Origin of the sequence: Chryseobacterium indologenes (genome assembly GCF_001295265.1) — a bacterium.
GTDB classification, from domain to species: domain Bacteria; phylum Bacteroidota; class Bacteroidia; order Flavobacteriales; family Weeksellaceae; genus Chryseobacterium; species Chryseobacterium indologenes_A.
On the sequence record NZ_LJOD01000001.1, the window covers coordinates 863,903 to 908,704 of the forward strand.

The window sequence follows — 44,802 nt, forward strand, 5'->3', positions numbered from 1 at the left end:
AGCACCCAATATAAAGGTGAAAATCAATGAGTAATACAATGCCTGAATAAGATACATATTCAGTTTCAGTTTTCTGAATATCCACGCTATGGGTATCAGGAGTACTGCTACTGTCAATGGCAGGAACATAGCGGCAAAAATTACAGTTTCGGGATGCTCCGTCAGTTCCTGTTCCAATCCGAAGAAGGTATTAAAGCTGAATATTTTCATAATATTTTTCTGAATCAGGGATTTCCAGTAGGGTTTTATTTTTGTAACCGAGCAGCCTGGCGAAGATCACATTGGGAAATTCATGAATGTCGATATTGTATAGGCTGACGCTGTCGTTAAAGAATTCTCTTCGGTCCGCAATTTTATTTTCAAGTTCGGTGATTCTGTTCTGCAATTCAAGGAAATTATTATTGGACTTGAGTTCCGGATAATTCTCAGATACCGCAAAGAATGACTGAAGGGCTCTTGTCGTTTCATTAGCCAATCCTGTCTTCTGATCAGAATCTGCAGCATTCTTATAGGAGGATCTGAGCTCTGTCAGGCGGGTAAGAATTTCTTTTTCATAATTCATATAGTGTCTGGCTACGCTTACCAGATTGGGGATTTCGTCTGCCCTCTGCTTCAGAACGACGTCTATATTGCTGTAAGCCTTTTCTATATTGAATCTGAGCAGGACCAGCTTATTGTAAATGTTGATGAAAAAGCCAATTACGGCGATCACCAGAAGGATAGAAAATGCTATTGCGGTAGTCTGATTCATTATTGTAAAAGTATGTAAATAATCATTATAATCACCGCAGTACACGTAAACATGAATGATCGCAGCAGCGGCTGATATTTGTTCCAGATGGTAATTCCTGAAGCAGATGTAATGCCTAATATTTTGTAATGGTTGTCTTTTCGGATGAAAGTTATTCCGTCCTCTGCATCTGCATATCCTACCAGTAGCATTTTCTGGCCGTTTTTCAGAAGGGTTTCTGTATATCTTTTATTATTCTCCCGGTTTACGTTGGTTTCTGCCAGAAGAACGAACTCAATACCTTCCGGTTGTACGTCTGCAATTCCGGTTTCATCCTGCATGCGGAAGGGCTTGCATTGTGTTTCGCGGTGAATGGTTCTGTAGGAATCTTTCCCGTCGGAATCTCTTTCTATATCTTCTATGGTGTAATAATATCCGATACATTCTTCACCATCTACCGGAGAAATAAGCGGCTCGCCCATGATCAGGGTTCCTTCAATTTCCACAAGACCTTTGGCCATGGATTTTATTTTTGAGGTAGGCAGGGATGCCTGAAGCCTGAGAAAACGTTTGGCAGGTGTAGGTTTCATTAAAACCAGTGCGATGAAAACAAAAAAAGCCAGAGGGAAAAGCACAAACAGCTGTTCTGCATAGGCATCATAATTACGGGATATGCTAAGCATGACGTGGTGCAGCGGCATTTTCTCCTTAAAAACCGCAGCCCATACAATAAAATAGGTCAGACAGAGCAGGATAACTGCAAAAATTATCCATCCCAGGTATGATCTTTTTCTTTCGTTTCTCATGGTTATGTTATTATTATCCGCTGAATATTTTATACACAGGCCGGAAGTTTAAAAATACACTTTATCTGAAATTAAAAAACGATGAATCTTCAATTAAAAAAACACCGGAAAAAGCCTGATTTTATTACTGTTTAAGATAAATAACGGCAATACAGGCTATATTGAGAGACAGGATCAATAAGCCACAATATATGGATAGGATCAGTCTTTTTTTCAATGAATGTGCTGTTGTATAAGACCATAATAAACAGGCGGAAAATGCTGCCATTGCTGTAAAGATACTTCCCAAAAAGAGCATCATCCAGTTGAGGTCTACAGCATTAGCGCTATTTTCAGAACTCTTATCGGTGATCTGAAGGCGCTGCCCGATATGTGGTGGATTATTCTCTGCAATATCTAATGTTTTGGTTATTTTATCCCCTTCTCTGTTGGTATATTCTACTTCAGGAAAATACACGGGTTTATCGGAATAGGAAGAATTCCGGAAGCTCTGGCTTTTCACTATTTCTTTTTTATAACCGGTAACCACAGCTTCATACCTGTTTTCGCTTAAAGTTCTGTAGGCCTTTTCCCAGAAAAAGCTATACGACAGTACGAAAGTAAGGGTATTGATCACAACCATGACCAGGCATACAAAAAAAAGAAGAAATATCTTTTCCGGGATACTCCCCTCTTTTTTATCTCTATTTCTTATCCGGATTATCTTACTGAAAATTCTATATCCCGCATATACGGAAAATAAGGTAACCACAAGAACAAAGTATCCGAAAAAAGTCATAAGATTTTACTTTTCTCTTTATTGCTGTTTGACGAATTTATTTCCTTTTCTATGAGTATCCTGTTTAATAAATCTCCAGTTTTGTCTTTCCTTCCGTTAGATAAAAAGAACTGCTGTTGAACATGGCCTTTGTCTTCCCTCCTACTTTATATAATCCCCAGAGTACGCTTCTGTGCTTAAGTCTTGGATCTGTGCTTTTCTGGATGAATCTTGCAAATTTTCCGTCTTCACTAATTTCTGTATCATAAGATTCTGCATCCTGCATTTTGAGGGTGGTGTTTTTGTAAACTTCAGTCAGTTCGTTCCAGCCTGTTTTTACGGTACTGTCATTGTATTCTGAAATATACTGGTTGCTCATGCTTGGATACACTGCTCTTGCCAGCCCGTCAATATCTTTATTTTCATATAGATTTTTAATCTTGCCGTACCTTTCTTTTAATTCTGCGTTAAGCACATCATTCCCCAGTTTCTTCAGGTTTTTATATTCTTTGGGCTGATTCAGCTGATAGGGAACGGTTGCTTTAAATTCAAAAGTATATTCGTAGGGGGTAGTGTTGTAATCTACATTTTTTACCAACGCCCGGCTTCTGTGCATGATGACTTCTTTTCCCGGAGCATCATGTTTTTTATTATCAAATTCTTTAACGTTGAGCTCTAAGAAGCTATGAGCGGGGCTGTCGGTATAAATTTTATAGGTAATTTTCTGCACTCCGGATCTGAAAATACAGTGATTGATGCTGACTGAAGTACTGACTGATTCTTCTTCAAAGTTTCTGTAAACCGGCAGCCCGTTTACAAAAATCTCAGCATTGCCCATATTCTGCCCTATTTCTATAAAATATCTGGGCTCGTAATCATAGTGTTTTACTTTACTGGTGATCTCTTCAACTATATTTTTTGAATTAATTTCTATATTGTTTTGCATGTTATCTTTTTTTTGTGAGCAACTCAGGCTGAAGGTAAATATCAGCATTAAAAAAATCAGTCTTGAATACTTCATCGTATTAAGTTTTAAGCAGGTATATCTTGTATAATGTGATGGTCTTTTCTTTAAAAATAATGAATGACTTATCTTCTTTGTCCTTATCTGTTTCGGTAGAGGTTTCCCAATCAATACCCAGTTGTTGGTTTTTCACTTCAGATTTAAACTTATACTTTCCTTTCAATCCGGAAAAATACAGGCTGTTATCTACAAAGAATCCTCCTTCATCCTTCCCGTACTGCTGTACAATTCCGAAGGAACAGTCTATTTCTAATTTAGCCTCCAGCTTTACCTGTGTTTTTAAAGGGGTAAAGCTAAACAATTCTTTATAAAAAATACTTTTTACTTCTGCTTTTCCTCTCACATACTGCCCAAAAGCAATGATTCCCTTCACCTCATCGTAATAGTTACCTGCCTGTTTAGAGAAGGTATAGGTCTTCGTAAGGAAGTTATATTTTACATTCTGCTCAATACTTATGGCTCCGATAATGCTTACTGAGAATGAAATATTGGTTGTTTTATCTTCATAGGTCCCTTTAACTTTGTCTCTTATATCTTCAAAGTCCTTATGTTTTGTTTCAGGGAGCTTATCTTTTAAGGTTTTATCGGTTACATAATCCAGAAGGTCTTTGCCTACAAGCTCATATTTTACTCCTATTAAAGGATCTATTTTAATTCCTGCCTCAAAGATCATGGCTACTCTTCCGTCAGCCTGCTTGTAATAATACAGTCCGCTTTTGTACGCCATGGAAGGGCCTACCAGCTCTATGGAATCGGGCAGACTTTCTATGGCTTTCATTGCTTTCTGTACGCCTTTCGCCAGTTTTTTTATTTTCTTCAGCTTACTGATGCCGCTTCTTCCCCGGGTAAGGATCAGGATAAGAATTTCGATAACAATCTGCAGACATACGAAACCAAACATGGCAATACTGGTTGCATATTTGGTATATTTGGTCTGGGTTATAAAATTCACGGTGGTTCCGGTCAGGCTGAGTGCTGTTCCCTTTTTCTCCTGAGTACGGTTGTGAATGGCATGTAATCCGGCTTCCAGCTTTTGGGCTTCGGATTTTATATAGTCCAGAAGAACCTGTTTCGCCATATAATCTACAAGTGTCACGGAAGTTCCTAAATAAACCCTCTCGATGAAAGATTCAAATTCTGTGACAAATCCTTTCTGAAGGTCTACACTGTGATTGTGAAAGAAATAGTCTTCTTCAAAATCATATTTTCCGTGAGCCAGCCAGACAATATCCGGATAGGTTTTTACCTGAAGGGTTGGCTTATCTTTCTGGGGGAAATACGTACAGCTGTTGATATAGAAATAATAGCTTTTGTGCATTGAGGAAAAATAATTGATGTATTTTCCAAAATACTTAAGGTAGTTCGGGATAAAATCATTTCCAATATCGGCACTTACCGGATAAACGACGGTATTTTTAGCTTCCGTTTTCTTAGGAAGTCCGGCCTCCTGGATGATGATTTCGTCTTTATGGCTACTCCTGCAGCCTTTTCTTTCTTTATTTACCGCGCTTACAGTAAGGTTTTTGGTTTTACCGGCAAACGGAGCTATGGTTTCAAAAATAATAGGGGCATAATTATTTTCATAATAATTGAAACGAATCATTGCTCTCCTGTTCTGCTGATGCTGTGCTTCAGTAAGTTTGGTTCCCTTATGAATCAGCTGGCTTTCCCCATGTCCGTGACACTTAAATCTGGAAGATCCCAGCCCGTTACTTTTCATGAAGTTCATAACGGCTTCTGATCTGTCCTGCGACAGTTTCAGGTTGTAATCCCCCGGACCTCTTTCATCGGCATGACCGTCTATAATGATCTGGGAATGCGGGTTAGACTTCAACAGGGCTACCAGCGAGCTCAACGTTTTCTGTGCATCTGCTCTTACAGCACTTTTGTTAAAATCGAAAAACACAAAATGTTTCTGTTCCAGAGGGGTTGTTCCTACAGGTTTGATCTTGGATTTTCCGTCTTCAAAAACAATAAACTCATCTGTTTCGTTGATTTTAATCTGTTTGAATTTACAGGTTCCTACCCTTGAAATATCTGTATTCGGCTGCCCGATAATCAGAGGGGTCTGATTGGAAGGAGGTGTTTTAACAACTGCTTTTACTGCATTTTTAATGTTCAGGTATTTTCCGTGCCTGTCGTTTCCGGCTTTATCTTTGACGTAGGTTCCGTTCTTTCTTTTAATTTTTACATAAAACTCTTCATTTTCCTGAATATATTTGATGTATGCTTTCCATTGTGAGGTATTCGGAATTTCGAGATTGATCTGTCCGTCTTTTACTTCCACATTATATATGGTACGCATTTTATAATCTCCGCTCCACATTTCATTGTGAACTTCTATGGTCACTACTTCCCCATTGATTCCTTCTGTATCGGCATGAAAATGAATAGTTTCTCCGTAGGAAACTCCGAAATTTTTGCTGTCGGTATTCCTGATGTTCGTTCCGCCTCTTGTCTTACTCCATTTGCTGGAGGTAATAAGCGGATCACAGAACCCGATGATCATAAGTCCCGTATAAGCTGCATCCGGTTTCCCTGTCATACTGGCTTCTACATAATAGGTATAGCCGCAGAGACGTTTGGGAATTCTGTATGAAAAATATTTGTCTGTCATGCAGTGAAGACGTTCCACAATATTTTTACGGTTCTTATCGAGAACCATCCAGTAAAGTTTTCCTTTCTTTTGTTCTTCGGTGGTGTCTTTGTGCCATTCTTTGATGTAGAAATGCGCCTTTTTATCAGCAGGAACACATACCCATTTATCCGGTCCGAACCGGGAGTTCGAATTATTCGCCTCATTGGGCATCGGTACAAATTTTATTTTCTTTATTCCTTTTGCCATCGCTTACAATTTTGGGGATTCTCCTGCTTCTACTCCTTCGTGGGTAGGCTCTTCTTTATACATTTCATCGGAACTTACAAGCGGATTGATCTGCTGCTGCACATCTTTATCTGCATTCTTAAAGTTCTGCTGGCTGGCTTCTGCTCGCTGGCCATGATCAATGATCTCAATACATGGTGTGCCGGCAACCGCACAGATAGCCTTACTTTTTTCTAAAATAATGTAACCTCCGTTGCTTAGCTGTACTTTATCATAGAAATCCTGCCATTCGGTGACCATAATCTTACAGGGTGGTGGCGGGCCTCCGTTTTTGGTACAGTTTCCAAAAGTATTTTTTTCGAATGTAGCTCCTCCTATTTCTTTGGTGGTTACAATAAGCTTTTTAGAGCCGTCCTTATCATTGGCGTATTCTTTCTGGTGGGTAAGTACTTTGAGCTTATCCGGAGCCTGCCCGAACTGGCATTTGCACATCGCTCCCTGTACTACAATATGTTGTTCTGCCATGGCTAAAATTCTTTAGAGGAAATTAAAACTCTGGTTAAATAACTGTTTCCGAATTCCAGACGGACAAATGAGGAATTCATCTTAAACGTAACAACGGTAAGGGCACTGGATGTATTTTCATCTACTTCTACCGAAGTCTGGTAAAGACTGGCGTTATATCTGGCAAACTTATCCCTGCATTCTGTGGGCGAACTGCTGTTGAACACTAATCCGTATGGTAGTCCTGAAACCGCTTTATCCCCGTAATATTGCAGGCCATAATATTCTGTTCCATCGGTCATATGCCCGTAAATCAGGTTAAAATCATCGAAATCCCAGCTGCTCTGCATTCCGTTTTTACAGCTTTCACATGGTATCTGACTTGCTTTTATCTGTAGCAGCTTAGTAAAGGAAGCTTCTGATGCCGGCAGGGCTATGAACTGCTTTTTACTGAACAGGTTCTGTAATTTTTTAGATGCTGTTTTCTTCTTCTGTGTGCTTTCTACTGCAAAATCTGCGGCTTCCGATGCAGCTTCAACAGCGGCTGTTGCTTCTACTGCGGCTTCCGATGCAGCTTCGCCCGCATCTATGGCTTGCTGAGCTTTTGCAACTTCTCCTTTATCACTTAGCAGAAATGCTTTGATCTCTTTTTCCAGAAGACCTGTTGATTGGGTCTGCTTAGCATCCACTTCTTTTTTCGACCAGCTGTCCGGAATGACTTCCTGAAGGGAGATGCTGACTTTTGTACTTTTGGCAGACAGCTTTTTCATGTTTATATTCCAGGCGGCCTGCCTGATGAATTGTTTGGGTTTTGCCCCATTTTTCAGAGCAAGAATCAGATAAGGATTCTTTTTTCCTGCTTCATCTTTAAGGTTGTAAAGATCAACCGAAGTGGAAAAATCAGTATCTGACGCAGCCGCTGCTTTGGCTTCATCTCTGGTAAAATCATTGCTAAAATAAAAAATGGTGCTTTGTAATGTCTCAATGCTTTTAGGTACGGTAAATTCTGTTTTCTGCCCAAAATACAGGCTGAAACACAGGATTGAAACCAGTGTAAGCAATTTATCGTTTAATCTTGTTTTCATATTATTTTGTTTATTTTTTATTCTGTTATAGCGGCTATTTCTACGGTTACTTTCTTTTCCTGTTCAAGGCTGATGTCACATTCCAGGTAAATGGATTCTGCAAGCGTTGTTTTCCCGTTCAGGAAATAGTGAAGATGTATGCTCCCGTCATGATTTATTTGCACATCGTCATCAAAGGTTAATGAAAATGGTGTTCCGGCCATAAAATCATTGGCCGACCGTTCATCGTTTAATATTCCGTTTCCTTTTATCTGGATGAGATCATATTCGTCTTTCAGAGGATCTGTTTCGAGTTTTATTCCGAAAACAGGCTCCATCACATTGTCAACTACCGGAAAAGTTTCTGTTATTTCTGTTTGATATTCTTCTCCGAAGCGCTGATAAATTCCGAAAAATAAAGCTCTAAGGAAATAATCATTCTTCAGATAGAGACCGATTGCATCAGGTTCATCAATAATATATTCGATCTTCTGACAGTAATGATCTACTGTTTCGCCTTCAAATAATCGGTACACCTCTTCTTTCACGGCAGGCCATCTTTCTTTGAATACAGAAAGGTTTTCTACTGCATTGAATTTTCCATGCCTGTCTGTGCTGATCTGCAGCGGATAAAGAACTTTGGAGGTCTTATAGGCCAGCAGGTCTGCTATTTCGTTCACTTCTTCTTCATTCAGGTAAAGGGAGGAGGTTCTGTCAATTTCAAAAAAATGCAGTCTGTTTTCGGTTTTCAGCCATCGTACAGAAGTTGTATATTTTAATTCGCTTCTACGGCTGCCGTTATCAATGATAATCGCAACTGCATATCTTTGGGATGAATGTTCTGGCTGAAACAGGAGGGTATTTCCCGGACCGAACTTTACGAGCCTGCTTTTATCGGCAACGGCTGTTCTGGGAAGGAAAAGTTCTTTCTGACCGGTAAGCCCGATCAGGATCATATCTTTTACCTCACACTGATTGTTGTGAAACAGCTTCAAAGCATCTGTATCCATGCCGTAAAGCGATGCAATACTCTGTAGGGTTTCATTTTTCTGAATGGTATGTCTGTTAAACTTCTGCATAAATTCCCTGAATCAGACGGGTATTCTTTTACCTGGGTTCATATTTTTTGGTCTTCCACATATTATCCGTATCAATCTTCCTGATCGGGATTTCCTTATCATTCTGTCTGAGCACCAGCTTTCTGTTACTCAAATCTTCATTCATCTTAAGAATAATTTCAATGGGCTGATTTTCATCTGCATTTTTAAACAGAGAAAAGATTTCATCTTCATCAAAATATTTGACTTCAAAAACGGTCTGGGTTCCGTTTTTCGATTCAAACTGGTAAGAGATAAGACGGGGAACAGCTCTTTCTTTGAAAGGATTTTCAATAACGGACTGATTGAACAATGTCTCTTCTTCTCCGTTATACATTTCCATAGTCACATTTTTCAGGACATGCCCCGGAATCTCTGTTTTTGTTTTCCAATTGTATTTTTTACGATAGGTATCCCAGATTCCGAAAGGAATGCCTTTAGCTTTCATATTTTCATAGGCTTCCGGCACGGAGCTGCTCATATTAAAATATTCCTCCTGTGAAATGGTAGGATTTCCCGGAACATAGTCTTTCATGGCAACGGTAGTTTCTTTTGCCTGGAATCTTCCTATTTCTACCTGCTGATCATTTCCATACAGCCATACAACCACCACGCCTCCCGGCGCCAGCCCCACCACAACGGAGGAGTAGCTTTCTTTTTCATTGGTTCTCCAGTTAACCGTACCTTCTTTAAAGAGCTTTTTGATTTTGTCTACGGGAAGATCCCAGTTTCCTTTGTAAAATTTATTTTCAAGGAATGATGCCCATGTTACTTCCAGCCTCACCGGAACCGCTTTAAGATCTTCTCCCTGGGTATGCAGAGATCCGCTGTAGCCCCATCCTGTGTGCGACACTCCGGAACAGGGAATGTATACTTTATTTCCATCTTCAAGAAAAAGATATCCCTGGTAAATATTCATCGGGTATAGAGAAGGTGAGCTTTCCGTAGGAAGCCATTGATATTTTTCCATTTTATTTTGGCATGAAATGAATGAACTTACAAAAATCAATAAACTAATAATACCTGTTTTCATGTTCATTATTGGTTCAGTTAAAATAATTTCTATGAGGTAATATAAAATATAAAGCAGCCATCAACAGCAATACGGCTATATTACTGAGCCATTTGGTTCTGTTTTTTTTATACAGCCAGAAAAACGTCTCCACAAGTATGTAAACCCATACGGTAAAAAAGACATACAACGGAATTTCGTCTATGTCATAAGTCTGCCCTTTGAATCCGCTTTCGGCATACATGAAATAGAATGCCAGATAAGGAATCAGCAAAAGGATAAACCTGAAAGCGATATGTTTTATAAGTATTTTCATGAGTGGGGAGCCATTCTACGCCATCTTCTTACCTGCAGATTATCTATATCCAGTGTATAATTAGGTCGGTATCCGATTGCTCCGAATTTTGAATTCCAGTGCAGATACCTGTTCCTGAGTTCTATCAGTATGTTATGATCTGAAACAATCCTGTTAAAATTTGCCACACTGATCTTCTTCAGGGCCAGCTGCTTCCTCATATCTTCGATCTGCCTGTTGGTATAGTAAATCATCTGCGGAGCAGTTCCATTGATATATTCATCCAGTCTTTTCTTCACTTTGGTCAGATCTAGCGGATAATAAGCATCTTCTTTTCCATCAGGAATTTTGTAGGATTTGCTGAGGTTGGCCAGATCAATAGTATCGGCATAGTTTTTATTCACCAGCTCACTCATGATGTGCAGTGGAATGAAGCTGTACCTGTTGCTGATCTTCGCCCTGTTGATATAGGTTTCCAGCCAGTAGTTAGGGCGTGTCACTTCCTCTTTTGTAAACCATCCCTGTGCAATAAGATGATTCAGGTCATTATTCAGGATCTTTTTATAGTCATCATTGTCCAGCCCGTCTCCCGGAGTATTGTCAAAATCCATGATCTGTTTTTCCTCCGGCATGTTATGGGTATAACAGCCTCCCACATCTGAGTGTACCCCCGGCAGATAATAATCTGTTCCGCCTGCCAGCTGCGTCCTGGTAAGCATAAAATTCTCCCGGTGCTCGTCTGATGCTGCCAGATGGACAATATTCCTGGCTTTAAGCGTATTCAGGTTCAGTTCTGCCACATCATTGGTAAAATCCGGATCTGTGGTGGTTTCTTTTGCATTGGGATCATAGGAAGAAACGGTATCATAAATTCCTAAAAATCTTATTCTTATAGCATTATATTCTATCTGGCTTCTATTGAGAAGGTTTCCAAGAATTCCGTTTTTGGGATTAGTCTGAGTGACTTCAAATACGAAGTTTCTTGCTGCGGCAGCTCCTCTGCTGAAGCCGAATACATCAAGAGTAATGGTATTTACTTCATATCTGCCCTTCAGCTCATTAACCTTTTCAGCGACTCTCCGGCATCCTTTTTCTACCTTTGCCCTGACACCGGTACTGCCGGCACCATAGGCTACTCCTTTATGATCCAGCTTTTTATCACTGTCCGAACCCAGATCCTCTGTCCCGATTCCCTCGATATAAATCTTGGCAACATTTTTACTTCTGTCTTCCTTATACCAGTATTCTTTTCTGGCTACATTAGACAGATCATTGGTATAACTGTCGTCCTCTTTATTGGACTGTTTTTTATAAACTTCCTTTTCGCTGGCCGTAGGGGTATATCCTGGCTCATTTCCTCCGGCTCTGGTATTGGCCCGGCTATTCTGGGTACCATCAAAAAAAATTCCGATGCGGATATCAATCTGTCCTTTTCCCGGCGGTGACGGCTCATAATTTCCAAAAACTACATTTGACATAGATTCTGTAATTTATTTGTTTCCATGAGACATGATTTTCTTGTTGCTTGCCAGAACAAGGTTTTCCTTTCGTGCCTCTACATTAATTTTTTTTGCAATTTTTTCAACCTTTTTTCCAACGTTCAGATGGTAGGTATCTTTAACGGTTACCCTGATATTGGTTGCTGTTTTGATGATTGCCATATCAGAAGAGTTTTGATTTTTCGGCGCTGTTGAATTCTACGATCTTGCCGCTCTGCATGGTCATATTTTCAAGTTCGCTGAACATGGATATTTCACCGGCAATTTCATTGGAAGTCTCAGATTCTCTTTTGAATTCTTTTTCTACCAGCTCTGTCCGGGTATCTGAAGATTCCCTGATGTCTCCCGAAGCGGTCTGTTCTATATCTTTTCCAGCCGTAGAGCTGATATTTTCATTGGCTGTACTGGTAATGCTTGCTCCGGCATCAACTGAAATTTCTTTTCCGGCTGTGATGCTTACATTTTCTCCGGCGTTCAGGGTAAAGTTTTTAGGAGCTTTAACGCTGATATTTCCCTGTCCGTCCATAAAGAAGGTATTTCCGCTCGGATCCAGGATTTTCACACTTCCTTCTTCATCGTTCATCAGAATCCTGATTCCGCTTCTGGTCTGTATTGATTTCAGGTGGTTATTAATTCCGCCTCCCAAACCAACTCCTCCATGGAACATTCCTCCCATAACAAACGGCCTGTCCGGGTGGCTGTGAACGAAATTCACCATCACCTGATCTCCTACTTCCGGAATGGCAACATAGCCTCTGTTCTGGGTGATCTGATCGGTTCCTCCGGCATCAGGGCTCATCATTCTGATGAAATGTGTGGTATCATTGGTCTGCCAGTCAAATCTCACCTGTATTCTTCCCTGTCCTTCAGGATCGGCATTGGAAATAACAACGGCAGTCTGAGGTTCTGCTTTAGGAATGTTAAATTCAGGTCTCGGAAGGAATCCTGTATCGGCTGCAATTCCTGAAAAGCTTCCCTGGTAATGTCCTATGGTATCAATCTCATGTTCAGATTCCGTGATCATGATTCTTGTAAAATAGGATGTTTCATTGGAGTCAGGCTTACGCATCTGTACATCGGCAACACAGCCTGGATGCAGGAAAGGTACTGTGGTATTTCCTGATATGGAAAAAACGTTTACGGCTTCGCTTCCTGATGCGCTTTTCTGTGAGTATTCAATATCAAGATGGGTAGCAGCTTTAATGGGAGCTACCTGAAGTGCGGGTGTTTTATAGATATTGTTGTTGTGTTCATAGGCTGTTTTTGCCAGATCCCCTACGTGCTGTACCGGTGTTGCACCAGAAGTCAGTTTTTCATTTCTGCTGCTGTTGTAGCCATAGAACTGCGGTTTGGTATGTACTGCTTTCAGGTCTACTCTGATATCGTTGACACTGCTTCCGTAAGTCAGCATAATAGGTTTGTTCTGAGGTGGAAGTTTTCCGAAATGAAGTACTTCACCGTCATAATAAAACTGTTCACCATAGGCTTCTGCCATTCTCGCCAAGTAATTATAATGGGTTTCATCATACTGGCTGCTGTAGATGATCTGTGAGAAGTTATTGGCATCTATTCTGATATCAAAACGGTTTTTATCAATCCCCTGGCGGATAATCTCTTCAGCAATAATTCCCATGTTTACCGGCTGGCTGCCTCCGAAACTCTGAATATGCGGAGCACCGTCTAACAGAATGGTCGGGCTGTATCCCGTAAGCACTATATTTCCCAGACTCATTTTTTCCTGGCTGAAACCTACTCCTGTAATGATACCAACAAAGGTTCTTTCGGGGCTGTTATCTATATCTTTGTAAGAAATAACAGCTGTAAGCCGCTTTCCAAGGAATTTATTGGCATCTTCCAGAGAATGGGTCTGCCGGTCTCCCAGGGTATCGTGTGCAAGGGTAAGGGTAAATTCGTGATGCCGTCTGGTACTCTGCTTAAGCTTAAAATGTTTGTAATACTTAATAATCTTTCCCTCTATCACAAGGGAAAGCTTGACCAGACGGTTAATGCCTATATGATGATTTTCGGATACTCCGTCTGCATTTTGTGCGGGACGGAAAGATGATCCTCTTGATTTTTCAGGTGTAACTGACATATTTTGTTTCTATCGGTGATTTGTTTTTTTTATTTGATAATTATTCAATTATACAGGAATTTCTGCAAGTCCATAAAGCGGGCCAAACCCAAAAACCTGGAAAATATATTGATCATTATGATCAAAAATAAGCCGGAACCGTCAACAGCTGCGTATTTTTACTATCAACAAAGCTTTTCTGTCTATCTTTGAAAAAATTATTTTCATATAATTAATTCAATGTATATTCCTGATTGCCATAATTGTTCCATTTCCAAATTTGCTTTTCTGATATTTAAAATTTTAGTATCTGATTTGCTAAAATTCCATAAAAGAGATGTTCATATCAGGGAAAAAAAGACCGTCTTTCCAGGGACAGTCTCTTTATATTTTGAATACTCAGGACTAGCTTAAAGGCCAAAGTCCATCGTAGTATGCGCTACCGTAAATGATGCTTTCTGCACTTACGATAAAGCTGATCAGCATATTATTGCTGTCCAGTGCATCAAAGTCTACTTCATGCTGGATCACATACCCGTTTTCCCACTTTAACGAGATCAGGGTTCCTTCTTCATGGGATTTATTGAATGTAATTTCTCCGTTTGTAGGTTTGTATTTGCTGTTCAGCAAACTTTCCAGAATATCAGATTTTTCCGTTGCTTCTATTGTTACCTTGATAAGAGCATTTGACGGATCGGATGCTACACGTCCAGAAACATCTGTAGATCTTGAAACACTGTAGTTTAGCTTTAACAATTTTTGACCCTCGCCTCCATTGAATTTTAAGATTCCTCTTGAATTTCCTGCCATATTCTTAAATTTTTATCTTTCTCCTGACGAAAATACTATTCATCAGATTCGGAGGCAAAGATAAAATTCAGGTTCTAATCTGAAAAGTTTTTAAGAAAAAGTTTCGTAAATTGTAGTAATTCTACGACTTTTATTCTGGTTTTTCCGGAAAAACTGACCATTTAATAATAAACCTGTTTAACTTTTTGGCAACCTTCGGTTTATGGTTTTATGAAAAAGTGTAAACCGCTTTAATGTTTATACACATAGGCAGCAATGATAATAACCAGATTAACAGCAGCCATGCTCATTAAAACAGTGCCGTATTTTCTTTTCCGGTCAATAAAACTCAGACCCAGTGTAAAGAAAAACACCAGCAAAGTATATATTGCGGGATAGGTGTGAAAGGCTTCCGTAAATTTTCCCTGAAATACCAATACTGCGGCCCTCTGAGCTCCGCAGCCCAGGCATTCAAACCCCAGATATTTTTTGATGGGACAGGTCAGCATAAAGTCTTCTATGCTCATATTATTTCCATAGTAATTTTAAAAACCTGTGAAATCTGCCCCCAATAAGCGAACGGAGATTTTTTCACAGATCAGTAGGTTTTAATATATACAAATATTTCATCAGGAAGAAATTTTTGCCCTTGAGTACTGATGCGGGAAAAAGCATTCTTCTTTCATTTCAAAAGCGCCATGTATTGCGATGTAAGGATTTCTTAAGATCTCTCTGGCTACAAATATCAGATCTGCATCTCCTTTCTGAAGAATGTCCTCCGCCTGACCCGGTGTGGTAATTAATCCCACAGCACCTGTTTTTACATCTGCCCCATTCCTTACCTGGGAAGAGAAGGGAACCTGGTATCCGTTAAAAACTGAAATCTTTGCCCCATGAATATTTCCTCCGCTGGAAACATCTATAAGGTCAACGGAATGTTCTTTTAACACTTTACTGAGTTGTACACTGTCTTCGATATTCCAGCCATTTTCTGCGTATTCTGTTCCGGAAATTCTGACAAAAAGAGCGGTATTTCCGTCCAGTTCTTCATTAACAGCGTCTACAATCTCTATTAAAAACCGAATTCTGTTTTCAAAACTTCCTCCGTATTCATCTGTTCTTATGTTGGAAAGCGGGGACAGAAACTGATGGATCAGATATCCGTGGGCTCCGTGGATTTCAATGATATCAAAACCTGCCTTTACTGCTCTTTTTGCGGCTTCTTTAAAATTCTGAACCTGCTGCTTAACCTCATCTGTGGTCAATACATGAGGAATCCGTTCATCCGGGTGATAAGGGATCGGGCTTGGAGCCAATGTTTCCCAGCCTTCTTCAAGAGAAATCTGCTGATTATTCCATGTTGACCCTTTTCTTCCTGCGTGAGCCAGCTGAATTCCTATTTTACTTTCAGAACGGGTATGAACAAAATTAACGATTTTTTGAAGCTGGTCTGCCTGTTCATCGTTCCATATTCCCATACATTTGTTGGTAATCCTTCCTTTGGGCTCTACTCCGGTAGCTTCTACCATAAGCAATCCTGTTCCGCCTTGTGCCCTGCTGCCATAATGTACGAAATGAAAGTCATTGGCAAGCCCGTTTTCAGAGGAATACATACACATGGGTGACATTACCCAACGGTTTTTTATTTCAATATTTCTGAATTTTATTGGTGTATACAGCATTTTATCTTATTGAATTTCAAGTTAATGATCTAATGAACAAAAAATATTGCCCACCTGATGAAAAAGAACTAATTTTAGCCCCCCTTTTTTAGTCGTACAATATATGAAAAAAGACCTACAGATCAGTTACGAGTATTTTAAAAACAGCAGTGAACTGAACGATATTGAGAAAAAATTATTCGAAAAAGCCAAGGAGGCCCGCGAAAATGCCTACGCGCCTTACTCCCAGTTTCTGGTAGGATGTTCCGTACTTCTTGAAAACGGAGAAATCTACTCGGGCAATAACCAGGAGAATGCAGCATTCCCTTCCGGATTATGTGCAGAAAGAACGACTCTTTTCTGGGTAGCCGCCAATTTTCCGAATGTTAAAATAGAAAAGATCTTTGTAGTAGGCGGTCCTAAGGAATTTCACGAAAAGAATCCTCCGATCCCGCCGTGTGGGGCCTGCCGCCAGAGCCTAATAGAATTTGAAACCAAACAGAACGAGAATATCGACCTTTATTTTTCAAGTATGAATGAAGAGGTTTTTAAGGTACGAGCAATCAAAGATCTGCTTCCGTTTTATTTTGACTCTTCGTTTTTGTAAACTGGTAAGAAATTGGATACGGATTTAATAAATATAAATAAAGATTTCAAAATCTGAACCGGGGGTATATTCTTACTGTTTTATTTTTGCCACGAATTCACTTATAAAATATCTGTGTCCGTGGCAATAAAACTTTTAAACTACAAAATATTTTGTTGCTTTAATCTTAAAGTTACGAAGCTGCCGAGCAACCTTCTGCAATATCAGCTCTTAAAATAATTGACCACAATATAAAAACAGCTGAAAATATCAGACCTTAAAAACACGATAATAATTAAAATCCTTGCAGCATCACACTAAACCAACAAAAAATTTACAAAATTCACCGAATCAATAAGAGCAATATCCATTATCTTTTCATCTTTCTGTGCTGTTGTCTAATACATTTAAAAACTTATCTTTGCAAAAATTTTGGTTTCCAGCCTATTGGAAATAATAGGGAATTGGGTGAGAATCCCAAACTGTCCCCGCAACTGTAAATCGCAATGAGAGTTTCTGCAAAAAAACCACTGTTTATAATGGGAAGGTGCAGAGCGCGAAAGTCAGGAGACCTGCCAGAATACTAACTAAAAACCACTTGCTTTCGGAGGAAAAGTAAAATTAGTATGGATATAAAAAGATCTTTATTACTGCTTTGTTCATCATATGGCAGCTTTCTTTTGGGACAGGAGAAGGCCATTGATACCATTTATGTGTTCGATAACCAGATGAGTAAAGTCAAACTGTTTCATCATGTGAATACGATTACTCCTACAGATATTGAGAAAAATTCCACCAGTCTTTCCGAGCTTTTACGGTTCCAGTCACAGATTTATATGAAAGAGAATGGCCGTGGTGCTGTTTCTTCGCCTTCTTTCAGAGGGACAAGTGCGGGACATACGGCTTTTGTATGGAATGGAATCAACATCAATTCTGTTTTTTTAGGACAGGGGGATGTGAATAATATTCCGCTTTATGGTTATGATCAGCTTGAAGTAAAAGCAGGAGGAGGAAGTGTGCAGTATGGTAGTTCTGCTATTGGGGGAAGTATTCACCTTAATAATAACCTTGAATTCAACAGGGGATTTGGGGCATCTTTATATTCGGAGGCTGCTTCTTTCGGGACTTATAATAATTTTGTCAAAGCTTCTTACAGCAATGAAAAATTCAGCTTCAAAGCATCAGGCAGCTATGTGATCAGTGAAAATAATTATAAGGTTCCTGAATTTGTAACGGGAAGTTCTCCTTATAATAATCTCAACGGGAAATATTATAATACAGCCTTTAATATAGGGGCTTCTTATAAGATTGCAGACCATCAGACCCTTTCATGGCAGAACCAGATCTTCGATGCATCCCAGCACTACCCTATTTTTGAGCCCAACGGAAATAAGACCAAATACAACGCCCAGACTTTAAGAAGTCTTCTTTCCTGGGATATTAATACGACGAATCTTTCCAATAGTTTAAAAGCTGCTTACACGGAAGATAATTTTCAGTATTTCGGAGATATTACCCGCCCGAAAACAAGCGGTGCCGAAGGAAAAAATTATATATTCAAGAACGATTTCAATTATTTTATCACTCCTAAAATCAATATTAATGCGATTGGGGAGTTCCAGGTTAATAAAGGGGAAGGTTATGAATCCGGACTGGGTAACATCAGTCGTAATGTAGGAGCTATTGCAGGACTTGTGAGATATTTTGCAACAAAGGATCTTCGTTTTGAAGCCGGAGTAAAGCAGAATTTCATTGAGGATATTTCGTCTCCGCTTCTGTATTCTTTTTCAGGAAAATGGAATGCTTTACCATGGTATCATACGGGGGTAAGTTTTTCTAAAAACTTCAGATTTCCTTCATTTAATGATCTTTACTGGCAGCCTGGCGGAAACCGTGATTTAAGACCGGAAACGTCCATCAATATCGATATGAACCATGAGTTCATCTTTGGTGATTTTAATGTTACCCTGAGTCCTTATTATATGGATATTAAGGATTATATCAACTGGCTGCCTACTCCTTACGGATACTGGGGAGCTTTTAATACCTACAAGGTTGAATCTTACGGTCTGGAAACCCAGGCCTCATATCATAAAAATTGGGGCAGACACGGGCTAAAGCTGAATGCTGGTTATACCTATTCAAAATCGGTAAATAAAGAAACCCGGAAACAGATGATGTATGTTCCTTTTCACAAAGCTAACGGAACAGCCGAATATCAATATGATTTTCTTAAAGTATATGTACAGGGTCTTTTCAATGGTCTGACTTACACCAGCACGGATGAAAGCAAAGCAACGTCACTTGATCCTTATTTCATACTCAACGCCGGGGTTTCCGCAACACTTCTGAAAAAATATACGTTAGGAGTTAAAGTCAATAATCTTACTGATACTGTGTATCAGACGGTATACTATTATCCGATGCCTAAAAGAAACTACAGTATTTACGCAACTATAAACTTTTAAAAACTGAAAAATATTATGAAACTACACAAACTTTTATCCCTTTTTTTTGCTTTAACCCTGCTTTTGGGTATTTCTTCCTGTAGCAGTGATAATGATGAGCCTGAAGCATTCTACGGAAACGGCTTTCTGATTGCTAATGAAGGTAAATTTCAGTCTCCAACAGCAGAAGTAACATTTCTGAGCGCAGATCTTAACACACAAACGGACAATATTTTCTCTTCCAGCAATGGCGGGATAAAGCTTGGTGATGTTCTTCAAACCATTGCTTTCAACGGAGACAATGCCTATCTTCTGTTAAATAACTCCAACAGAATCCAGATTGTTAACCGTAGTAATTTTAAAGTTAAAACTGAAATTACAGCAGAACTTACTGCTCCCCGTTATATGGCTTTTGCCAATAACAGCATTTATGTAACCAATGATAAATACGGAGGCGATAAATATGTAAGTGTGTATAGAATATCAGATAATGCTTTCATCAAAAAAATTCCTGTTACCGCCGGTGCTGCGGAAAGAATTGTGGAGGCAGGAAATAAGATTTTTGTACAGAATGCATCTTACGGATACGGAAATAAGATCACTTATATCAATACTTTCACGAATGAGGTTCAGGATGTTATTGAACTTCCTAACGGAAATATTACTAAGATGATTGCCAACAACCAGGATGTTTATGCTATTGCTGCAAGTGCAACAGATTCGTATATTTATCAGATCTCCAATACCGGATCTGTGACAAAGACCACCACTTTAACAGGTATTGCAGATGCAAAGAACCTGGAGATTTCAAACGGTAAGTTTTATTTCAGCTCAGGAACTAAGGTATACGCAATGGATATGAACGCTACAACGGCTCCTGCTTCACCTTTATTTACGGTTGCCAGCAGTGTTGATCCTTATTCTGATCTTTACGGGTTCAGTGTTATCAATGATAAGATTTTCACTTCCGACTCCAATGGATTTACAGCGGGAAGCAAAATCGTTATTTATTCTGCTGTTTCAGGAACAATTATCAAGACATTGACGGGTGGATTAGGTTCTAACGCAGTATATCGTAACTAAAAAAATTCTACTTCGGTAGTATTATAAATTTTATTTTTTTTCATCATTTGTGTTTTTTTTCCGGCCGCTTCTCCGAAGCGGCCGGATTTTTTATCTTCTTGCCTTAAAGTACGAAACGAAGGAATCACAGCTGCTCATCATATCGGAATAATGATCACTGTAATTACTCGCCAGATCCTGGTAATATCTATTGTTCTGAAGCCTTTCTTCTTCATATCCTTCAGGAGCATAGAAATAATCTACAGCTTCATCCTGCTTAAAATCCAGCTTATAATTTTCACATCGGCCCTGCATTCTCAGGCAGAGTGCTTTGAACTTTTCTGTTCTGGCATGTTCAAGAGCTTTTCCGTAATAAAATTTGGCAAGATCCGCGGTATTGAACTCTTCATTGTCTTCACGGATGGAAAAGTTTCCGGAAGAGCTAAGGCTGTATCTTTTCATCATCCAGGCATTTCCGTACTGTGACATATTGTAATAGCAGTTGGCCACTAAAAAATAATAGTAATCCCGGTCTTTTTCACTGGTATTTTCTGCCCTGCCGATATATTCTATCAGCTTTCGGGTAATGCTGATTTTATTAAGTCTGAATTTTTCTTTTTTATCAATAAAATCAGGAGTATATCTGAGTTCATAGAAAGGATTTTCCGAAAATATTTTTCCGGCCACCTTATTATCTTCTCTTTCTCTTTCCCAAAGTACAGCCTGTCCGTCAAAATAATCCTCACCAAGTTTCTGAAAAACAGCAAGGGCAGGCTGAAGCTTATTTTCACGAATGTATTTGGTTCCCAGCAGATCGTAAAGTTCATTAACCTTAAACTGCTTTAAGGGATGGTATTCCCGGTAAAAGGGATCTTCACTTTTATGGAGTGTTTCTGCTTTGCTGAGGAAACTCTTCAGCTGTCGGGAGGTATACACTGCATCAAAGTAATCAAAATAATCTGCATAATAATCTGTAAACGTCTTTTTAGTGTTTTTGAGAGATTTATAGTAAACAGAAGAGTAGTCGTTCTGATGTCTTGTGTCCAATGAAACGTATAAAAGGGCGGCATCATCGGTATTTCCCAGATATTCCAGTTCTCGGCCCAAAGCAAAAATAAAATACATGTTGTATTTGTTTCTGAGCAGGATCTTTTTTGTTTCTTCCGGAATTATAGCTTTTCCGGGCTCCTGTCGGGCAAAAAGGTTCAGGGCTTTGATCAGTTCCAGATTTTCCCGTATTTCACTGTTTACCGGAAGGATTTTTTCAAGTCCCGTAATTTCTTCAAGGCTGCCTGAGTAATTTCGGGTCATAAGCATGAGTTCAGCTTTTACAAATCTCCAGAATTCCGGGTTTTCTACTTTGGAAAAATCTGCAGCTTTGATAAATTCCAGAACTTTTCCGGCATATTCGCGGTCTGTTTCAGTTCTTTGTAAAATTCTTTGTATGGACTCCTCTTCGGGATCATTATCGCTGGTGAAGTAATTTTGTCGTATAGCTGGTTCAAACAGGGAATAATAAGGGGTATAAATCCAGTCTTCCAATTTGCTGGTTTCTCTTAGAAGCAGAAAACTCAGGCCTTCAGCTCCGGCGTCTACAGCATACATTTTTTTCAGGTTCTCCAGATTTTTTTCCGGATTGTAAATTCCGTACATGAGAAGAACTGCCGATTTTTCAGCGTTATTTTTCGCATATTTCAGAGTTTCTTCCTGAGGAAGTCTGGAAACAAAAAGCTGCCATGCCACAAAACGTTTTGCAGGAGACAGCGTAAACACTTTTGCAAGATAAAGGTTCTTTAATCCCGGATTGTCTTCTGAAACTGCTTTAAAGTAAAGAGCCCAGACATCAATAACCGTATCTGTTTTATCTACAGAGAAATATTGATCGTAAATTTGATTAAGGGTTTTCATGTCTCCCTGATAAAATGCCAGTCTTACTGCCAGGAAAGCGTATCTTTTCCTGATTTCCATATTCCGGCTGCTTCTGGCAAAGGACACCGCTTTTTCAATCAGATCTTTTCTCTTTATTCTGGCAATACTGTCATTCCTTTCCCATGGATCATCCTGCCAGGTATTGAAATATTCACAGTTTTTGGCGAACTTCAGATAATTCAGGGCTTCGGTGTTTTTTTGTTTATAAAGATATTTCAGGAAGCCATTCTTCCTGTCCGGCCGGATATCAGAATAGCTGTAATTATTAAGAACATCTTCTATATCTTCCAGGGATACTTTATTTCCGCAGTATTTTTTCCAGAGTTCTTCATTATCACGGTTGTCTGCTCCCATTTCCGGTTCTGCAGTAAAGCTTAATGCCGAATAATAAAACGAGGCATAGTTCCGGTAAGAGAAATTCTTCGGATTTAAAAAGGAAAACCTCACATCCTCACCATAAGGGTAATATCCACAGGCCGTAATGATGCTACTTAGCAAAACGGCTATAAAAACGGCTAATTTCTTCATCGGTGTAGTTGTTTAACTGGTTTTCGTCTAAATGGAACAAGGTTACGGTGATATTCTTATCGAATTTTACGTGCTTTTTAATCAGGTCTATAGCCTGATTGATCTTATCTGCGGTTATTTCCTCATATTTTATTTTGTCACCGACCCTCAGATAAGTCTGGTAATCCACTGCGGTATCCTTAGTTACTTCATACCACATTGGCTTTATGGTTTTCAGGCTTTTTTTAAGCTGATTTCCGTTGTATATAATTCCTGTAAAACGGTTGTTCTGATAGATCTGCATCCAGGAATATACAGGCAGGGCAATGTCCAGGTGCAGAGGATATTTTTTGGAACTGCGCAGATAGCTTTCCAGTTCTTTCAGATCAAGAATCGAGTTCTTTGACTTGTCTTCAAACGGATTGATGAGGTTATAACACATCAGGGTTACTTTGTCTACCGGAGGAATGCCCATTTTACCGGGGTATTTGTATGGATAAAGCCGAAGGGTGGCAGAAATCTGCTTTTTGGAAACCGGCTTCAGTTTTTTAAGGAAATAGAAATAGTTATTCTTCGTAGATTCTGTCCAGTCACAATCGATCTGAATTTCTGAAACCTGCAGTGAATCTATTTTTTCCCGTGCATATTTATCAACAAGATAGTTGACATTATCTGCCAACTGATCCAGTTCCTTTTCACTGCTTTTCTGAAAAACAATATTCTTAATATAGACCACCGGAATAATACTGTAGCCGGCTTTTTCTCCATTGCAACAGGAATAGTAACTAAAATTGGTTTTGGAAACCGGAAAGTTTCCCATTGCTTCACTGTAATCTACTTCAAAGAATTTCACATACAGCTTTTTGATCTCATGATTTTTCAGAATTTCTTTTTCTTTTTCAGAAAAGGAATACCCGTCTGATTTCCAATAGTAGAAAGCTTTTTCAACAGACTCTACCTTGTTTTCACAAGAAAGAAGACCAAGAACCAGGATAAGGAGCAGGAACGTATTTTTCACCTGTAGATTGTTTTAAAAATGATACACTGTTGAATAGAAATGTTTTACAAATGTAATTACAAAACCCATTCAAAAGTGTATCATTTCAATCTATTATTGATAAAAAATTACGGTTTTTTAGGAATTTATTTTCAACTGATCTGAAGTCCCAGTTTTTCGGCTTCAGCAATGACAAATTTTTCAGCTTCTTCTTTATTGTTAGGGATTTCACCTTCCAGAATGGCTTCTTTTACTTTTTCTTTAAGAATACCTATTTCACGGCCGGGTTTAAGATCAAACATTTTCATGATCTCCTCTCCGGTAATCGGTGGCTGGAAGTTTCTTACCTGATCTTTTTCTTCCACTTCCCTGATCTTAACTGCCACATATTCAAAGTTTCTTTTGAACCTCTCCTGCTTTTTAGAGTTTTTGGTAGTGATATCGGCTTTGCAAAGGGTGAAAAGGTCTTCCAGATTTTCTCCGGCATCAAACAGCAGTCTTCTTAATGCAGAATCTGAGGCATCATCCGTAATCAGTGCAATAGGGCGGGATGAAAGCTTAACCATTTTCTGAACATATTTCATATCGCTTCCTAATGGCAGCTTCAGCCTTTGGAAAAGAGTTTTCACCATTTTCGAGCCTAAAAATTCGTGCCCGTGAAAGGTCCATCCTGTTCCTTCTACAAATTTTTTCGTAGGTGCTTTTCCAATATCATGCAGAAGTGCCGACCAGCGCAACCAGAGATTATCTGTATTTTCAGAGATATTGTCTACAACTTCCAGGGTATGATAAAAATTGTCTTTGTGCGTCTGACCTTCCACCTCTTCTACTCCTTTCAGTTCAATAAGTTCAGGGATGATAAGCTTTAAGAGGCCTGTCTGTTCCATTAATCTTAGTCCTACAGACGGCTTTTCAGACATCATGATCTTATTGAATTCCACCATAATCCTCTCCATGGAAACAATTTTGATTCTTTCGGCTTCCTGTTTTATGGCTTCTAAGGAGTTTTCCTCAACTTTAAAATTCAGAGTAGAGGCAAAACGTATTGCTCTCATCATCCTCAAAGGATCATCTGAGTAGGTTTGGGCAGGTTCCAGAGGTGTTCTTAAGGTTTCTCTTTCCAGATCACCAATCCCGTCAAAAGGATCTACCAATTCACCGAAGTTATCTTTGTTTAAAGAAATTGCCATGGCATTGATGGTAAAATCCCTTCTTTTCTGGTCATCTTCAAGCGTTCCTCCTTCCACTTCCGGTTTACGGCTGTTTTCGGTGTAACTTTCTTTACGGGCTCCTACAAATTCCAGCTCAAGATCTTTGTATTTGATCATGGCTGTCCCGTAGGTTTTGAAAACGGAAACCTTTAATTTGGGGTCAAGATCCCGGGCAACCGTCTGTGCCAGCTCAATACCGTTTTGCTCTGTTACAAAATCAATATCGGTAGATGCTTTTCTTTTCATTAAAAGATCACGGACATATCCCCCGACGATGTACACCGACTGGTTATTTTTTTCCGCAGCATCAGAAATTATTTTGAATAATTTTAAATTTTTATTTTGGGTAAGATTAATTTTCATCGTTTATACAATAGCTCATACCTATTCTACCTCAGCTTTCGCCCTGCTAGTTATAATGAGCATACATTTTGTTAATTTTTTCTTCTTCATTAAAAAACATGACTTCAACTGCATATTTATCCATAACAGACTTGTAAAACAAAGCTACTGAATTAACACCCGCTGTAGACTGAATGAGCTCAAAATGAAGTTCCGGAAATTTTTCCAGTGCTTTTTTCCAGTATTCACGAACCGCTTCTTTTCCTTTCAGTGTACTTTCCTTTCCGCCGGTAGCCATGGCAATCATTGGTGTACTGATCTCAATATCTTCAGCATAATGGGATAAAATATGATCCAGGTCGTGGGAATTCCAGGCGCATATCCATTCTTCTGCAAATCTTTGGTGGTTCATGGTGCAATATTTATCAGTTGAAGTTCTGCAAAGATAGAATTAAAAAAAGAAATCCTGCCAATGCGTATTGGCAAGACTTTAAAACCTTCATTATTTTGTGCCAGTTTATTCCCGTAACACTTTTATCCTGTTATCATTCCAGATCTTGATTACAGAAGATCCTGAGTATTTTGAAACTTTCTCACGATCCTCTTCTACCGCATAGTCCACCAGGCTGATAATCTCCGGTGAAATATCCGAAAATTTCAAAGGGCTCTTATCTCCGCTGAAATTGGCTGAAGTTGATACCAAAGGCTTATTCAGTTTTGTAATCAGTTTTTTACAGAATTCATTTTTTACCAGCCTGATCCCAATGCTGCCATCTTCCGCGAGCAGTTCTTTCGGCAATCCCCTCGGGTTCTCATAAACAATGGTTACCGGTTTTTCACTCAGGTCAATAATTTCCCAGGCCATTTCCGGAACATCTACCAGATCCTGAAGTCTCTTTTCAGATTCTACCAGGATAATCATGGACTTGTTTTTCTCCCGTTTTTTAATGTCAAAAATTTTGTTAACGGCTTCTATATTGGTTGCATCACAGCCAATTCCCCAAATGGTATCTGTAGGATAAAGAATTGTTCCGCCGGATTTTAGTATTTCAATGATATGTTCCATAATTCTGTAAAATTCAAACCGAGGATAAAGGTAGAGAATCTGTGGGTTTCAGGCCAAATTTAATTTGGAAAATTGGCTTGGAATATTGTTTTTGCTTTGGATGGTTATCTTTTGTTTAAACGGGCTGACGCCCGTTTAAAATAGATGTATTATTTCCTTTATTTTCAATACCGATTATAATGCCGGCAAATATCTTTCCTTGATAATATTCAGGTGATGATAGTTGTGTCCTACAACCAGTTTTCCTATTGTTTCTACAGAAACTTCGTTTCCGTTAGCAATACCGGTATTTTTTAAAACAGATGGTTCGAAGGTTTCTATCATAATCTGTGAGGATTTCCGTACCAGTTCATATTCTTCCAGCAGGGATTTCAGGGTTCTTTTATCCGCATAAGAATTATTGGCGTATAATTCTTCATCAAAACCCGGAAGTGAAGCTTTTTCACCTCTCGCAAAAGCCAGTATTCTGTATTGAAATACTCTTTCGCTATCTGTTAAGTGCAGTAAAAGTTCTTTTAAGGACCATTTTCCTTCGGCATAGGCAAAGTGAGACTGCTCTTCCGTAAGGCCTGAATACAGTGCAATGGTTTCCTCTCCTGATTTTTTTAATGCTTCCAGCCAGTCTTCTGCCGGAATCTGATCCAAATATCTTTGAACGTATTTTTGAAAATCTGTCATATTTTGTTTTTTATTATGTTCATTAAAAGCATTTTAAGTTAAGTTACAGGCTAACATCATTACTCATTACCTATTACTCACCTATGGTATTGGTCCATTCGTAGAAATTCACAGTATCATATATTTTGAAACCGCAGGATGGATAAAGCCGGTTTCCTGCATCGTTTGATTTTCCGGTTTCAAGGAGCATTCCACAGGCATTTGATGACCTGCACAAATCCTTGGCTGCTTCTATCAGTTCTTTGGAATAGCCTTTTCCTCTGTGGCTTTCATTCACATAAAGATCATTCAACAGCCAGTAGCGCTGCATTCTTGTAGAGGAAAATATAGGATACAGCTGAACAAATCCGGTTAATACCCCACTATTTTCTGCGACAAAAATTTCAGAATCGTTGTTCTGAATTCTTTCTTTTATGAAATTTTCTGCGGCAGGAATATCAGATTCTTTATGGTAAAAAATCCTGTATTGGTCAAACAGTGCTGATAACTGTTCAAGATCTTCAGACGTGGCTTTTCTTGTATTTTTCATATTTAATCCTGTGAGGGTTGGTCTTTCATACAAAAAGAGAGTTTCAGCGAACTGACCCTCTCTTTTTTGATATTTATTTTAAGAAAATGCTTTTTCCAGATCTGCAATCAGATCCTCTGCATCTTCAATTCCTACGCTTAAACGAACAAGGTCATCTGTGATACCCAGTTCTGCACGTTTTTCAGCCGGAATGGAAGCATGGGTCATCAAAGCAGGGTGATTGGCAAGGGATTCTACTCCTCCCAAAGATTCAGCCAGTGTAAACACTCTTACTTTTTCAAGGAATTTAACGGCATCTTCTTTTTTACCTGATTTGAACGTGAAAGAAACCATACCTCCGGATTCTTTCATCTGTGACTTCGCCAGCTCATACTGAGGGTGAGATTCCAGTCCCGGATAGATTACTTTATCCACAGCAGGATGAGTTTCCAGATATTTAGCTACGGCAAGTCCGTTATCCGAATGTCTCTGCATTCTTAATGCCAGTGTTTTGATTCCTCTTAAAACCAGATAAGAATCGTGAGGGCCTAAGATACCTCCACTTGCAAACTGGATAAAGTGAAGTTTTTCTCCCAGTTCAGCATCTTTGGCAATAAGTGCTCCGGCGATTACATCTGAATGCCCTCCCAGGTATTTTGTAGCGGAATGCATTACAATGTCTGCTCCTAAATCAATAGGTCTCTGAATATAAGGAGTAGCGAAAGTATTGTCAACAGCAACCAGAATATCTTTTCCTTTTGCCATGTCAACAACCGCTTTGATATCTACTAACTTCATCAGCGGATTGGTAGGTGTTTCCACCCAGATCAGCTTTGTTTTATCGGTAATAACATCAGCAATTTTAGAAACATCGTCAAAATTCACAAACGTGAATTTCAGCTGGTATTTCTCGAAAAGTCTTGTAAACATCCTGTAAGTTCCACCATAAAGATCATCTACAGCAATCACTTCATCACCGGGGTTTAACAGTTTTAGAACACAGTCTATAGCTGCAAGACCGGATCCGAAAGCAAGACCTCTCGCTCCGTTTTCAATGCTTGCCAGAGAGTCTTCCAAAGCCTGTCTTGTAGGATTGGCTGCTCTTGAATATTCATATCCGGAATGTACCCCCGGGCTTTTCTGTGCAAAGGTAGAGGTTAAAAATACAGGTACGTTTACTGAACCTGTAGCAGACTCGTGATGCTGCCCTCCGTGAATTACTTTTGTATTAAAATTCATATGTATATAATTTGAAAATTTGAAAATGCGTTAATTTGAAAATGAAGCAGAAACGGATCTGCATTCTGAATTGTAATTATTCTATCAAAATCAACCCTTTTTCAAACTGTTTTACATTTTGATCGCTGATTTTACCGCGAATTCTTCTGCCATCTGCTCAATCCATTGGGCAACATCCTCCTCACCTGTTGCTCTCTGATAGGTATTTCCCAAAGAGACTAAGATCTGGTGAATAAACATCTTCATCTGGTCTACCGGCATTTCTTTTGTCCAAAGATCGATTCTTAAAGCTTCCATCGCCTTATCATCCCATACGGAAATCATGGTTGCTTTGGTTTCTTCCTTTTCTACCCCGCCATCCTGAGCGTTCCACGTAATATTTTCAGGAATGTGGTTTTCATCCAGCTCTACATCTATCGTAATCTGAGTTTTTCTCATATCAATCTAAAATTTTTCCGCAAAGTTAATACTTCTTTAGCTTATCTAAAATTTCTACGAAATTATCTTCGTCAGGAAAAGGGGTATTAAAATTAAAAATCTTTCCTTCCGGATCTACGATGATAAATCTTGGAATAGACTGAATTTTATACTGATTCGTAAATTTTTCAGCATTGGTAAGCCAGAACTGCGGGTTGTTGGATTTTTTGGTTTTAAGGTAATTCACCCATTTGGATTTGTCATCATCAAGACTGATGGAAATAAACTGGATGTTATCAGCATATCTGTACTGGTGGCTTCTGGTTTCAAATACCGGACGGATCTGCTTGCATGGCCCGCACCATGTAGCCCAAAAGTCGATTACCACATACTTTCCTTTATACTTGGAAAGGTTCTGGGTTTTGCCTTTATCATTTTCCAGAACAAGATCAGGAAATACGGCTCCTTTCTGCGATCTGTTGATTTCATCAAGTTTTGAATAAAGCAACTGTTTATAATCCGGATTTTGTATTTTATTGATCTCAGCAGCAAAAAGCCTGTTTCTTGCCAGACTGTCAGACTGCAGCTCAATGTTCTTTGACAGGTGCTTTGATAAAAGCTGGTCTTTTGAAATGCCTGCGGGGAGACGGTCTATTTTCACAAAGAGAATACTGTCTGCATTGGAAACCTGATCGGCATCGGTGAGCATCATATCCAGTTTATACTGAAGATAATTATCATTTTTGCTTAAAAGCGGGCCCGGCTTCTGAATATTGCTGTTCAGCTCATCAAGGAAAGGTTTCGGAGGGGCAAACTTAGGATCGTTCCAGGAGGTCATTTTCCTGTAGTTATTGATTTCATTGAGATATTCAATAGCCATCAGCTGTTTTCTGTAGGTTTTATAATCATCCGAAAGGGCATTATTTTCAGGATCGGCAAACACATCCAGAATTCTTTTGTTCTCTTTCCAGTCAGATTCGGCCAGTTCATAAAACTTTTCAGGGTCATTATTATAGTTCTGCTTCTCCAGAGAGTAACCGAATTCATACCCGAAAGAGTTTTCTGTATTCTGATACTTCTGATCTGCTTTTCTGTTAGAATTAACATAAGATACCATTTTGGTACTGTTGAGCCTGATATCAAAATCAAACCAGTCTCCGCTTCCCATGAAAATATTCATTCTTTTATTTCCGATCTCCAGGATATATTCGTCTAATGGAAGTTCCTGTGAAGTTGTCCAATTGAAAACATTGTTCTTCACTGGCACGGCCACTATTTTTTTATGGAAATCTTTAGAATAGATACGTATGGAATCTATTTTCAGATCTGTCTGGAGCTTTCCCCTCATGACTACTCCTTTTTCTCCGCTTTGATAAGCTTTTGGTTTCTGGAAAGCATACAGAAACCCTCCAGTAATGGTCAGAAATACAGTTGAAACAATAATTTTCTTTTTATTTTTAAGAAAGGCATTTCTGAATCCTTTTCTGCTGTACCAAAAATAGCCTAGTGTAAGAAAGACAATCATCCAGAAAAGGCTCAGATATTCCGAATAGGAAATAAAACTGTTCAGTTCCCTTACTTCCACAGATTTTGAGAAGATATACAAAGAGCTGTAAGGATTAAAGAAAAAAGACTGTTTCTGTACCAGTGAAGCAATATTGGAAGCCAGTCCCAGACAGCCGATCAGAAATGACCAGATAAATCCCGGAAATATCACCGACACACAAAGCTGTAATGCTGCAACCCCTAAAATCGTTATAAATACCCTGATCATGGTTTTGATCATCCATATCCAGTCCAGATGCAATAGCTTGGCAGGGTTCGGATGGATATAATAATCCAGGGTTGACATGATAATGCTAAAGCCAAAATATGAGAGAATACAGATTAAACTCATCAGAACCAGCACGATATATTTTGCAAAATAAAGCTGGAATCTGCTCACCGGCTGGGTTTCCATCAGCTGCCAGCCGTTGTTTTTATGATCTGTCTGGGCTATTCTGTTGGCTGCAATGATCACAAATACAAGCAATATAAAAAAGGTAAAGGATTTAATGGCATCCCCGGTTATGGCATCTTCAAAAACAGAATACGGAAGTTCTCCTTCCACTACAAATTCAGACTCAAAAAATCCGGGAATGAACCCCAGTAAGGGAATCAGTCCTCCTAAGATGATGGCAATATAAGTAAGTCCCAGCCCTTTTGTTTTCAGCCATTCGATATTGATGGCAGTTATTAATTTCTTCATCTGTTATTAGTTTTTAGTTATTTCCATGAACCAGTCCTCAAGGCCTGCACTGTTTTTAATTTCAAAAATTTCGGCACCGTTCTGAACCAGCGTTCTGACAAGCGCAGCAATATGCTCTTTTGATCCGGCTGTTATTTCTATGGTACTTTCATCAATTTTCTGAGGGGAATACTTTTCCGGAATTTCACTGATGAACTTTGATGCGTTATTCAGTCCTATTCTGATATGATCATACCGGTAGAGTTCATTAAGATCCTGAATACTTCCTGTAAAGCGTATTTCACCATGTGAAATAATGGCAAGATGGGTGATCATTTTTTCAATCTCCTGAAGTAGGTGGCTTGAAATAAAAATGGTTACTCCTTCTTCTCTATTCAGTTTGATGAGAAGTTCCCGCATTTCCAGCATTCCGTTGGGGTCCAGTCCGTTTACCGGTTCATCAAGGATGAGAAGTTCAGGTTTTCCTAACAGGGTCATGGCGATGGAAAGTCTCTGTTTCATTCCCAGAGAATAGCGTTTCATTTTCATATTCCGGCTGTCCCAGAGGTCTACAAGACGGAGCACTCTTTCACATTCAGCTTCCGGCAGGTCTCTCAGTCTGGAGATCACAAGAAGGTTTTCCCATCCTGAGAGATGGTCATAAAAAGCCGCTGTATCAATCAGACTGCCTATTTTATTGAATCCTTCAGGATAAAGCTCTGATAATTTCTGATTAAAGATTGTGATTGCTGCGTTTTCATCAGGAATGCTTCCGATCAGCATTTTCATGGTGGTGGATTTACCGGCTCCGTTGGCTCCCAAAAAGCCAAAAATGCTTCCTTTCGGAACTGAAAGGTTGATATTTTTAAGCACCGGTTTCTGTTTAGAGAATTCAAAACTCAGATTTTGAATCTGTATTATGTTTTCCATGGGTGTAATTCGTTTGCAACAAAAATACAACTAAAACGGTATTATGCAATACAAAGTAGTATGTTTTTAAAAAAATCGCATTAAAAAAAGCCTCCAGAGTAGTTTTGGAAGCTTTAAATCTTGTATTAGAATAATTTTATTTAGGCTTATATCCTGATTCGTTGAATATTTTTGTAGCATCCAGCTTTAAAAAGTCAACCAGTTTGGTTTCCGGTTTCTGCTTAAAGTAAGCTTTACAGATCTGCCATCCGGTAAATATTCCGATTTGTGGGGAAGAAACATTATCAATTTCCGTATAAAACTTAGAAAATGGCCCCGGGGTTATAAAACGTTCAACCAATCTCGGATCATCTCCGAAGATCAGGTTTCCTTCCACGAAGTAATTCCAGATATTGGCTTCGTTGGCAACGGCCCACTCGTACTGTTTCTGGGTGTAATTCATTTTCAGATAATCAGGAGTATCGGGAAGGAAAGCATCCTGAAGCATCATTATTTTGCCGTTCAGTATTACCTGATCTATGAATTTCTGGTGATCCGGAGATTCTGTTACAATATTTTCAGCAAAGATCTGTGAAACTTTAGGAACGATATTCTGCAGATTCATCGATTTCTGGAAATACAGCTCCAATCCTTTATAATTGGCATTTCCATCTCCCATAAAGCCTGTAATATCAATGAACAGCTGATTTCCGTCTGCATCATAGATAATAGGATCCTGCGCCATCTGTAATGCGGAGGAAAACAAATATACCTTTGGATTTTTGAATTTCGGGAAATAGTATCTGATGTGAGAAAACAATCCCTGAAGTTCTTTCTGAAGCTTTGTCTGATCTATTTTTCCGGCAGCCTCTTTATAGATTTTTATTTCTTCTGCATCTGCCCTTCTCTTCTCAAAATCAGCATCGGAAACGGTCCCCTGAAACCATGGAAATCTGGTTTTAAACTGGTCCAGCGGAATTTTAGCATCATAAAATTCTTTGGAGATATCCGTGATCTCTACTTTCTCAGCAGTTTCTTTTATTTCTACTTTCCACAGCTTCTCGGGATCTTTCTTACAGGAATCCAATGCCAGAATTAAAATAGAAGAAAGCGCAATAAATCTGAAAATCTTCATTATTTTTACATGAAATTTAAGGACACAAAAATAAGGATTAAAAAGACAATTGGTGATGAATTTTAAAATATTTGCAACCTTCAGCCTGATTATTTCTGGATTTTCTTTTTATAACAGTCAAAAACTTCATTTTAAGAATCCCAATCTTGAAAAAGCAGTACTGGGAAATTTTGATCTGAACAAAAACGGATCACCGGAACAAGCGGAAGCCGATAAAGTGCCCCATCTGTTTCTGGTCCAGAATATCACGTCAACAGATGATCTGTCTTTTTTTAAGAACGCCAAAATGATTGTTCTGGACGAAAATCCAATTCCTGCTATTTCCATAAGCGGTCTGGAATCTCTGGAGCTGTTTTCATGCACAGGATGCAAACTATCTTCATTCAATAAAAAACTAACTTCATTATACCCTGACAATAACCTTCTGGAGAATATTTTGCTAAAAGAAGCTTCAAAAATTGATCAATTAACTTTATCTTTAAATCAATTAAAAACAATAGATATAACAATACCATGAAAATAGAAACCCAACGACTGATCTTAAGACCCCTGGAAGAGACTGACGCAGAACGGATGTTCCTGCTGGACTCCAACCCGGAAGTTATGAAATATATAGGTGTACCGGTACTTACGGAAATGAGCGAAACGGTAGATGTCATCAGGTTCATCAGAAACCAATACACTGAAAACGGCACCGGAAGACTGGCCGTGATTGAAAAAGAATCCGGATTACTGATTGGCTGGAGCGGCCTTAAATTGCTTACCGAACCTATTAACAGCTACTGCAATGTTCTGGATCTCGGCTATCGTTTTCTACCCGAAGCATGGGGAAAAGGTTATGCCGTAGAAGCTGCAAAAGCCTCTCTGGATATGGGATTTAATGAGATAAAGGCAGAAATTATCTATGCACACGCTCACTCAGGAAATGCAGCATCCAATCATATTCTGAGAAAATTAGGCTTTGAAAAAACAGGAGAATTCACAGAACCTGACGGGATCTGTAACTGGTATGAATTAAAACGTGAAAAATATATGTAAAATATGACGCTGAAGATAAGGCAGGAAGAGGAAAAAGACTATAAAAGAGTTTTTGAGCTTACAGAAGAAGCTTTCCGTGCTATGGAGCACAGCGACCACCGTGAACACTTTCTTGTTGAGCGATTAAGAAAATCAGAAGCTTTTATCCCGGAACTATCCCTGGTTGCTGAAAATGAAGACGGGGTAATTGCGGGACACATTTTACTGACCAGAATAAAAATAGAAAATAACCACGAATCTTTTGATTCACTGGCGCTGGCTCCTGTTTCGGTAAAACCTGAATTCCAGAACCAAGGCATCGGAGGACAGCTTATTCTTTCCGGACACCTTGCTGCCAGAGAATTGGGGTACCAATCTGTTATTCTCATCGGACATGAAGATTATTATCCTAAGTTTGGTTACGAAAAAACCAGTAATTTTGGAATTTCTTTTCCGTTTGACGTTCCTGAAGAAAATGGAATGGCCATAGAGCTGGTTAAAGACGGACTAAAAAATGTAACAGGTGTAGTAAAATACCCTAAGGAATTTGGAATAGACTAAAAAATAATACATAGAATGCAGACACAAAAAGTAATAGAGCATATTGTAAACTGGCTGAAAGATTATGCCGTAAAAGCAAAAGTAAACGGATATGTAATAGGTGTTTCCGGTGGTGTTGATTCCGGAGTAGTATCTACACTGGCAGCTATGACAGGATTGAAAACCCTTCTGATTGAAATGCCGATACGTCAGAAAACGGATCAGATAGACCGTGCATGGGAACATATGAACGACCTTAAATCAAGATTTCCGAATGTAGAAGCTATGTCTGTAAATCTTACGCCTGCTTTTGAAGAGCTTTATAAAACCTTCGATGTAAAGGATGACCTGTATCCTAATGAAAAGCTTGCTTTCGCCAATACAAGATCCCGGCTGAGAATGCTTACTCTGTACTATTATGGGCAGCTGAACGGGCTTCTGGTATGCGGAACAGGAAATAAAGTGGAAGATTTCGGAATCGGGTTTTATACTAAATATGGCGACGGCGGTGTAGATGTATCTCCTATTGCTGATCTTTATAAAACAGAAGTCTATGCATTGGCCAAAGCCCTTAATCTGGTTAAAAACATTCAGGAAGCGATTCCTACGGACGGACTTTGGGATGTAGACCGAACTGATGAACAGCAGATTGGTGCTACTTATCCTGAACTGGAAAAGATCCAGAAAGAGTATGGAACGAAAACTGCTGACGATTATGAAGGACGCGACAAGGAAGTGTTTTTAATCTTCGACAGGATGCATAAGGCGGCAAGACATAAAATTGATCCCATTCCGGTGTGTGACATCCCGGAGGAATGGAGAAACAGTTAATTTATTACCCATATATTGTTGCATTACCATATTATGAACAGTAAAATAAGAGCGGTATTATTCATGTGTCTCGGGCTTCTTTTCGGAATGTCTGTAATGTATATTTATAAGAACTTCATAGAAGACAGGAAAGAAAATAAAACTGAAACGGTAAACTACGGAAGTGCAGCAGAAGACCAGTATAATGCAGGAAATTCAACGGCACAGCTTTCCATTGACCAGCTTACAGAAGCGAAAACAGTCATCAGCTATGTGAAACAAAATCACAGGCTGCCGGAGTATTATATTACTAAAAATGAAGCCCGACAGCAGGGCTGGAATCCATCCAAAGGAAATCTCTGTGATGTGCTTCCCGGAAAAGCCATTGGTGGTGACACATTCGGCAACCGTGAAAGAAAACTGCCGGAAGGTGAAAAATATTACGAAGCAGATGTGAATTATCGCTGTGGAAACCGGAATGCAGACAGGATTATCTTTACAAAAAACGGTGATGTTTATCTTACCAAAAACCATTATAAAAGTTTTGAGAAGCAGTAAGATTTACGGCTTGCCTCTATGGTTATTCCTGACAGTTTCATGTTCGGAAAAAACACCTCTGTCCAAAACAGATGAACAGCCCATGACTATTCTGATACAGCCCTTCAGAGACATAAGCCCACAGGAAACAGCTATTGCTACGGAAGGAATCAGAAAGGTTTATCCTAATATCAAGGTTCTGGATCCCATCGATTTTCCTGAAAATGCTTATTATAAAGAAAGGAACCGCTACAGAGCCGATTCTGCCATTAAATTTCTAAACACCCGGACAAAGGAAGGGTTTGTAACAATTGGCCTGACAACTAAAGACATCAGTGTTACCAAAGGAAAAATAAAGGATTACGGCATTATGGGACTTGGCTACAGACCGGGAAAGGCCTGTATTGCCTCAAAATTCAGGCTGAATAAAAAGAATGCAGACGAACAGTTCTTTAAAATAGCCATTCACGAACTCGGTCACACCCAGGGACTGAAGCACTGCCCTGAAAAAAGCTGCTTCATGAGAGATGCAGAAGGAGGAAATCCCACTGATGAGGAAACGGATTTCTGCTCTTCGTGCAAAACTTTTTTAATCCATAAAAACTGGAAATTCAATTCAATATGAAGACAATATATATAGATTTTACAGACATCGGAGATTACGAGGATTTTTATGCCCAACTCAAAGAAAAGATTACACTTCCGGAATATTTCGGAGATAATCTTGATGCCTTGTCTGACGTTATTACCGGAGATCTGGAAATGCCGCTCCACATCGAATTTGTGAATATGACTGTAGATCAGCTTGAGATCTTTGAAGACCTTCTTACTACTCTGGAAGATGCCGAGGATGAAGTGGAAGATTTCAGTTTCAGCTATTATCTGGAGCAATATGAAGATGATGAGGCAGAGGATGAAGAATAAACCGGAATTTAAATAGAAAAAATTGAAGTATCAGTCAGTATTTTACAAAATCGTACAGGTAAAAGCTTACTGACATTTTTCTTTTTTAATATTGATAAGATTTAGGTTTTGAGAGAGCCAATGGAATGTTTTTTTTATTACTTTAGTCCGTATAAGTAATAAAAATCGTCCATTTTTAAAAGCTTATGTGAACTTCTGTACGCAAAGTTCTGCACTTAAAAATTACTAAAGTGTGATAAACCTTTGTGCCTGTTTCGATTTTAAAAAATTACCACAGATTTCTCTGATTACACAGATATTTGCAGCTATTTTTAATCATTCAGATTAAGCATATTTTTATTTGTCTCATCAATTGAAAGAGGCTGCCTCACTTTTGAAACAGCCTCTTTTATTTATATTTACTTACCAATAACTTCCGTAATCGGGTTTCCTACGTTTCCGCTTGGAAACTGGATCTTCAGTAAGGAAGAAACCGTAGGAGCGATATCCGTCATGTTATATGCCTTGTTGCTTTCTCCATGCTGGATTCCCCATCCCATAAAAATCAGCGGAATATGGGAATCATAAGAGTTCCATACACTGTGTGTAGTTCCTGTTTTAGAATACGGAGGCAGCATAGAATCACGGGAGATCAGCTGAATATCCCCGCTTCTCTGCCTGTTGATTCCATTGATGATTCTCTGTTTGATAGGCTCCGGAATGCTTGATTCCTGAACTTCCTCTACAGAAACGGCATATAAAACGCCAGGGTCTTTCTGTATTTCTTTGATGGCAAAATCTCTTACATCATCCAGCTCCAGCTTGTTATCATTCAGCAGCTTTCTATCGAAATAAACCTGATAGTTATCTACAGCATTGATCAGCTTATCTACTCCGAATTTATCTTTCAGCTTTTGGTTGATGTCTTTTTCCATTCCTTCCCCGAAGAAACCTGTCGGGATTTTATGCTCTTTCAGGAATCCTACTGAATGAGCACCACCATGGTCTGCAGAAAGGAAAACGGTATATTCGCCCTTGCCTACTTTTGAATCCAGGTAACTGAAGAACTGTGCCAGATCCTGATCTAGTCTTAAATAAACATCTTCAACTTCAATAGAATTAGGTCCGAACTTGTGACCCGCATAATCCGTAGAAGCGAGGTTAACCGTCAGGAAATCCGTGATATTATCAGCACCCAGCTTTTCTCCTTCTATAGAGGCTTCAGCCATCTTCAGGGTTAGTGTATTTCCGAAGGGTGTATAACGGATATTATCCTTTTTGGCTTCATAATCTTTAGCCAGATTGGTATATGGGAAAACAGGCGTTTTTGAGCTTCCCAACAGACCTTCCCATGAAGAATTATCTGGTGAGCTTTCTGTATACTGATTAATAGGAAGCAGCGTATTCCAGCCATTTGCCACTAATTTTGCAGGTAAATTCTGTGCATTGAAAGACTTCAGCCATTGAGGCAGGTCATCCATATACCATGTACTGGTAATAAAGTTTCCGGTACTGTCATCAAACCAGAAAGCTCCGTTCGGAGTGTGGCCTGCTGGCAGAATAGAAGCACGGTCTTTCAGGGAAACCCCGACTACTTTTCCCTGGAAATTGGTTGCCAGTCTCAGCTCATCGGTTACGGTTGTAGACCAAAGGTTTTTCGGAGAATGGCTTCCTGTTTTTATATTGGTTGTACCTACCGGTTTAACGCTTTCATCCGCAGTACAATAAACTCCTTTTCCGGTTTCCTTATCTGTCCAGTCATTTCCTGCAATACCATGGATGGCCGGAACAGAACCGGTAAAAATACAGGTATGCCCCAGAGCAGTAACCGTAGGAACATAGCTGATATGAACATTATTTAACGAATATCCTGTATTCAAAAGCCTTTTAAAGCCATCATTTCCGTATTTGCTGTAATAGCGGTAAAGATAATCCCATCGCATCTGGTCTACAACCATTCCTACTACTAATTTGGGTCTTGGTACCTGAGAATTCTTCTTCTGGGCATTGATTGTAATTACGGACAAAAAAGTAACTGCCGCAATTGAAATTTTCCTAAACATCCGGTAAAATTTTTATTGAGCACAAATTTACGGGTTTTGAAAGTTTTGAAGTATGAAATTTTATTTAAATTTGGCCTCATCACCTAATTAAATACTTTGGAAAGGATTATTCATATAATATCCGCATCTAATAAGATTAAAAATTATACCTCTATATGATCCAATTTAAATACGTTATTTTATATGTTGAAGACGTTGAAAAATCCATGAATTTCTACAAAGACACCTTTGATACGGAAATCAAATTTATCACCCCCGAAAAAGATTACGGAGAACTACTCACCGGAAATACCACTCTTTCATTTGCTTCTGTTACCCTGGCCGGGTCTAATATCAGGCAGGGATTTTTAGCGTCCAAAACTTCAGAAAAACCTTTCGGAATTGAGTTAGGATTTGTAACTGATGATGTTGCATCCCTCATAAAAAAAGCTGTAGATAATGGTGCCATTCTTTATGAAGACATTACCGTAAAACCCTGGGGGCAGAAAACCGCGTATATTAAAGATCCTGATAACTATCTGGTGGAAATCTGCACAGAAATTCAATAGCCGTTTATGGAAATAAAAAGACTGGAACAACTGACTGACAATCCGACTTTAGATTGGGGACATAACGGTTATGCCACAGATAAGATTCTTTCCGTTTCTTTTATTGAATATGCAGGCGCCTTTGAATTTATTTTAAAAGAAAAACCAATATGCTATACCAAAACCTGGGAAACCGGTTCTGATGATATAGAAGACCTCAATGAAATTATTAAAAAGGGATATTCTTTTGGTGCTTATATAGACGGTAAACTCATAGGATGGATTATTGGCGAACACAGAACCTGGAACAACAGCTTTTATATTGAAAACATTCTGATCAGTGAAAACTACAGAAGGTCCGGTGCCGGTGCCCTGCTGATTAAAAACATTGTTAAGGAAGCCAGAAATCTTAACTGCAGGGTCATAGAGCTTGAAACCCAAAATACCAATTATGCTGCCATACAGTTTTACAGAAGGTTAGGATTCAGCATTACAGGACTGAATACCAGACTGTATGAAAATACGGATGAAACCGCTATTTTTATGACTCTGGATTTATAATAACAGCATCATCCGGTAACTGAAAAGAAACAGAAATGCCCTCAGGATATTCTTTAAATTTCAACAGATTTTTAAATCCCACACTAGTGTATTAAATATTATTTGTATATTAGTAATCAGCAAACTAAAAATATCAATGACTATGAAAAATCGAAAAAAATTAACGAGAAAACAGCTGGAATTTATTAAAGGGGGTGATAATCCGTATGCACTTTGCGATATGAACGGCGAATGCCCGCCAACAGCAGGATCCTATTATTGCAGTGATGGTGTCTGCTACAGCTTTAATCCGGGCAGTAACCCGGGTGGAGGTGGCGGCGGAGGCGGCTGCAGTGAGCCTCAGCGTCTTTGCATGTCCTGGGAAACCGGATGCGGATGCATATATTAAGAGATATAATATTGTTAGATAAATTTTAAGAGTGGTTTTTACCGCTCTTTTTTGTTTACCATCAATAAAAAATGCATCTTTGGTAAAATAAAACTAGTTTCATGAAACTTACTTACTTTCATATAGCTGTACATAAAATAGCTTTTAACTTTAGAGGTTTACACGGTAATCATTATATTTTTTATTAACAGCATGAGATATTTAGAAAAGGTTCAGAGCCTACTCCCTCTTGGTTACTTATACCTGATTGTTCTGGGACTTTTAAAGGAAAGCGTAATGTTTTACCAACTGGATATTAATATTCTGAAATATTCCTCACTCACAGATATTCTGATCAGCCCTGTAGCTGATATGGTGACCAATCCTATCCTGATTGTGATGATCCTTCTGATGATTCTTCTTTTCTTTGGCTTTCAGGTTCTTCTGATTAAAAACAGCCACAAAAACTGGGTCCAGAAATTATTGAAAGGTTACAGGATCAATGTAGATCCTGAGAAAAAAGAGCTCAGAAAAGCTATGATCCCTGCATTTGTATTACTTGTAGCTCTGGAACTGCTTTCATTGTTTGTAGGTCTGGGAATTGGCGGCGGAAACCGTATCAAAAAAAGGCTGGACACACAGAATTTGCGCTATAATTATAAATTAACCACCGGTTCGGATGCTTCTGCTGAAATTTATATGATTGATATTAACAGCAGCTATTATTTTTACGTTAAGAAAGGCGAAAAACAAATCAGGATAGCACCGGTTAGCACTATCAATAATCTGGAAATCATTAAGAAAAAATAGTATGAAAAATAAACATTTTACTGAATATACAGATGAAGAACTTATGAGTAATGAAAAGAAAATCAAGGTTCTTACCATTATGCTGGCCTCCTCCATGATGGTGTTATTCTTCACCTTTATTGTACTGGTCATTAAAAAAGGCTTTAATCCAATCATGATCATCCCGATAGGTATACTTCCTCTGTTGGTCATCAATATCATGAATCTGAAAAAATTAAAAAAAGAGAAGGAAAAAAGAGGACTTCATTAGCAGATATCTGAAATTAATTATTCCCGGAACATTCAGAAGGTAAAAAAACTGAACTTCATGATAAAATGAAGGAACTCAAAAACAAAGAGGTCCCGTTTTCAGGTTGGGTTTATTATGCAGCATAACCAGCAGCTTACGCTCTCAGAAGCAAGGAAACGAACTCCGGCACCGGGTATATGAAATGAAAAATAGGAAATTCAGGGCTATCACAATCTGATGATAATTGAATTTCATAGTGAAGATTAACCTATAAGCAATACGAAAATATGGACATACGGATTCAGGAAATCAAAGACAAAATAGAAATACCGGCCACAGAATTCATCACCGGAGGATTCAGACCAGAAAATACAATAGAAGAGTCCTGGATAGGGCGCGTTACCGCTTATGCAGAACACGAAGAAATTCCTCTGGACCAAAACGGGGATCAGATGATGCCTCTGCTTCAGCTATATCTTCCCAACCAGCCTTTCGTTCCCGAACTTCTTAAAAAAACGAAACTGCTTACTGTTTTTATCACTTATCGCTTTCCTAAGCCGCTTGAAAAAATGGGACCTAACTGGGTTATCCGGGAATATGAAAATTTAGACGACTTTGTGATTAAAGACCTCAACAATCCGGAATCTTACCTGAAACCTTTTCCACTTCGTTCCCAACTGGTTTCCAAAGATGCTCCTTTATGGGATGGAGGGGGTCTGGAAGATCTTCCCGGCGATATACAACGGCAAATTATCAATCTTGAAAAGGAAAGAGTCATTGGAAGCTATTTTGATATTATCCAGCACTGCTACAGTACAAAACTGGGCGGCTATCCTTCTTTCTGCCAGCCCGGCATAGGAATTAAAGACGGCTTCGGAAAGGGATTTGAGTATGTTTTCCAGATTTCTTCAGACGGAAAGGCAGGCCTTAATGTTATTGACAGCGGAAGCTTAATGTTTGCGAAGAACAGTAAAACCGGTGAATGGAGTATGTATTATGATTTTTACTGATCCTCTTCTATTTAAATCTGCTATTTTAGCTTCACAATCTTCAGCATTTAAGTAATAAATCGTTATTCCGGATTGTTATTATTCTATGAGAACCGTTTATTTGCTTTTCCTTATGGTGATATCTGTTACTATTCCGGCCCAGAACAGTAGTCCTGAAGCTTTTTTCAAAACTTCAGATCATATCAGGATCAAATATAAGATCTCCGGAAAAGGAGAAGCCTGCATCTATATTCCGGGAGGCCCGGGACAGGGCTACCCCTCTTTTGAACTTCTGGGCGGAAACAGTCTTGAAAAACATATGAAAATGGTCTATATGGATCAGCGAGGCTCCGGAGGATCTGATCCGTCCGGAAATTATCATCTGGATACTATGGTACAGGATATTGAAGAGCTCAGACAGCATCTGAAACTTGATAAAATCTTCCTTCTTGCCCATTCTTTCGGAGGAATTATCGCGGTTAATTATGCTAAAAAATATCCACAGCACATCAAAGGTCTGATTCTGGCCAATATTACCCTCCATTTCCTTAATGATGAATCTTTAAAAGAGCAGATTGAATATGGAAACAGCCTTCTTGGTTTACAGAATAAAACCATACCTAAAGACAGTCTTTCCTCTGAGCTTTCAAAAATAAGCAGCCAGATGAGAAAAAAAAGAATCGGATATAAATTCCTCACCAATGATATCAAAACCATCAGACAGACGGATAAAATAGATTCTCTCCATCCCAGAATCATTGATTTTGGCATGGCTGTCATCTCAAAACCCAAAGAATTTCCGGAGTATTATGCAGATTATACAAGTCTTACCAAAGAGATTGCTGTTCCTGTACTTGTCATCACCGGAAGAAATGATAAAGCTGTAGGAACACGGCATTATAAAACATTTCATTTCCCTGATCAGAAAACGGTTTCTATAGACGGTGGCCATCTTTTGTATTATGAGAAAAACAGAGAGTTTACCCAAGCAGTCCGGAATTTTATCAATCGACAGAAATAAATCTCTTTTCGCCCTTTTTCATAAATTTACATTAAAAATGATCCGGATCTCTCCTGATTTTTAACTTTAATCTGAGAAATTATTCCGTATTTAAAAATAAAAGTATGACGAAATTTATCTGGAAAGGAATACTTTATCAATCCCTGGAATGTTTTACTCTGCGGGAAGACACCGGGAATTATATCATTTCATCCAAAATCATCGGCAGTTACCTGGATAAAATTTACACTGCCGAATATACCATAAACACTGACAGAAACTGGAATGTTCTGGAATTTCTCATCCAATCTGAGGTAAATTCCGCTAAAAATACATTATCCGGGAAGAAACGGGGAAATAAATGGAAAATCAATCAGACTGAGCGCCCGGAATTTGAAGGCATCCAATATATAGATATTTCACTGACGCCTTTCACGAATACCCTTCCCATTAACACCTTGAAATTACAGGAAAATAAGTCACAGGAAATTCAGGTGATTTATATTGATGTTCTGAACAGTGCATTAAGGCCAGCCAGCCAACGATACACAAGAACAGCAAAGGAAAAATATCTTTACGAAAATATTCCTAAAAACTTTGAAGCAGAAATAACAGTTGATGAATCAGGGTTGGTACTTGATTATCCACAGCTTTTTGAGAGGGTGAAAACGCTTTAATTCTTATGTATGAAACATATTTTTTAAGATTTCGGCGCGGCCTGCGGCCGCGCCGAAATCTTCTTAGCCATTCTCCATAAAAACCACTATGAATTTCCGAATGATTAGTGATCGATATGATGGCTTTTCTAATTTTAATTGTTTTAAAGATCTCTAAAAAAGCCTTTTAATTAAAGATTTCAGATATTTTTTCATCTGTTTTGTACTCCTTAATAAAGTTTTCTAAACTATTCTTTAGAATTTCTAAGGTCAAATAATCATTAGAAGAGGATTGAAACCGAATAATGGCAACCCAATCCGGATAATTAGTTGTTTCGTTATAAATCAATTTATCAAAACTTCTACTAATTAAGTACTTATTAAATTCTATTTTAAA

General features: G+C 38.8%; 49 protein-coding genes and 1 riboswitch (1 of these 50 running past the window's edge). Of the genes, 18 read left to right on the forward strand and 31 right to left on the reverse strand.

What is annotated here, in order from left to right; translation table 11 throughout:
- The 17 genes from AOB46_RS03890 to namA all read right to left on the reverse strand — a co-directional run.
- Positions 1-210, reverse strand: partial view of a hypothetical protein gene (locus tag AOB46_RS03890; RefSeq protein ID WP_062696710.1) — the 5' portion only. 165 nt of this gene lie to the left of the window's left edge; the window shows 210 of its 375 coding nt (coding positions 1-210); the start codon lies at positions 208-210; the stop codon falls past the left edge of the window.
- Positions 191-751 (reverse strand): LemA family protein, encoded by a 561-nt coding sequence (locus AOB46_RS03895; protein ID WP_062696711.1) that lies wholly within the window; start codon positions 749-751, stop codon positions 191-193. Before AOB46_RS03895 ends, AOB46_RS03890 begins: the two co-directional genes overlap by 20 nt.
- Complete coding sequence (locus tag AOB46_RS03900) at positions 751-1,536, reverse strand: hypothetical protein (RefSeq protein ID WP_062696712.1); 786 nt, start codon at positions 1,534-1,536, stop codon at positions 751-753. The genes AOB46_RS03895 and AOB46_RS03900 overlap by 1 nt, the downstream gene beginning before the upstream one ends.
- 124 nt (positions 1,537-1,660) lie before the next feature.
- Positions 1,661-2,314: a DUF3592 domain-containing protein gene (locus AOB46_RS03905; protein ID WP_062696713.1), complete on the reverse strand. Its 654-nt coding sequence runs from the start codon at positions 2,312-2,314 to the stop codon at positions 1,661-1,663.
- A gap of 64 nt (positions 2,315-2,378) precedes the next feature.
- Positions 2,379-3,239 (reverse strand): hypothetical protein, encoded by an 861-nt coding sequence (locus AOB46_RS03910; protein WP_131724315.1) that lies wholly within the window; start codon positions 3,237-3,239, stop codon positions 2,379-2,381.
- Between the two features lie 79 nt (positions 3,240-3,318).
- Positions 3,319-6,162 carry an OmpA family protein gene (locus AOB46_RS03915; protein ID WP_062696715.1) on the reverse strand — a complete coding sequence of 948 codons (2,844 nt, stop codon included), beginning with the start codon at positions 6,160-6,162 and terminating at the stop codon, positions 3,319-3,321.
- Positions 6,163-6,165: 3 nt separating this feature from the next.
- Entirely contained in the window at positions 6,166-6,666 is a 501-nt protein-coding gene (locus AOB46_RS03920; protein ID WP_062696716.1) for a DUF4280 domain-containing protein, read from the reverse strand.
- 2 nt (positions 6,667-6,668) lie between these two features.
- Positions 6,669-7,730 carry a hypothetical protein gene (locus AOB46_RS03925; RefSeq protein ID WP_062696717.1) on the reverse strand — a complete coding sequence of 354 codons (1,062 nt, stop codon included), beginning with the start codon at positions 7,728-7,730 and terminating at the stop codon, positions 6,669-6,671.
- A 17-nt stretch (positions 7,731-7,747) separates the two neighbouring features.
- On the reverse strand, positions 7,748-8,788 hold the full coding sequence (locus AOB46_RS03930; RefSeq protein WP_062696718.1) for a LysM peptidoglycan-binding domain-containing protein: 1,041 nt from the start codon (positions 8,786-8,788) through the stop codon (positions 7,748-7,750).
- Positions 8,789-8,816: 28 nt separating this feature from the next.
- Entirely contained in the window at positions 8,817-9,776 is a 960-nt protein-coding gene (locus AOB46_RS03935) for a DUF2931 family protein (RefSeq protein ID WP_062696719.1), read from the reverse strand.
- Between the two features lie 76 nt (positions 9,777-9,852).
- Positions 9,853-10,134 (reverse strand): hypothetical protein, encoded by a 282-nt coding sequence (locus AOB46_RS03940; RefSeq protein ID WP_062696720.1) that lies wholly within the window; start codon positions 10,132-10,134, stop codon positions 9,853-9,855.
- On the reverse strand, positions 10,131-11,591 hold the full coding sequence (locus AOB46_RS03945; protein WP_062696721.1) for a phospholipase effector Tle1 domain-containing protein: 1,461 nt from the start codon (positions 11,589-11,591) through the stop codon (positions 10,131-10,133). The genes AOB46_RS03940 and AOB46_RS03945 overlap by 4 nt, the downstream gene beginning before the upstream one ends.
- Before the next feature lie 12 nt (positions 11,592-11,603).
- On the reverse strand, positions 11,604-11,774 hold the full coding sequence (locus AOB46_RS23300) for a hypothetical protein (RefSeq protein WP_157845034.1): 171 nt from the start codon (positions 11,772-11,774) through the stop codon (positions 11,604-11,606).
- Between the two features lies 1 nt (position 11,775).
- A complete protein-coding gene (locus tag AOB46_RS03950; protein WP_062696722.1) occupies positions 11,776-13,707 on the reverse strand; it encodes a type VI secretion system Vgr family protein in 1,932 nt (643 codons plus the stop codon).
- Positions 13,708-14,091: 384 nt separating this feature from the next.
- A complete protein-coding gene (gene tssD, locus AOB46_RS03955) occupies positions 14,092-14,496 on the reverse strand; it encodes a type VI secretion system tube protein TssD (protein WP_062696723.1) in 405 nt (134 codons plus the stop codon).
- Between the two features lie 230 nt (positions 14,497-14,726).
- Positions 14,727-15,002: a DUF2752 domain-containing protein gene (locus AOB46_RS03960; RefSeq protein ID WP_062696724.1), complete on the reverse strand. Its 276-nt coding sequence runs from the start codon at positions 15,000-15,002 to the stop codon at positions 14,727-14,729.
- 102 nt (positions 15,003-15,104) lie between these two features.
- Positions 15,105-16,157 carry an NADPH dehydrogenase NamA gene (namA, locus tag AOB46_RS03965; RefSeq protein ID WP_062696725.1) on the reverse strand — a complete coding sequence of 351 codons (1,053 nt, stop codon included), beginning with the start codon at positions 16,155-16,157 and terminating at the stop codon, positions 15,105-15,107.
- Between the two features lie 103 nt (positions 16,158-16,260).
- Between namA and AOB46_RS03970 the strand changes: the two genes are divergently transcribed.
- From AOB46_RS03970 to AOB46_RS03980, 3 genes are all read left to right on the forward strand, one after another.
- Positions 16,261-16,743, forward strand: a complete 483-nt coding sequence (locus tag AOB46_RS03970; protein WP_062696726.1) for a cytidine deaminase — start codon at positions 16,261-16,263, stop codon at positions 16,741-16,743.
- Positions 16,744-17,138: 395 nt separating this feature from the next.
- Positions 17,139-17,317, forward strand: a riboswitch (cobalamin riboswitch).
- A gap of 31 nt (positions 17,318-17,348) precedes the next feature.
- Positions 17,349-19,190, forward strand: a complete 1,842-nt coding sequence (locus AOB46_RS03975; RefSeq protein ID WP_062696727.1) for a TonB-dependent receptor plug domain-containing protein — start codon at positions 17,349-17,351, stop codon at positions 19,188-19,190.
- A gap of 15 nt (positions 19,191-19,205) precedes the next feature.
- Entirely contained in the window at positions 19,206-20,252 is a 1,047-nt protein-coding gene (locus AOB46_RS03980; RefSeq protein WP_062696728.1) for a YncE family protein, read from the forward strand.
- 90 nt (positions 20,253-20,342) lie between these two features.
- Here AOB46_RS03980 and AOB46_RS03985 read toward each other — a convergent pair whose 3' ends face one another.
- The 12 genes from AOB46_RS03985 to AOB46_RS04040 all read right to left on the reverse strand — a co-directional run bounded on the left by AOB46_RS03985 (position 20,343) and on the right by AOB46_RS04040 (position 33,396).
- On the reverse strand, positions 20,343-22,688 hold the full coding sequence (locus tag AOB46_RS03985) for a hypothetical protein (protein ID WP_062696729.1): 2,346 nt from the start codon (positions 22,686-22,688) through the stop codon (positions 20,343-20,345).
- Positions 22,648-23,685, reverse strand: a complete 1,038-nt coding sequence (locus AOB46_RS03990) for a hypothetical protein (RefSeq protein ID WP_062696730.1) — start codon at positions 23,683-23,685, stop codon at positions 22,648-22,650. The genes AOB46_RS03985 and AOB46_RS03990 overlap by 41 nt, the downstream gene beginning before the upstream one ends.
- A gap of 131 nt (positions 23,686-23,816) precedes the next feature.
- Positions 23,817-25,238, reverse strand: coding sequence for a CCA tRNA nucleotidyltransferase (locus AOB46_RS03995; RefSeq protein WP_062696731.1), 1,422 nt, complete (start codon positions 25,236-25,238; stop codon positions 23,817-23,819).
- A gap of 46 nt (positions 25,239-25,284) precedes the next feature.
- Positions 25,285-25,629 (reverse strand): nuclear transport factor 2 family protein, encoded by a 345-nt coding sequence (locus tag AOB46_RS04000; RefSeq protein WP_062696732.1) that lies wholly within the window; start codon positions 25,627-25,629, stop codon positions 25,285-25,287.
- Positions 25,630-25,734: 105 nt separating this feature from the next.
- Positions 25,735-26,283: an L-threonylcarbamoyladenylate synthase gene (locus AOB46_RS04005; RefSeq protein WP_062696733.1), complete on the reverse strand. Its 549-nt coding sequence runs from the start codon at positions 26,281-26,283 to the stop codon at positions 25,735-25,737.
- Positions 26,284-26,457: 174 nt separating this feature from the next.
- A complete protein-coding gene (locus AOB46_RS04010) occupies positions 26,458-26,961 on the reverse strand; it encodes a DinB family protein (protein ID WP_062696734.1) in 504 nt (167 codons plus the stop codon).
- Between the two features lie 73 nt (positions 26,962-27,034).
- Positions 27,035-27,490, reverse strand: coding sequence for a GNAT family N-acetyltransferase (locus AOB46_RS04015; RefSeq protein ID WP_062696735.1), 456 nt, complete (start codon positions 27,488-27,490; stop codon positions 27,035-27,037).
- Between the two features lie 78 nt (positions 27,491-27,568).
- On the reverse strand, positions 27,569-28,708 hold the full coding sequence (locus AOB46_RS04020; protein WP_062696736.1) for a cystathionine gamma-synthase: 1,140 nt from the start codon (positions 28,706-28,708) through the stop codon (positions 27,569-27,571).
- A 111-nt stretch (positions 28,709-28,819) separates the two neighbouring features.
- Positions 28,820-29,146 (reverse strand): gliding motility protein GldC, encoded by a 327-nt coding sequence (gene gldC / locus AOB46_RS04025; protein WP_062696737.1) that lies wholly within the window; start codon positions 29,144-29,146, stop codon positions 28,820-28,822.
- A 25-nt stretch (positions 29,147-29,171) separates the two neighbouring features.
- Positions 29,172-31,373, reverse strand: coding sequence for a thioredoxin-like domain-containing protein (locus AOB46_RS04030; protein ID WP_062696738.1), 2,202 nt, complete (start codon positions 31,371-31,373; stop codon positions 29,172-29,174).
- Between the two features lie 6 nt (positions 31,374-31,379).
- Entirely contained in the window at positions 31,380-32,282 is a 903-nt protein-coding gene (locus AOB46_RS04035; RefSeq protein ID WP_062696739.1) for an ABC transporter ATP-binding protein, read from the reverse strand.
- Positions 32,283-32,418: 136 nt separating this feature from the next.
- The gene (locus AOB46_RS04040; RefSeq protein WP_082377007.1) at positions 32,419-33,396 is read right to left on the reverse strand and encodes a gliding motility protein GldB; all 978 of its coding nucleotides are present in this window, start codon (positions 33,394-33,396) and stop codon (positions 32,419-32,421) included.
- Between the two features lie 55 nt (positions 33,397-33,451).
- On the opposite strand from AOB46_RS04040, the gene AOB46_RS04045 reads away from it, so the two are divergent.
- The 7 genes from AOB46_RS04045 (at position 33,452) to AOB46_RS04075 (ending at position 37,224) form a co-directional block, all read left to right on the forward strand.
- Positions 33,452-33,913, forward strand: coding sequence for a hypothetical protein (locus AOB46_RS04045; RefSeq protein WP_062696740.1), 462 nt, complete (start codon positions 33,452-33,454; stop codon positions 33,911-33,913).
- Positions 33,910-34,434 carry a GNAT family N-acetyltransferase gene (locus AOB46_RS04050; protein WP_062696741.1) on the forward strand — a complete coding sequence of 175 codons (525 nt, stop codon included), beginning with the start codon at positions 33,910-33,912 and terminating at the stop codon, positions 34,432-34,434. The genes AOB46_RS04045 and AOB46_RS04050 overlap by 4 nt, the downstream gene beginning before the upstream one ends.
- A gap of 3 nt (positions 34,435-34,437) precedes the next feature.
- A complete protein-coding gene (locus tag AOB46_RS04055; RefSeq protein WP_062696742.1) occupies positions 34,438-34,974 on the forward strand; it encodes a GNAT family N-acetyltransferase in 537 nt (178 codons plus the stop codon).
- 15 nt (positions 34,975-34,989) lie between these two features.
- Positions 34,990-35,784, forward strand: coding sequence for an NAD(+) synthase (nadE, locus tag AOB46_RS04060; protein ID WP_062696743.1), 795 nt, complete (start codon positions 34,990-34,992; stop codon positions 35,782-35,784).
- Positions 35,785-35,817: 33 nt separating this feature from the next.
- Positions 35,818-36,321 (forward strand): ribonuclease domain-containing protein, encoded by a 504-nt coding sequence (locus AOB46_RS04065; RefSeq protein ID WP_062696744.1) that lies wholly within the window; start codon positions 35,818-35,820, stop codon positions 36,319-36,321.
- 82 nt (positions 36,322-36,403) lie between these two features.
- A complete protein-coding gene (locus AOB46_RS04070) occupies positions 36,404-36,925 on the forward strand; it encodes a matrixin family metalloprotease (protein WP_117590554.1) in 522 nt (173 codons plus the stop codon).
- Positions 36,922-37,224: a barstar family protein gene (locus AOB46_RS04075; RefSeq protein WP_062696746.1), complete on the forward strand. Its 303-nt coding sequence runs from the start codon at positions 36,922-36,924 to the stop codon at positions 37,222-37,224. The genes AOB46_RS04070 and AOB46_RS04075 overlap by 4 nt, the downstream gene beginning before the upstream one ends.
- Before the next feature lie 398 nt (positions 37,225-37,622).
- Here the strand turns inward: AOB46_RS04075 and pafA are convergent, their stop codons facing one another.
- Positions 37,623-39,266, reverse strand: coding sequence for an alkaline phosphatase PafA (gene pafA / locus AOB46_RS04080; protein WP_062696747.1), 1,644 nt, complete (start codon positions 39,264-39,266; stop codon positions 37,623-37,625).
- Between the two features lie 155 nt (positions 39,267-39,421).
- On the opposite strand from pafA, the gene AOB46_RS04085 reads away from it, so the two are divergent.
- The 8 genes from AOB46_RS04085 to AOB46_RS04120 all read left to right on the forward strand — a co-directional run bounded on the left by AOB46_RS04085 (position 39,422) and on the right by AOB46_RS04120 (position 44,426).
- Entirely contained in the window at positions 39,422-39,814 is a 393-nt protein-coding gene (locus AOB46_RS04085) for a VOC family protein (protein ID WP_062696748.1), read from the forward strand.
- Positions 39,815-39,820: 6 nt separating this feature from the next.
- Positions 39,821-40,354: a GNAT family N-acetyltransferase gene (locus AOB46_RS04090; RefSeq protein ID WP_062696749.1), complete on the forward strand. Its 534-nt coding sequence runs from the start codon at positions 39,821-39,823 to the stop codon at positions 40,352-40,354.
- Between the two features lie 142 nt (positions 40,355-40,496).
- A complete protein-coding gene (locus AOB46_RS04095) occupies positions 40,497-40,742 on the forward strand; it encodes a hypothetical protein (protein WP_062696807.1) in 246 nt (81 codons plus the stop codon).
- A gap of 192 nt (positions 40,743-40,934) precedes the next feature.
- Positions 40,935-41,531, forward strand: a complete 597-nt coding sequence (locus AOB46_RS04100) for a hypothetical protein (protein ID WP_062696750.1) — start codon at positions 40,935-40,937, stop codon at positions 41,529-41,531.
- Position 41,532: 1 nt separating this feature from the next.
- The gene (locus AOB46_RS04105) at positions 41,533-41,781 is read left to right on the forward strand and encodes a hypothetical protein (RefSeq protein WP_062696751.1); all 249 of its coding nucleotides are present in this window, start codon (positions 41,533-41,535) and stop codon (positions 41,779-41,781) included.
- A gap of 266 nt (positions 41,782-42,047) precedes the next feature.
- Positions 42,048-42,770 (forward strand): hypothetical protein, encoded by a 723-nt coding sequence (locus AOB46_RS04110; RefSeq protein WP_062696752.1) that lies wholly within the window; start codon positions 42,048-42,050, stop codon positions 42,768-42,770.
- A gap of 85 nt (positions 42,771-42,855) precedes the next feature.
- Entirely contained in the window at positions 42,856-43,770 is a 915-nt protein-coding gene (locus tag AOB46_RS04115) for an alpha/beta fold hydrolase (protein WP_062696753.1), read from the forward strand.
- A gap of 104 nt (positions 43,771-43,874) precedes the next feature.
- Positions 43,875-44,426: a putative glycolipid-binding domain-containing protein gene (locus AOB46_RS04120; RefSeq protein WP_062696754.1), complete on the forward strand. Its 552-nt coding sequence runs from the start codon at positions 43,875-43,877 to the stop codon at positions 44,424-44,426.
- A 166-nt stretch (positions 44,427-44,592) separates the two neighbouring features.
- Here the strand turns inward: AOB46_RS04120 and AOB46_RS23690 are convergent.
- A partial coding sequence (locus tag AOB46_RS23690; RefSeq protein WP_206542253.1) for a hypothetical protein occupies positions 44,593-44,802 on the reverse strand: 210 nt, incomplete at its 5' end.

Bases quoted from the DNA above. Each gene is read 5' to 3' on its own strand.
- AOB46_RS03895 (WP_062696711.1), bottom strand. From the start codon at position 751: ATGAATCAGACTACCGCAATAGCATTTTCTATCCTTCTGGTGATCGCC.
- AOB46_RS03900 (WP_062696712.1), bottom strand. From the start codon at position 1,536: ATGAGAAACGAAAGAAAAAGATCATACCTGGGATGGATAATTTTTGCA.
- AOB46_RS03905 (WP_062696713.1), bottom strand. From the start codon at position 2,314: ATGACTTTTTTCGGATACTTTGTTCTTGTGGTTACCTTATTTTCCGTA.
- AOB46_RS03910 (WP_131724315.1), bottom strand. From the start codon at position 3,239: ATGCAAAACAATATAGAAATTAATTCAAAAAATATAGTTGAAGAGATC.
- AOB46_RS03915 (WP_062696715.1), bottom strand. From the start codon at position 6,162: ATGGCAAAAGGAATAAAGAAAATAAAATTTGTACCGATGCCCAATGAG.
- AOB46_RS03920 (WP_062696716.1), bottom strand. From the start codon at position 6,666: ATGGCAGAACAACATATTGTAGTACAGGGAGCGATGTGCAAATGCCAG.
- AOB46_RS03925 (WP_062696717.1), bottom strand. From the start codon at position 7,730: ATGAAAACAAGATTAAACGATAAATTGCTTACACTGGTTTCAATCCTG.
- AOB46_RS03930 (WP_062696718.1), bottom strand. From the start codon at position 8,788: ATGCAGAAGTTTAACAGACATACCATTCAGAAAAATGAAACCCTACAG.
- AOB46_RS03935 (WP_062696719.1), bottom strand. From the start codon at position 9,776: ATGGAAAAATATCAATGGCTTCCTACGGAAAGCTCACCTTCTCTATAC.
- AOB46_RS03940 (WP_062696720.1), bottom strand. From the start codon at position 10,134: ATGAAAATACTTATAAAACATATCGCTTTCAGGTTTATCCTTTTGCTG.
- AOB46_RS03945 (WP_062696721.1), bottom strand. From the start codon at position 11,591: ATGTCAAATGTAGTTTTTGGAAATTATGAGCCGTCACCGCCGGGAAAA.
- AOB46_RS23300 (WP_157845034.1), bottom strand. From the start codon at position 11,774: ATGGCAATCATCAAAACAGCAACCAATATCAGGGTAACCGTTAAAGAT.
- AOB46_RS03950 (WP_062696722.1), bottom strand. From the start codon at position 13,707: ATGTCAGTTACACCTGAAAAATCAAGAGGATCATCTTTCCGTCCCGCA.
- tssD (WP_062696723.1), bottom strand. From the start codon at position 14,496: ATGGCAGGAAATTCAAGAGGAATCTTAAAATTCAATGGAGGCGAGGGT.
- AOB46_RS03960 (WP_062696724.1), bottom strand. From the start codon at position 15,002: ATGAGCATAGAAGACTTTATGCTGACCTGTCCCATCAAAAAATATCTG.
- namA (WP_062696725.1), bottom strand. From the start codon at position 16,157: ATGCTGTATACACCAATAAAATTCAGAAATATTGAAATAAAAAACCGT.
- AOB46_RS03970 (WP_062696726.1), top strand. From the start codon at position 16,261: ATGAAAAAAGACCTACAGATCAGTTACGAGTATTTTAAAAACAGCAGT.
- AOB46_RS03975 (WP_062696727.1), top strand. From the start codon at position 17,349: ATGGATATAAAAAGATCTTTATTACTGCTTTGTTCATCATATGGCAGC.
- AOB46_RS03980 (WP_062696728.1), top strand. From the start codon at position 19,206: ATGAAACTACACAAACTTTTATCCCTTTTTTTTGCTTTAACCCTGCTT.
- AOB46_RS03985 (WP_062696729.1), bottom strand. From the start codon at position 22,688: ATGAAGAAATTAGCCGTTTTTATAGCCGTTTTGCTAAGTAGCATCATT.
- AOB46_RS03995 (WP_062696731.1), bottom strand. From the start codon at position 25,238: ATGAAAATTAATCTTACCCAAAATAAAAATTTAAAATTATTCAAAATA.
- AOB46_RS04000 (WP_062696732.1), bottom strand. From the start codon at position 25,629: ATGAACCACCAAAGATTTGCAGAAGAATGGATATGCGCCTGGAATTCC.
- AOB46_RS04005 (WP_062696733.1), bottom strand. From the start codon at position 26,283: ATGGAACATATCATTGAAATACTAAAATCCGGCGGAACAATTCTTTAT.
- AOB46_RS04010 (WP_062696734.1), bottom strand. From the start codon at position 26,961: ATGACAGATTTTCAAAAATACGTTCAAAGATATTTGGATCAGATTCCG.
- AOB46_RS04015 (WP_062696735.1), bottom strand. From the start codon at position 27,490: ATGAAAAATACAAGAAAAGCCACGTCTGAAGATCTTGAACAGTTATCA.
- AOB46_RS04020 (WP_062696736.1), bottom strand. From the start codon at position 28,708: ATGAATTTTAATACAAAAGTAATTCACGGAGGGCAGCATCACGAGTCT.
- gldC (WP_062696737.1), bottom strand. From the start codon at position 29,146: ATGAGAAAAACTCAGATTACGATAGATGTAGAGCTGGATGAAAACCAC.
- AOB46_RS04030 (WP_062696738.1), bottom strand. From the start codon at position 31,373: ATGAAGAAATTAATAACTGCCATCAATATCGAATGGCTGAAAACAAAA.
- AOB46_RS04035 (WP_062696739.1), bottom strand. From the start codon at position 32,282: ATGGAAAACATAATACAGATTCAAAATCTGAGTTTTGAATTCTCTAAA.
- AOB46_RS04040 (WP_082377007.1), bottom strand. From the start codon at position 33,396: ATGAAGATTTTCAGATTTATTGCGCTTTCTTCTATTTTAATTCTGGCA.
- AOB46_RS04045 (WP_062696740.1), top strand. From the start codon at position 33,452: ATGAATTTTAAAATATTTGCAACCTTCAGCCTGATTATTTCTGGATTT.
- AOB46_RS04050 (WP_062696741.1), top strand. From the start codon at position 33,910: ATGAAAATAGAAACCCAACGACTGATCTTAAGACCCCTGGAAGAGACT.
- AOB46_RS04055 (WP_062696742.1), top strand. From the start codon at position 34,438: ATGACGCTGAAGATAAGGCAGGAAGAGGAAAAAGACTATAAAAGAGTT.
- nadE (WP_062696743.1), top strand. From the start codon at position 34,990: ATGCAGACACAAAAAGTAATAGAGCATATTGTAAACTGGCTGAAAGAT.
- AOB46_RS04065 (WP_062696744.1), top strand. From the start codon at position 35,818: ATGAACAGTAAAATAAGAGCGGTATTATTCATGTGTCTCGGGCTTCTT.
- AOB46_RS04070 (WP_117590554.1), top strand. From the start codon at position 36,404: ATGACTATTCTGATACAGCCCTTCAGAGACATAAGCCCACAGGAAACA.
- AOB46_RS04075 (WP_062696746.1), top strand. From the start codon at position 36,922: ATGAAGACAATATATATAGATTTTACAGACATCGGAGATTACGAGGAT.
- pafA (WP_062696747.1), bottom strand. From the start codon at position 39,266: ATGTTTAGGAAAATTTCAATTGCGGCAGTTACTTTTTTGTCCGTAATT.
- AOB46_RS04085 (WP_062696748.1), top strand. From the start codon at position 39,422: ATGATCCAATTTAAATACGTTATTTTATATGTTGAAGACGTTGAAAAA.
- AOB46_RS04090 (WP_062696749.1), top strand. From the start codon at position 39,821: ATGGAAATAAAAAGACTGGAACAACTGACTGACAATCCGACTTTAGAT.
- AOB46_RS04095 (WP_062696807.1), top strand. From the start codon at position 40,497: ATGAAAAATCGAAAAAAATTAACGAGAAAACAGCTGGAATTTATTAAA.
- AOB46_RS04100 (WP_062696750.1), top strand. From the start codon at position 40,935: ATGAGATATTTAGAAAAGGTTCAGAGCCTACTCCCTCTTGGTTACTTA.
- AOB46_RS04105 (WP_062696751.1), top strand. From the start codon at position 41,533: ATGAAAAATAAACATTTTACTGAATATACAGATGAAGAACTTATGAGT.
- AOB46_RS04110 (WP_062696752.1), top strand. From the start codon at position 42,048: ATGGACATACGGATTCAGGAAATCAAAGACAAAATAGAAATACCGGCC.
- AOB46_RS04115 (WP_062696753.1), top strand. From the start codon at position 42,856: ATGAGAACCGTTTATTTGCTTTTCCTTATGGTGATATCTGTTACTATT.
- AOB46_RS04120 (WP_062696754.1), top strand. From the start codon at position 43,875: ATGACGAAATTTATCTGGAAAGGAATACTTTATCAATCCCTGGAATGT.